The organism is Variovorax sp. 01T432 (assembly GCF_056398605.1).
Window position 1 is genome coordinate 1 of the sequence record NZ_JBFTPS010000046.1, and the last position, 54,438, is coordinate 54,438.

The window sequence follows — 54,438 nt, forward strand, 5'->3', positions numbered from 1 at the left end:
GCCCTACGGGCTCCTTCCAAGCCCTACGGGCTCCTTCCAATGCGCCGGGATCGGGCAAACTGTTCGCTGCGTCCATCGCTGCCTTGGGTTGTGGATTGATCGTCATGCCTACCTCGTTGCTCACTGATCTCTCGGGGGTAGGTGTAGCAGCTCATATTGGCACGGGGGGGCGCTGGACAAAGGGCGGACCCGTGCAGTTGGGTAAACGCAGTGGTGCAGCGCCGCAACAAGAATGTCGCGGCGGTCGCGTTGGCCAACAAGAATGCTCGAATCGTCTGGGCGCTGCTGGCCCATGACCGGCGCTACGAGACGGGTTACAGCAAGGTGGCCGAGGTCGCGTGATCGAAGGCCAATCGCGAAAGTCGCAAAACAACTTCCGGGAGAAATACCACCGATTGCTCAGGCGATCATGAAGTGATGGCAAAACAGGTAAGACCGTGGTTGACCAAGCCCGCGCCGGTCGAGGCACCTAGAGTGCGTGTAAGCGATTGAGGCGTTGACCAGCAAATCCCATCAGGGACCGCAGCCAAAAGCTGCACTCACAGTCCGAATGTACGGGAGCAATCTTCACCTTCGCGTTGTCACGAATTGAGAGGCTGGCATAGGGGGCGTTCATGTACGTCCGGCGATCCCATCTTGAATTCGCGGTAGGAGCAAAGGATGCTCGTATCCACTAACTCTTGGTGGACACGTGCACACTATCTCTCCTCAGGCTTCCGGCGATCGGCGGCGACGCCGGCTGCATAGCGGTATCCGTCCGGCCATCACACTTGACGCCTCCCTTCCTGCCTGAGCCGGCTCAGAGGCGCTCGGACAGCCAGTCGCGGATAGCGCGGTTGGCCGAGTTGATGTCGAAGCTCTTCGGGTCGAACGGACCGCCGCACCATTGCCACATTGCGTCGTGCTGCTCGTGGGAAGGATCGCCGATGGCCTGCAGGAACTCCTCATAGCCACCGAGCCCGCCGACGTCCTCTGGCGGACAGGCGTTCGCACCGGCCAAGCACATCGGCCAGCTGTTGCGCCCTTCGTCAGGGAGCTCGACCGCCTGCACCGTCACGTCGTGGTTCCAGCCATCACCGAGGTCGTATTCGTGCAGGAAGCCTTTGACCGTCGTGCCCACCACCTCGTCGAGAGTGAACTCATCGTCGGGCAGTACGGGTTTGTCGTCGATCCACTCGTCATCAGGGAGGCCGTACAGGTTGCCGTCGATCGCGAACAGGTGCATGTGGCTGTTGGTCCAGCCCATCGCCGCCTGGATGATGCGGTCCAGATCGGCCAGCGTCATGTGGCCGGGCACGCTGATCAGCCGCCAGACCGTCGGCTCGCTGCCCTCGAGCTTCACCAGCAGTCGGTAAGCGTGCTTGGGCTTGGATTTCCTGCGTGCAGCGGTTTTGCGTGTGGCCATCGCCGCAGCGTAGCAGGCGGGATTGGCGCCGCCGGCGCGTTCACCCCTCAGGCGGCGTCCAGCGATGCGGCAGCAACTCGTCGATCCGACTGGCCGAGTGCGTTGGCAGTCGCTCGAGGACGTCCTTGAGGTACGCGTAGGGGTCGTGCCCGTTGATGCGTGCCGAGTGAAGCAAGCTCATGACCGCCGCGGCCCGCTTGCCCGCGCGCAGGCTGCCGGCGAACAACCAGTTCGCCCTGCCAAGGGCAATCGGCCTGATCTGGTTTTCGACCCAGTTGTTGGAGATCGGCACGTCGCCGTCCTCGACGAAGCGAGTGAGCTCCTTCCATCGCTTGAGGCTGTAATCAATGGCCTTGACGGTGGCCGAGCCGGGCGGCACCAATTGCCGCTGCGCGAGCAGCCAGCGATGGAAGACGGCCAGCACCCGGCGTGACTTGCGCTGCCGGATCCGCCGTCGCTCTTCGCCGGGCAGCGCTTCGATCTCCCGCTCGATCCTGAACAGGCACTGGTGGTAGCGCAGCGCCAAGCGGGCGACTTCGCTGCGATGGTTGGCCCACAGGTCGTTGAACTTCCTCCTGGCGTGTGCCATGCATTGTGCTGAGGTCACGCCTTTTTCGACGCAGGCCGAGTAGCCGCTGAACCCGTCAGTCACCAGCGTGGCCTTCCATGCCTGCGGGGTGTCCAGCTGCAGGAACTCGCGCACGTTCTCGCCGCTGCGGGTCTCGCAGAACTCGTACACCACCGCCCTGGTCGGGTTCGTGCTCGGCGTGCAGTACGACCAGATGTAGGCCCGATGCGTCTTGCCGTCTCGCAGCTGCGCGGGCTTGAGCATCGCCACCGGCGTCTCGTCGGCGTGCAGCACCAGGTGGCGCCGCAGTTCGTCGGCCAGGGCCTGCACCAGGGGCTGCAGCTGCGCGCCGCATTCGCCCACCCACTGCGCCAGCGTCGAGCGGGCGATCAGGTGACCGGCACGCGCGAAGACAGCTTCCTGCCGGTACAACGGCAGATGGTCCATGAATTTGCCCACCAGCACCTGCGCCAGCAACCCCGCCGTCGGGATCCCCTTGTCGATGACGTGCGCGGGCACCGGCGCCTGCACCAGCTTCTGGCAGCAGCGGCATACCCATTTGCCGCGCACATGCCGCTCGACCGTGAACACGCCCGGCTGGTAGTCCAGCTTCTCGGCCACATCCTCGCCAATGCGCTGCATCGCCTGCCCGCAGTCGCAGTTCGTGTCGGCCGGCTCGTGCGGCACGTCGCGGCGCGGCAGGTGTGGTGGCAATGGGGCACGCTTGGGGCTCTTCTTGTCGGCCTTGCCTTTGTCATCCCCGTCGCCGCGCTGCTGCTCGATCTCTCGACTCAGTTCGCTCAGGTCCGCGTCCAGCGTCTCTTCCAACAGGCTCTTCTGCTCGGGCGACAGGGTGCTGGCGAAGCGCTCGCTCGTGGCGGCGAACTTCAACCGCTTGAGCACCGCCATCTCGTGCGTGAGCTTATCGATCAGCGCCTGCTTGAAGGCGATCTCGTGATCACGCTGCCGGAGCTGCGCGTCGCGGGCTGCCAGCTCGGCCATCAGCGACAGCATCGCCTGCCGCGTCTGCGGGTCCAAGGCGTCTAGTTGCTGCGCACCGATCATGGAGCGTCATCGTGCCGCAGCGCCGCGCCCGGCGCATCGGCACATACGGCAATTGCCATCGGCCGTGTTCAGATCACTCTGATGATCCCGGCATCGCCCAGCCGCTGCCACGGCAGGCCGAGCACCAGCGCGTCGAACTGCGTGCGCGTCAGTTGCAGTGTGGTGGCCGTGTCGGCGGGCCAGACGAACTTGCCGGCGTTGAGCCGCCGCGCGGCCAGCCACACGCCGATGCCGTCGTGCACCAACACCTTCATGCGGTTGGCGCGTCGGTTGGTGAAGAGGTAGGCATGGTTGGGATGTGCAGCGCCGAAGACGCCGACCACGCGAGCCAACGCGGCTTCAGTGCCCAGGCGCATGTCCAGGGGTTGCACGGCCAGCCACACCGCATCGACGCGGATCAACCCAGCACCTCGCGCAGCCACGCGGCGTTGCGCTCGTCCAGTGGCAGCCTGGCATGCACGGTGGTGCCGCTGCGGTGGATCTCCACTGTGACGTCGGCGGGCTGCTGCGTCGCCGCAGCGTTCATTGCCAGCTGCACCGGGCGAGCGTCAGGCGCGGGGGGAAGCTCGGGCTCGCACATCGGCAACTGCACGAAGCTCGCCAGGGTCGGAGCAACGCTGGGTGCCACGGTCTTCGGTGCACCACCGCCGGGCGCCGCCTCATGAACCCAGCGACGCAGCATGTTGGCGTTCAGGCCGTTGGCCAGCGCCACGGCAGCTACCGAGGTGCCCGGCTGCCGCGCCAGCTCGATCACCCGCGCCTTGAATTCCGCGGAATGCCGCCGCCAACTGCGCCTGGCCGCAGCGGTCACGTCTTCGGGTCCGATCTCGGAAGTGTCCATATGTCCACGCATTTGTTCGTGGACACAAGCATCCTCGTCCGGCTATGCCAATTCAATGTGACTTTGCCGGACGGATACGTTACTCCCGCATTGGAGCGCGGCAATGATGACGACTGGACAATAGGAGCCGGATGAATCGAGAGGTTCACGTCCGGTTCTGGGAGAGCGCGGGGGTGCGATTCCCTCGCGCCACTCACCTACCTCCACGCCTATGACTCTGTCGCCCAAGCCAAGGCAGGGATCGCGCGCTACATCGATTTCTACAATGTCCGGAGACCTCACTCGTCGCTGGACAAGCGCACACCCGACGAGTTCTACTTCCCCACGCTGCCGGCGATGAAGGAGGCTGCCTGATGGGTTGAACCATGAGTACATGGCTCAACCGGGGCGCCTCCGGCGGCCTGGCAGGGGCCTAAAGATTGAAAGATCAAACCCGCAGCCAATCCACTTATCTCAGGTCAAAGCGTGTTCAGACAACCGGAGCCACCTCTCGGACTGCCGATCTTTGCCGGCACAGCCTATGGCGAGGTCGGCTTGGGGCTGGCCGGCTCGATCGGCGGCCTTGTCTTCCTTCATCTCCCCGCCACGAGACTGGCGCACCGCATGGCATGGCTGATGGCGTGCGCGTTCGGGATGATCGCGAGCCATTCACTGGGCATGCTCGGGCATTTCTACCCCAATCTGGTCGTGCCGTTGCTCGCACTCATCACCACGCTCGTCACGATGGTGTGCCGCTTTTACTTGGCGCCTCCGCCTGGCAGCCTTTTCTTCGTCATGGCCGCGGCGATGGCCGCATACACTCCCGTTCAAGGGCGGGCAGCAGTGCTGCAGGTCGGCGCTCTCGCGCTCGGCACGGTGCTCGCAGTGGGCATTGCGTTCCTTTACAGCCTGCGGGTCGTAAGCCGCCACGGTGTGCCCGCGCCCAGCCCGCGCGTCGAGCCGAGCTTCGACTTCGTGGTTGTGGACTCGGTGCTGATCGGCAGCTTCGTGGGATTGTCACTGTTGACGGCACATGCGCTGCAGTTGGACCGGCCATACTGGGTGCCGGTAAGCTGTCTCGCCATCATTCAGGGCGCGTCGCTTCGCGCGGCATGGACGCGACACTTCCATCGCATCATGGGGACTGCGCTGGGACTGCTTGTGTTTCTCGGTATCGCGGAGTTTCCGCTGGGACCTTGGGGTGTGGCCGCAGTGTTGACCGCGTTGACGCTGGTGATCGAAACGCTGGTAGTGCGTCACTACGGCCTGGCCACCGTCTTCATCACGCCGCTGACACTCTTGCTGGCAGAGGCGGGGCAGCAGTCCGTCATGGCGCCGCAGCAGCTCATGCAGGCGCGTCTGGTGGACACGATGGTCGGAGCCGTGCTCGGTCTTGCGGGTGCAGCATGCCTGCACAGCCCCCGCTTGCGCGCGGCGCTGGGTGCCGGATTGCGCAGGGTGTTGCCTGGGAGTGGGTAGGGGCCACCGCGCTGATGAACGTCGTGCTCCTGGCACCGCCGCCGGCTCCCGCACGGCGCAGCCTCGGTTGACCACCATGGCTCAGATGTTGGTTTGTTCGGGCGGCGTGCTCGTGGGCATCCAGGCCGCGTCGCTGCCGGCAGTTGGGCGAACCAGCGGCGGTGTCAGGCCGAGCAGGTAGCTTGTCATGCTCAAAGAACCAAGAGTGCAGCCCTGCGCAAACGGCTGTGCGGTTTCGCCGGCAGCAGAACATAGTCCGGCGAGGTAAGCCAGCGGCAGGAAGTGCTCGGGGGTCGGAACCGCGCTGGAGTAGTCGGGGTGGTGCAGCACCTGCGCCAGTGCTGCTGGGTTGGTGGTCATCACCTCGCGCACGTGCGCATCGAAGCGCTCGCTCCAATCGAATCCGCGCTCGCCATGGGACCAATCAACTCGCCGCAGGTTGTGCACGACATTGCCACTTGCGACGATGAAGACTCTCCGGTCGCGCAATGGCGCCAACTTGGCTCCGAGATCCATGTGATAGTCCAGCGGCGCTGCGGCATGAATGGACAACTGCAGCACGGGGACATCCGCATTCGGAAACACGTGCGCGAGTACCGACCAAGCGCCGTGGTCGATGCCCCAGCTGTCGTGGTCAAGGCCAACGTGGACTGGCTGGAGGAGGTCGGCTAGTTCCTGCGCCACCTCAGGGCTGCCCGGTGCGGGATAGTCGAACGCAAACAGTTCAGGTGGGAAGCCGAAAAAATCGTGAATCACTCGCGGCACGCGCATGGCGGTGACAGCGGACCCGTTGATGAACCAGTGCGCCGAGATGACAACAACCGCGCGCGGCCGTGGCAGGGCGTTGCCGAGATCACGCCATGCTTGGGTGAAGCGATTCGCCTCCAGCGCATTCATCGGGGATCCATGTCCCAGAAAAGCAGCCGGCATGCGGGGTAGGGTCGGTGTGATCATGCGCTATTCCTTCATCAGGGCGTCAGCCAGCGGACAGACCGGCGCGGTCCGTGACTTCTCCCTCAGCAACAACCAGACTCTTGCCTGCTTTTGCAGTGGCACGTACGTTTGTCAGTGGTGTGGACCCGCCCTTGCTCACCAGGACGGCGTCGGAATTCTCGCCGTTAGCCTGCACCCTTCCTTTGATGTCGACGGCGTTGACCATTCCTCCTTCGACCGCATAGGTGGTTACGTTCGCACCATGTGTCGTCAGGTCACCCCCCACCTCCAGCCTCTCGACCACGCCGCCCGGCTTGACGCTGAACGCCTCGGCGGGAAGCACCATGTTGACACCCTTCACCAGGGTGTTGCCGACGGACCCGTGAGTCGTGATGCCCTTCTCAATCACGATGGTGCCTACCGGCTTGCTGACCTGAACGCCGATGGAGCCGTTGCCGAAGGTTTCGATGGAGTGGAAGCGGGCATTGCGGACAGTGCCGTCGTATTGATTGAATCCGCGTGCGCCCAGGCCGTGCGTGACCACCTCCTTCTCCGCCACGAATTTGTCGACGGTTCCAAAGTTCACAAAGCCGATTCCGCTCGGGCCATAGGATACGATGGGGGCGTGTGCCATCCAGTTCTCCACCGTGCCCCAGGTGTCGAGAACCATGTCGTTCACCCCGTAGGTGATGATTTCGCCGAAGTGTTCAACCAGCTTCGCTCGCACGCCGTACACGATGAAGATGCCGGCCTGATGATGTCGGCGGTACCGTAAGGCAACATACCGTTCGAGTAGACGGCCCCGGTGGTGAGCTTCTCCAGTTCGACCCAGCCGCCGTTGTCGCTGAACCCGCTCACAAAGACGCCCGAGCCGATGACGGGCGCGTTCCGGCTCCCCGCCGTGATGTTGGTCAAGGAAGCGCGAATCTTCGAGTCGGGGTCGCCGTTGAAGTTGTAGACGGTCAGGGCCCCTTGGTAGACGTTCACCCCGTACTTCTGCGGCTGTTCGCTGTAGCGACGGCAATCGCACGCCGCAACGTGGAGCTTGTCGACCGTGAGGTTCAGGTTTTTGGTCCCGCCGCGCACAATGATGGACAGCTGTCCCGTGACGCACAAGTCATTGAGCGTGATGCTGCCCATGTCCGCAAGGCCTGTCTGCGTATAAATGGCGCGTGCTGAGGGCGTCGCCATGACCGTCAAGTTCTCGATGCGGTTATCGGCGGTCAATCCGACGCCGTCGCCGTTGCTGAAACTCAGAATGCAGCTGTCCTTGTCCCTACCTGTAAGCAGGAAGCCCGGCGGCAGGGTTATCGAGTACGGACTCAGTACCGACGTCTGCAGCTGCAGGTTGCACGGCTCCGGGTGAGCGAGAGCCTTCGATAGGTCCACCAACGACTCGATGGGGGTTGTTCTGATGCTCATACGTACTCCCTGGCGCTCTGATGAGTAGGACTACGCACCAGAATGACACCTCCTCCCACCGCCGTCAAGAACACCAACGAACAGCAGGTCTGAGCAAAACTGAGGTTCTACCCTGGGCCCGTGGCGCAGGCGCCGGTGTGGCAGGATGCGGGCCAAACGCCGGCGAGTCGACCTTTGCGTCGCCCATCACAACATCGAGCCGAAGGCGTTCATCTGGACGGCACGCGCCTCTGACATCCTCGCCAAGGTCACGCGAGCCAAGGCTGCTCTCGCGGCCACTGCGGGACAGGTACAGAACAGGGTGGCGGACCGCACTAGCTCTCGTGTTCCGCTACACGGCTTGGGCATCAGCCTGTGGCCAACATCTTTCCGGCAGGCATTTCTGAATGGGAGACCGCGGGCGCCTTGATCTCGTTGATGCTCTTGCCTGCCGCCTGATCCCGGCCCTCGAACACGCGTTGAATGCGATCACCGGTCCACCGCACCGGGAAGGATCGCGTTTGGTCGGATGTTGTGCTCGCCGTGCTCCGTCGACCGCGTTTTCCTTGAGCCGATCAGCCCCCACTTGACGGTGGAATAGGGGCTGCGGTTCGGATAGCCAAATCGCCCTGGGCGCGATGACATCACAAACGTCAGATCTTCTGAGTCGACGCGGCCAGCGATCATGACATGCTTCATCGCCCTGCGTGCCTCGACCTTGGTGCCCGTCTGCTGCAGATTTTCTTTTCAGAGCCTGACCGACGTGATCAGGTAGTGGTTCCGTTCCGTCTTAAGCCTCCGACGCGAGCGCGCGAAGCGCGCAGCCTGAGAAGCTGCAATCCCTGCAACCCCATCGACCATGAAGCGCTCCGTTCAGTCGACGAGTTGAGAGGTACCCGATGTTCAACGCCGAGATGCTGAAGTCAAAGGTTGGCAATCTATGGGCCACGCGCCCGTCGGTGCGCTCTTCTCAGCAGATGCCGATGCGCGTATCGTGACCCATCCAGCTTCACAGGATCTGTTCTCCCAAGCTCTGTAGCTGCAAGCCGCAAACCGCAAACCAAACGTCGGCCAGTCGGACGGTGGCATCGGCCTCGGTGTTGAAAGGAAATTCATATGACTACGCACAAAGTTGGCTACCTGATCGGCAGCCTCGCCAAGGCCTCCATCAATCGGCAGCTCGCCAAGGCGCTGGTGAAGCTGGCGCCGCCCGCGCTGGTGTTTTCAGAGATCCCGATCAAGGACTTGCCCCTCTACAGTTACGACTATGACGCCGACTACCCGCCGGTGGCCCGGGCCTTCAAGCAGGCGATCGCCGATGTCGATGCGCTGCTTTTCGTCACACCGGAATACAACCGTTCGATTCCCGGCGGCCTCAAGAATGCCATCGACTGGGCCAGTCGGCCGTGGGGGAAGAACTCCTTCACGCACAAGCCCTCTGCCGTGATTGGCACATCGCCCGGCGCCATTGGCACAGCGGTGGCCCAGCAGAGCCTGCGCAGCGTGCTTGGCTTCTGCAACGCGCCTCAGATGAACGCACCGGAGGCCTACATCCAGTTCACCGCGGGCCTCATCACCGAAGACGGCGACGTGACCAACGAAAGCACGGCGGAGTTCCTGCGCAACTACATGTCGGATTTCCACCAGTTCATCGCACGCGTTCTTGCGGTGCTGCCGCGCGACGCATGACACCGATGCCGGCAGGCCAGCCCAGGGGCTCGGCATGACTTGCGCAGCTGCGCCCACAGGTGGTGGCCAGCGGTCAGCAGCAGGTCAGGCCGCGGAGGTATGACCCGCACAGCACCAGAGAAACGAACAGGTTGTCGATCGATGGTGCTTTCTCGGTAACGCAGCCTTCGAGACAAGCTAGGCGCAGGCGCACTGAAAAAGGGCATGACTATCAGCGTTCAACCCGTGCCGTACAAGGGCAACGATCGGTTGCTTTTCGGCATCATCATGGGCGTCGTCGCGTTCTGGCTGTTTGCCCAGACGACGCTCAACATCGCGCCCGACATGAGCCGCGACCTCGGGATGGATGCGAACATGATGAACGTCGCGGTAGCCATCACCTCGCTGTTCTCGGGGATCTTCATCGTGGTGATGGGCGGCTTGGCCGACCGTGTGGGCCGGATGAAGATCACTCGCATCGGCTTTTACCTGAGCATCGCCGGCTCGCTCCTGGTGGCGATCACGCCGCGGGGACAACTGGCCGCGCCGGTCATGCTGCTTGGCCGTGCGCTGCAAGGCCTGTCGGCCGCCTGCATCATGCCGGCCAGCCTGGCGCTGGTGAAAGCGTTTTGGGACGGCGCCGAACGCCAGCGTGCCATCAGCATGTGGTCGATAGGCTCCTGGGGCGGCTCAGGCCTGTGCTCGCTCGTCGGCGGCCTGATGTCGCAGAACTTTGGCTGGCGATCGATTTTCTGGGTGGCCATCGCCGTCAGCGTGCTCGGCCTGTGGATGATGCGCGGCGCGCCCGAAAGCAAGGCCGAGACCAAAGGCGAGTACAAGTTCGACCTGTCTGGCGTGCTTGCGTTCATGGTCGCCATGGTGGCACTGCAGGTGCTGGTGACGCAGGGCAACAAGTTGGGCTGGACCAGCCTCGTCGGCCTGGGTCTGCTGGCGGCCACGGTGGTGGTCGGCTGGCTGTTCGTCCGCATTGAAGACAAGGCACCCAATGCCTTCTTCGACTTCAGCCTGTTCAAGAACGCGACCTACACCGGCGCGACGATCTCCAACTTCCTGATCAACGGGACCGCCGGTACGCTGATCGTGTCGCTGCAACTGGTGCAGATCGGCGGCAACATGAACGCCCAGCAGGCCGGCTTCCTCACGCTGGGCTACGCAGTCGCCATCATCGCCTTCATCCGCGTGGGCGAAAAACTGCTGCAGCGCTTCGGTCCGCGCAAGCCGATGATTTGGGGCTGCCTGATCACAGGCCTCGCGATCCTGCTGGTGTCGCCCGCCAACCTGCTGCTGTCGAATTACAAGATCTTGGCGAGCCTGGGCTACACCTTGTTTGGCGTCGGCCTGGCGTTCTACGCCACCCCCTCGACTGATGCGGCCCTGTCGAACCTGCCGGCGGCCCAGACGGGATCGGGTTCGGGCATCTACAAGATGGCATCGTCGCTGGGCGCCGCCTTCGGCGTGGCGATTTCTGCCGCCATTTTCACGGCGCTGAGCGCCAATAGTTCGAGCGTGAACTGGCTGGACGGCGTGATCACCTTCAGTGGCCGCCAAGACAACCTTGCCGTGCGGGAGGCCGCCATCGTCGCGCTTGGCTTCAACGTGTTCATGGTCGCCATGGCGATGGTCGCGATCATGCTCACGATTCCAAAGGGAAGGAAGGCACAGGCCTGAGTTCGGCGCTGACGGCAAGCACCCACAAACCGGCCTCGGGCCACACCTCTTCCCACTGGAATTCCTTCAACCTCGCTTCTTCACTCCTGGAGGTGTCATGAATCCCCTCACCCAGGCACTCGCCTCTTCTGAACCCGCCATGATGACCGATCTCGAGACGCTCTACAAGGACATCCATCAGCATCCCGAGTTGTCGATGCAGGAGGTCCGCACCGCGAAGATCGTCGCCGACGAGATGGAGCGTCTGGGCTACGAGGTGACGCGCAACATCGGCGTGACCGGCGTGGTGAGCGTGATGAAGAATGGCGCTGGCCCGACAGTGATGTTGCGCGCCGACATGGATGCGCTGCCGATGGCCGAGAACACCGGGCTGCCGTATGCCAGCACCGTGACGGCGCGCGACGCGGACGGCGACGAGGTCGGCGTTGCGCACTCGTGCGGCCACGACATGCACGTGACCTGGATGATCGGAGCCGCGCGCATCCTGTCCACGAACCGCGCCGCCTGGAGCGGCACGCTGATGATCGTGTTCCAGCCGGGCGAGGAAACGGCCGAAGGCGCCAGCGCCATGGTGCGCGACTGGGGCGACGGCCGCTTCCCGAAGCCTGACATCATCCTCGGCCAGCACGTGATGGTCGGCCCGGCAGGCACCGTGAACTACCGTCCCGGCGTCACGCTGTCGGCCGGGGACAGCCTGAAGATCAAGCTGTTCGGACGCGGCTCGCACGGCTCGCAGCCGCAGACCTCGATCGATCCGGTAATCATGGCCGCGGCGACCACCATGCGCCTGCAGACCATCGTCTCTCGGGAGATCGCGCCGACGGAGCCAGCCGTCCTCACCATCGGCTCGCTGCAGGCGGGCACCAAGGAAAACATCATTCCCGACGACGCCACCATCAAGCTCAACATGCGCACTTTCGACGAAGACACGCGCGAGTACATGCTCAAGTCGATCCGCCGCATCTGCTGCGCCGAATGCGACGCGTCCGGCGCGGAGCGCCCGCCCGAGTTCACCACCATCAACAGTTATCCGCTGACCGAGAACGATCTGGTCGCCACGCAAAAAGTAGCGCAGGCCTTTGGCCAGCAATTCGGCGAGAACGCCTCGCTGGCGCCCAGTCCGGCGTCGGCCAGCGAAGACTTCAGCATCTTCGGTCGCAGCTGGGGCATCCCCTATGTATTCTGGTTCGTCGGCGGCACCGATCCGGCGGTCTACGCCAAGGCCAAGGAGGAAAAGACCGTCAACCAGATCCCCAGCAACCACTCGCCGAAGTTTGCGCCGCGCATCCATCCGACGCTGGAGACCGGCTTGCAAGCCATGCTGACCGCCGCCGGCGCGTGGCTGTGTCCCGGGGCATGAACGTCCACGAACTGGCTCTTGCCGGGCTGAATGACCACCGCCTGTTCACCTTTCTCGACCTGGCCGGTACCTTCGCCTTTGCCATCAGCGGTGCAGTCGCTGCGAGGGACCGTGACCTCGACTGGTTCGGCGTCATCGCCATCGCCTTCGCGGTCGCGTGCGGCGGCGGCGTGCTCCGCGACCTTTGCATCGGCGCCGTGCCACCGGCGGGGCTGACCGATTGGCGCTACCTCGCCGTCGCCCTGGCGGCGGCGCTGATGACGATGGCCACAAGCGCGTTGATCCTGCGCCTCGCGCACCCGGTCATGCTGTTCGACTCTTTGGGCCTCGGACTATTTGCTGTGACCGGCGCACAGAAGGCCATGATCTTTGGCCACAACGCCGAAGTGGCGGTGCTGCTGGGCGTGGTCACCGCCGTGGGCGGCGGTGTCATTCGGGACGTGTTGCTCAATCGAGTGCCGGTGATTCTTCAGCGTGAAATCTATGCCTCGGCCGCGCTGGTCGGCGCCGGCATCGAGGTGGCTGGCGAACGCTTGGGATGGGTGTCGAACGGGCGGACCTGGGTCGCTCTGGCGGCGTGCTTCGCGCTACGGTACCTGTCGCTGCGCTACAAGTGGAACCTGCCGCGTGGTTCCGGACGCGACCGCGAGGGTGACTAAACGTTCTAAAGTCCAAGCGCCAACGGCATACGACCTACACTCCACTCTACGAAGAATTCCGCGGAGTTCCGATGCGCCTTCCGCTTCATTTCCTGCACCTTCCTGCGACCGGACCGGATCCGTGGCTTCTTGTGTTGCTGCACGGCGTTGGCAGCAACGAGGCGGACATGTTCGACCTCGCGCCCACGCTGCCCTCCAACGTTCACGTGCTGAGCCTGCGGGCCCCGTACGAGATCGATCAGGGCGCCTACGGTTGGTTCGGCATTCACCGGACGGCCGACGGCCAGCGCCGGATCGATGCGCTGCAGGAGCGGGAGAGCCGCTTTCTCGTCGGCGACCTGGCGCAGTCCGCTGCCAGGCAGCTGGACGTGCCGCCCGATCGGCTTATCGTCGGCGGATTCAGCCAGGGCGGCATCATGTCGCTTTCCGTGCTGCTGACCCATCCGCAACGGCTGCGCGCGGCGATGGTGTTGCACGGCCGGCTGCTGCCCGAGGTCGCGCCGGACGTGGCGCCGCACGGCGCGTTCGCCGGCAAGGCGCTCTGGGTCAGCCATGGCAGCGCGGACCGGATCATGCCGCCGTCGGATGCCCAGGCCATCCGCGCGATGGCGTCCACGCTTCCGCTGGAACTTGCGGGTGCGGACTTCCCTGGTGGCCACGAGCTTCTTCCCGCGGAATGGGCGCAAGCGGTGCGCTGGCTCGGATCGCTCGGCGTTTGAGACTCGCGCGGAGGCCGCATGCGCATGCTTTCGCCGTCCCCGGTCAGTGCTCGCGCACGATAGTTTCGCGCAAGGCGATTTCCCTGGAGGACCCGCCCACCATGATGTCGACCGGCCCGCGTACCGCGACCCACTCGTGCCTGGCAACGTCCCAAGATGCGAGGTCGCGGCCCTCGATGGGAATGCGGATGTGCCTGCTTTCCCCAGGTCGGAGCTCGACCTTGGAAAATCCGGCCAGCTTCTTCGGCGCCTGAGGCAGATCACGGGTAGTTGGGAGCCCCAGATAGACCTGCGCGACTTCGCCGCCCTGGCGCTTGCCCGTGTTCGTCACATCGAGAGAGACGAAGCAGGCAGGCTCGAACCCGGTGCCCATCGGGGACCTGGTTTGTTCCACCTTGAGATTCGCGAATTTGAAGGTGGTGTACGACAGGCCAAAGCCGAAGGGAAACAACGGCCTGATCCGGTTCTGGTCGAAGTGCCGGTAGCCGATGAAGATTCCTTCCGAGTAGCGCGCCTCCTGGTTCACGCCCGGCCATTGCTGCGGCGTACTGGCAGGGTAGTCCCCGCTGGTGCGGGCAAAGGTGATCGGCAGCTTCCCCGATGGATTGACATCGCCGAAGAGGACGGAGGCGACCGCTGCGCCGTCGCTCTGGCCCGGGTACCATGCTTCCAACAGGGTCGCGGCCTTGTGCTCCCAGGGCATGTACACGGCCGAACCCGTCTTGAGGACCACCACGGTAGCTGGATTGGCGTCCAGCACGGCCTCGACCAGCCGGTTGTCGTCTCTGCTCAGGTCGAGTTCGTGGTCCGAGCCTTCGCTGGTGACTTCCCCCACCATCACGACAGCGACGCTGGCCACGCGAGCCAGTCGAGCCGCGCTGGCGACGTCCTTGCCGTCGTCGAGGAGCACCCGCACGCCGTTGCCCGCGCGCGCCTGGAGGCCTTCGAGGGGACTGACCGTCATCAATGGGACGACCCTCGAACTGCCGCCCCCGCCGGTGATTGCATGCGTTGCCTGGGGGCCGATCAGTGCGATGGTATTCAGGTTCTCGGCTTGGAGCGGGAGCACGTGCTTCTGGTTCTTCAGCAACACGATGCCTTCGGCCGCCAGGGCCTGGGCGGTGCGTTGATGGGATTGCGCGGGAATGGGCCGCTCGACGGGCGGCTGACCAATGAAGCCGTACTCGATCATTTTCTGCAAACGGCGGACCAGCTTCTCGTCGAGCTTCGATTCAGCCAGCGCACCGGACTGGACGGCCTCCTTCAGCTTGTCGCCGAAGAACAGGCCATTCGGCATCTCGAGGTCGACGCCGGCCAAGGCGGTCGCAACGGTGCTGTGCACCGCGAAGAAGTCCGAGGTGACGAAGCCGTCAAAGCCCCACTCGTTGCGAAGGACGCGGTCCAGCAGGGCCTCGTTCTCGCAATTGAATGTGCCGTTGATCTTCGGATAGGCACACATCACTGACGCGGCGTTGCCCAGCTTCACCGCGCGCTCGAAGGCATAGAGATAGATCTCGCGCAGCGTGCGCTCGTCAATGACTTCATTGATCGTGAACCGATCGGTCTCCTGGTTGTTGGCGACGAAATGCTTGACGTTCGCCATCGTCTTCTCGCTCTGCATGCCGAGAATGTTCGCGACCGCCAGTTGGCCCGTGAGATAGGGGTCCTCGCCAAAGGCCTCGAATGTCCGGCCATTCTGCGGCACGCGCGCGATATTGATCGTGGGGGCCTCCAGCAGGGTGTTCCCCAGGGCACGGGATTCCGATCCGCTGAGCTTGCCGAAGGTGTAGGCGGCGCCCGTGTTCCAGGTCGATGCGAGCGAAATCGGCGATGAAAGCGCTGTCGCCGGCTTCTGCGGGTTCGCATCCCCCATCCCCACGCCCGAGGGACCATTCGTGACGTAGAAAGGCGGAATGTCGAGAGCGGCGATGCCATCCGTCCTGCGCGGCATGACAAGCAGATTCTCGATCGGTCCGTCCTTGGGACCCGCGATCTTGGTGGCCAGCGGAGCGGCGCCATGCAGTTGTTGGATCTTCTGGTCCAGCGTCATGCGCGAAACAATGGCTTCGGCCTGCTGCTTCGCTTCCTGCGCGCCGGTGGCGAAGGCATTCACGGTACACAGCGTCGCCGCCAGCAAGGCATGGCGATACGGCCGGCGCCTCGAACGGATAGATTGCATTTCGGAACTCCCGAAGTCGTGAAGATGAATACCAGAGACCGACCATTGCGCGCCGGTCATTGCGCCGTCCCGCGCCTGCGACGCAGGAATGTAACGGCGAGAACGAGGAGGACAACGATCGCCGCGACCATGCCCGCACGGGCCACGAGTGCCAGATGAGAAGCCTCGCCGCCGGCACGCAGCGCTTTCACCTGGTCGACGCTGATCACCGCCTGCGGATTGCCGTAGTGCTTCTGCAGATAGTTGCCCAGCGTCGTGATCTGCTGATCCGACAGGAACGAAAACTGCGGCATCAGCACCTCGACGCCGCCGTCATCGGAAGGATGGCGGACGCCTTCGAGCATCACCATGACGAGATTGTTGGCCCGTGCGTGTCCCAACGCGGTGTTGTGGAAGAGCGGCGGCAATCTCCCGTCGAAACTGCCTTGTCCCTGTGCCTGGTGGCAGGTCGCGCAGTGGGCATCGTAGAGTTGGGGGCCGTTCATGCGATCGCCGTCCGACGGCAGGGCCACGCCGCGCACGCTGCTCAATTCATCGGATGCGGTGCCCCACGCGAATGCCGGCCGGGTCGCTTGCGCGTCGCTCTGGGCGGGTACCGTCTTTAGATAGCCCGCGATCGCGCGCAGGTCACCGTCGTCGAGATGGCGCAAGCTGTTGTCGATCGCCTCGGCCATGGGACCGGCGGCCTGCGCCTTGCCGGCAGCGTGTCCAGAGCGCATGTAGCTCGCCAGTTCTTCCTTGGTCCAGCCGCCGATGCCGGCGACCGTGTCGGACGTGACGTTGGGCGCGAACCAGGGGCCTATCTCTGCGCCGCCCAGGGCGCGAGATGGATCTTCCGCCATCAGGGCGTTTCGAGGCGTGTGGCAGGCGCCGCAATGCGCGAGCCCGCGCACCAGATAGGCACCCCGGTTCCACTCCGCACCCTGCCCTGCATCGGCAACGAATTGTTTGTCATCGAGAAACAGCGCATTCCACACGGCCATGGACAGCCGGACATCGAAAGGAAACGGCAGCGCCGTGGCGGGAGGCGACGTATCCGCGGGCGCGACGCCGTGCATGAAGTAGGTGTAGAGCGCTAGCGCATCGTCGTCCGTGACCTGCGCATAGGCGGTGTAAGGCATCGCGGGATACAGGTGCTGACCGCCGGCGCGAATGCCCCTGCGCAGAGCGTCCGTGAACTGGGCCAACGTGTAGCTACCGATACCGTGGCTTGTCGACGATGTGATGTTGGTCGAGACAATGGCCCCCAGGGGGGTCGGCATCGCCAGTCCGCCCGCGAACGGCTTGCCGCCCGGGGCGGTATGGCAAGCCACGCAATCGCCGGCGAGGGCCAGGTACTTTCCGCGTTCCACCAGAGCGGTGTCGGCATTTGCCGGCGCGGCGACGGCCCCGGTGATCCCGGCGAGGGCCAACAGCAAGGCGCCCAGATCCCGTCCCGGATGAGTCATCCATTTCATGAGGGCGTCCTCTGTCCGCTGCGCGGCCCAGCGGGTCCCGGTCCTGGCACGCCGGAGGCTTCCAGGATGTGCTGCACGGTCCTGAGCGCAACCGCAACCCCTGTCTCTGTGGAATTGCAGGTACCTGCCGTCGGCAGCACGCCGGTGCTGGTGATGAACAGGTTCTCGTGATCGTGGGTGCGTCCGTGGCCATCCACGACCGATCTCGCGGGATCCTTGCCCATGCTCATCGTGCCGGTGATGTGTTGGTTGTTGGCATAGCTGCCGTCCTTGCTGAACCGCAGGTTCGTCCCGCCCATCATTTCGGCGATGCGCGCGAAATCCGCCTTGGCTGCATCGGCTCCCTTGCGCGTGTAGTCGTCGATCGCGTAGTGCGCCTGCGGCTTGGGAATGCCCATGGCGTCCTTCTGATCGCTCAGGGTGATGCGGTTGTCTGCTGCGGGCAGCACTTCCAGCACCGTCTTGACGTTGAATTCGCGCGCCGCGCTGTGGCGAAGGCGTCTTTCGAATTCAGGACCGTACACGCCTTTATCGATCAGGGACTGCGTGGCGCCGGCGACCCGGGAGATGTTGGTGAAGTCAAGGCGATATGGCGCATGCTCGGAGCGGAACGGCCCGTCGCGCAAGGTGTTGATGGAACTGGGGCTTTGCGGGCCACGACCCAGCCACAGGTCCTCATCGACATCGAAGGTCAAAGACGTGCTCGGATGGTCCATCAGGTGGCGCCCGACCATGCCGGAACTGTTGGCCAATCCCTGAGGGTATTTGTCGCTTGCCGACAGGAGAAGCAGCCGCGGACTTTCGATGCCGTTGGCCGCCAGGACGAAGCTCGTTCCGGTCACGCGGTGCGAGACCTTGTCTGGGTCATAGTAGTGCACCGCCACGATGCGGCCCGTCGTGTCGTGCTCGATGCGGTAGACGTTGGCGTTCGAGAGGAGCCTGGCACCCGCGGCCTCGGCATCTGCAGCGGCGATGCCCCCGTGATATTGCGCATCGATCGGGCATATGGGCTGGCAGCTGTTGTTCCCGCAACAGGCGGGCCGACCCCCATAAGAGCGGCTGTTGCGCGCGGTGGTGTTGCTCACGACCGGATAGGCCGACACCAGCCGCTCGCGCAGGCGGCGCATGGCGTACGGTTCTGCCACTGGCTCCATCGGAAAAGGCTTGTTGCGCGGCGAGCCGGTGTTGGGGGCGCCCGAAACCCCCATGATTTCCTCGGCCTCCTGATAGAAGGACTCGAGATCCTCGTAGCTGAAGGGCCAGTCAACCCCCACGCCGTAAAGGCTCTTGATCCGGAAATCGTTGGGGACATTACGCCAGGCATGGGCCGCCCAGTGCCAGGTGGTGCCGCCGACTTGGCGGAGATACTCGGCCGGATAGGGGTAGGGGCCCGCCTGGATCAGGTAGCCGTTGTCCTCGGGCTGGTACACCGGATGCGGCGCCCAGGGTGCCGGCGGGTATGGCGACATCCAGTCGCTCTTGCGCGCCGAGTTCCGGAACCGAGCCACGATCTGATCCCGGGTGACGCGCGGCCCGGCTTCCAGGATGATGACGGAAGCGCCGCGCATCGACAGCTTGCGCGCCGTGAGCGATCCGATGATGCCCGACCCGATGACTATGAAGTCGGCAGACAGTTGTTCGGCCATGGAATGTTCCTCAGGTCGGCTTGCGGGCCCAGCTTCCGTACGCGCCGTAGGCGTAGGTGGGCGGCTTCAGCACATCGGCGACGATCACCGCGTTGAGGGCGGTCTCGTAGGCAAGGCAGCGAGCCGCCTCCGCGCTGCCCACGATGCCCATGAACCACGCGGTGGCGATCTTGCGCGGCAAGGGCGCCAGTTCCGGGTGTTCGGCGTCGAGCACCTTCTGCAAGTCGAGCGGGTCGATCTTTCGCTCGTTGATCAGCGCCAGCAGGCTGCGGGTGGCCGACGGAAAGCCCGCATCGTCAGCCTTCAGCGCGTCGTACAGGCGTGCGGCCTGCGCCCCGTCCAGCGACTGCCGGCCCGCCAGCAGCGCCGACACCGCAGCGAACGCACCGCGATACTCATCGCTCACCGGTTGTGCGAGCGCCCACGGGATCAGCGACGCGGTGTAGGCGGACAGCAGGCCGGCCAACAGGGTTCGCCGCTGGGTGCGAGGGGTGGGAAGAGATTTTGCTGCCTCGGCGTTCATGGGATGGGTCCTTGTCTGTTGCCTGTCAGAACGAATGGCGCATGCCGAACATCAGCACGGTCTGGTTGCCGCCTGATGAAGGTGTCTGGTTTTGCGAGTCGCCTACCATCGCCAGCGCATCGATCGGATGTCCGATCCCGAGGATGCTTAGCGTTCTGCCGCGCGCCAGCTGGCGCGCCTCCAGCAGGTAGAGGGCGGTCCTCTTCGAGGATGAGTAGATTTGCGACGGGGACAACTGACGGTATTGCGCCGGATCGGTGATGCCGTTCGCGGGACGCTCGCGGACATAGGTCAAGGCGGCGCCCAAGGTGAGGGCGGAAGAGGTCTGGTAGGAGGTGATCAAGCCCGCGGTCTCGAAACGCGCCGTCTCCCTGAACAACGAGTCGCTCCTGGGGCTGTAGCTCACCTCGGTCGCATGTGCGCCGAAGACCCATTGATCGAGGGTGTGGCGCATCGCGGCGGCAAGATATTGGACCGAGCCTGCCGAGACGTAGCCGTTGTTGACCGGCGATGTCGAGAAGCTGCCCGACGCCGATGGACTCCAGATCCCTGCCGTGTTGCCGTTGTTCAGCTTCAGATAGCCCAGTCCCAGGTTCCACGGCAGTGCGTCGTATTTGACGGCCGCACTGTATGCCTTGCCGGCCGACCCGGAGTCGGCCCCACGGGGAAGTCCGACCATCGCGCCCCATTGCAGCCCCGACCATTCGGGGGAGGTATAGCTCAGCGAGTCGTTGGCGCGGATCGTGGTGTCGAGCCCGTCGATGTCCCCCGGACGCGCGCCCGTGGCGCCCGTGACGATGTTGGTGGGACCCAGCGGCCCTCCGACGAAAAGGTAGTACGGCGTGTATTGCCGCCCCATGGTCAGCACCCCGACGTGATGGTCGCCCAGGCCGACATAGGATTGCCTGCTGAAGGCATAGCCGGGCGGGCTGGTCGCGCCGGTTTCGATGTCGAGGCCATTCTCCAGGACGAAGACCGCCTGCAGGCCGCCGCCCAGGTCCTCGATGCCCTTGAAGCCCAGCTTGGACGCCGCAAGGTTGCCGCTGCGCGCATAGATCGACGACCTTCCCAGTTGGTTGTTTGCGTAGACCAGGGCCGAGTCCACGCCGCCATAAAGGGTCAGGTTCGATTGCGCAAAGCATTCGCATCCGGCACTCGCAGCCAGTGCGACCGCCGTGGCGATCATCCAGATGCCTCGCGCAGACTTCATGCCGCTTCCCTATTCAGCGCGCGAAGCCGGGGCTTGGCCCGATGCTGGCGCTGGTCTAGCGGCTGCCCGCCCGATCGTCGATGCTGGGCTGGCCGGCCCCGTTTTTCACGAACAGCAGCAGGCCGCCGGCCATCGCGAGGTTCTTCATGAAATTGGTCATCTGTTCCTCATCGGCGAAGTTCCGGTGCGCGATGAACGCGGACCCCACGGCAAAGAGCGCCAGCACAGCAGCGGCCCAGCGGACCTTGAAGCCAAACAGGATGGCCAGTCCGCCGCCCAACTCGACGAGGATGACCAGAGGCACCAGCGCAGTGGCCATTGGCAGGCCTACCGAGGCGAAGTACTGCGCGGTCAGCCCATGGCCATCAACTTGCCGTAGCCCGCGATGATGAAGATTTGCGCCACGAGAATGCGCGCAACGATGGTCAATGATTTCTCCATGAAGACTCCTTCACCTGTCGTGTTGCCACGCCGGTCACGCGCACAAACGATAGAGCAATCCACCCATCAAGGCACGCGTTTTTGTTCGACCCGCTGGTTTCACCTACACCCTACAGGGTACGAAGTAGGGGGATCGGCTCGTTCTTTTTACGAAGCGTCGCGCCCCGGTGGCGGACGCTCAAATTACCCTCGACGCCGCGCGGATGGAAGCGTCCCGCGCATTTGCGCTCCGGCAGCGGCGATCTCCCGCAGCACTGCGTCGCGCCGCGCAGTCAGACGCTCACCGGGAGTGGCCGCGTCTGGGGACGTACTGCCTACCTTCAGTGAGCCTGTGCCTCGGAAGCGACGGAGGAGCACGACCTCGACCTCCCGGGAGGAGGCGAGGGCGTAGTCAAGAACTCCCGCCGCTCTGTTCGAAGCTCTTGCGCGAGACACAGCCACGAGTTCTGGGCCGGGCGGCCCGGAGGCACCGACGATCCGTACCCAATCCCTCTGTCCTCAACCCTAATCAACGCACTTCATGCGCCGCCTCCTTTTGCGCTGCCCGCCGTTGATCGGCGTCGACGCACGGGCGCACCGTCAATGCAGCGGGCCGAAAGGCGGTGAGGCGAGGAGAGTCGCCGCGCCGTCACCGAGCAGAAACACCGCCAGCAGGGCCGCCGTCCAGAACGCCGGATATTCCCAACCACCGTCCTTGTTGCTGAAGAGCCAGCCTTTCTTGCCGTGCACCTTGACGATGGTGCCGATCATCAGTGGCATCAGCAGCAGGGCGACGTAACGCGGATAGAGACCGAGGATCAAGCAGGTCGCCCCTCCCAGTTCTGCCGTGATCGTCACATAGGCGAACCAGCCTGGCAGCCCGAGCGACTGAAAGTAGGCGACGGTACCGGGGATCGTAAAGACGCGCCACTTGAGCAAGGCGTGGGCTATGAACATGGCGCCCAGGCACCAACGCAGCAGCACCACCGCGTAGGGTGAGGTTATTGGATCGATCACGCGACACCTCCTCTTTCGATTGCGTGTGCATTATGCGCGTCGAGGAAGTCAAATTCGACAGGCACACGGCGAGGGCATCACCTTGCATCGACATCCTAGCGAGGCATTCCAAGTCGAGGTTCAGTCGTCGTCCCACTCCGCCCCGCTGAGCGAACTTCGGACTTGGCCCCCGACAAAACGTACTTCGTCTCAGAAGCTGAAAATGCAGTCATGGAGCATGCGAGATGAGTAAGACAGACGAACTTGAAAGTCGCGCGGCGTACATGGGGGCAGTTCGGCCGGTTGACCTGCGCCAGGAGCCGCCGACGCTCGATGCCGAAATCGATCCGCACCTCGCCAGCAAGCTGCCCCTGCTTTTGGGGAAACACAGGCTCGAGCCGCTAGCGACGGTGCGCGAGCAGCGGCGGCCCTCAGGCATGCGGCCCGGGCCTGGGCTTTGAGAGTCGCGCGATGGACACTTTGCGTTTGTGCCTTCTCCTTCTTGCCCTGCTGGCCCTCTCCGGTATCGTCTCGCGGCACCTACCGGTGCCCACGCCTTTCGTACAGATAGGCCTTGGCGCGCTCGCCGGCTGGCCGGCCGGCGGCCTCCACCTCGAATTCGAGCCCGAGCTGTTCCTGCTCCTCTTCATCCCGCCACTGCTGTTCGTCGATGCCTGGCGCATTCCCAAGCGCGACCTCATCCGCAACCGCATGCCGGTGGTCCTGCTCGCGCTCGGTCTGGTGCTTTTCACGATCGTCGGTGTCGGCAGCATGGTGCACTGGCTAGTTCCGTCGATTTCGCTCGCCGCCGCGTTCGCGATGGCTGCGGTATTGTCGCCGACCGATGCGGTCGCCCTTTCGGCAATCACCGCCGGCTCGAAGATGCCGGCGCGGCTGCAAGGCATCCTGCAGGGCGAAGCGCTGCTCAACGACGCCTCGGGCCTGGTCTCATTCAAGTTCGCACTCGCGGCCGCGTTGACAGGTGTGTTCTCGCTCGGCTCGGCCGCGTTCGGCCTGCTTGCCGTCGGCCTGGGCGGCCTGATCATCGGTGCGGCGCTGGCGTTCGTATTCGACTGGACGCTGCGTTTTGTGGGCGGCCGGGCCGACGGCGACACCGCGACCGAGAGCCTGCTGATGCTGTTGCTACCGATCGCCGCCTACATGCTCGCCGAACGCTTCGGCGCGTCCGGCATCCTTTCCGCAGTGGCGGCGGGTCTTGCGATGGACAGTACCAACTTCTCGCGCCGTGGCGGCGCGGTGCAGCGCACGCAGGCTCGCTTCGTCTGGGGCATGGTCGAGTTCGTCTTCAACGGGCTGATCTTTCTTTTGCTCGGCCTGTACGTGCCGATCAGCGTCCGGAGCGCAACGCACGTCGGCTCCGTCTCCCCCGGCGAAGCCGGCAGCTTGCTGCTGCTGATCGGTGCCGTGACGCTCGCGTTGATTGCCCTGCGCTTCGTCTGGGTCTGCGTGACGTTGCCGCTCGAAAGCTGGATCGCACACCGAGCGCGCCTTGAATGGCGTTGGCCTGGGCTGCGCGAGGTATGCGCCGCCTCGCTCGGTGGCCTGCGCGGGGCGATCGCACTCGCCGGCATCCTGTCACTGCCGCGGTTGATGCCCGACGGGTCACCTTTCCCGCAGCGCGACCTGATGTTCGACGTCGTCCTCGGCGTCGTCCTCTGCTCGCTGTTGCTGGGGGCGGTGGGCCTGCCGCCCTTGCTGCGTGGAGTACGCACGAGCCCCGGGGCCGAGCCGAAGCATGCGCGCCGGGCCGCGCTCGTCGCTGCGGCGAAGGCGGCGCTCGCCGCAGTCGAGGCGCGCCAGAGCGAGCTCCTGGCGGCGTGCAACGAACGCCAGTCCGAACTGTGCCGCAAGGAGGCGAGCGGGCTGATTGCGCGCTACCGACACATCATCGACGGTGGCGCGGAGGTTGGTCAGTTGGTGCCGGCCGGCAGCGCGCCGACGGATGCTGAGCTGGCAGCGTCGTTCGGCAGCGAACTGCGGCTGGTCGGCCTGCAGGCGGCGCGCGATGAGTTGTACAAGGCCAAGGCCTCGGCCCGGATCGACGAGCAGACCCTCAAGTCGATCGGCGCCGAACTCGACTTGACCGAGTTGTCCCTTCACAGCGGATCCCGGAGCCGGCGATGAAGGCGAACTCGTCGAAGACCGTGATCTACGCAGCGCTCATCGGCAACCTGCTGGTCGCGGTGACAAAATTCATCGCCGCGGCACTGAGCGGCAGCTCGTCGATGATGAGCGAGGGCGTTCACTCGCTGGTCGACACCGTCAACGAGCTGCTGCTCCTGTACGGGATGCGGCGCTCGAGCCGGACGCCCGATCCGGCTCACCCGCTCGGCTACGGCCGCGAGCTCTACTTCTGGAGCTTCATCGTCGCCGTGCTGCTGTTCGCGCTCGGGGCGGGGGTCTCCTTCTACGAGGGTGTGACGCGCGTCAGGGCACCCACGCCGGTCGGCGATGTGACCGTCGTCTACATCGTGCTCGCGCTTTCGTTGGTATTCGAGGGGGCGTCGTGGCGTGTGTCGCAGCGCGCCTTCCACGCCGCCAAGGGTGATCTCGGCTACTGGGAGGCAGTCCGAAAGAGCAAGGATCCGCCGTCGTTCATCGTCCTGTTCGAGGACTCGGCTGCGCTCATCGGCATCGTGATTGCAGCAGGCGGCACCTACGCGGCGGATTCGTTGCAGATGCCGGTGTTCGACGGCATCGCCTCGATTCTCATCGGCGCGGTGCTCGCTGCGACATCGGCCACGCTGGCACGCGAAGCCAAAGGCCTTCTGATCGGCGAACGCGCCGACCCGCAGATTGCCGCCTCGATCGAGGCGCTGGCACGCGGCGAACGCGGCGTGGCGGCGACCAACGGCGTCATCACCATGCAACTTGCGCCGGACCAAATCGTCGCGGCGCTGAGCATCGAATTCGAAGACGAGCTGCGCACGCCGCAGATCGAAGACGCGGTCGCGCGTCTCGAACAGCGCGTGCGCACGCGCCACCCGCAGGTTGTGGCGCTCTTCGTCAAGCCGCAATCCCGGGGCCGCTACGAGCGAAGCCGCAGGTCACGCTACGGCGGCGACGTGGTCGAGGCCGGGGCAACTCGCAGCGCCACGAAGCACCCCTGATCACCATTCGGGATCCGCCGTTGCGTCAGCGGTTGCGGATGACGTATCCTGAGCGAGGACCGAACTTCGGTTGCGGGGTTGTCTCACGAGTTGACCAAAAAGGACGATGCGATGAAGAAGCCAACTGCCAGCAAGACCCAGGACCTCAAGCGGCGTCAGAAGGCGCCGTTAGCGACACCGAGCGACCTCGAGAAGGGCGCGACCGACGACATCGCCGGCGCGCTCAACGCGATCCTCGCTGACGTCTTCGCGATGTACCTGAAAACCAAGAATTTCCATTGGCACATGAGCGGGCCGCACTTTCGCGATTACCACCTCATGCTCGACGAGCAGGCCAGCCAGCTCTACGCGATGACCGATCCGATCGCCGAGCGAATCCGCAAGCTCGGCGGCACGACCCTGCGCTCGATCGGCCACATCGCCCGCAGCCAGCGCGTGCTCGACAACGATGCCGACTATGTCGAGCCGCTGGACATGCTCGCCGAACTGCGCGATGACAACAAGACGCTCGCCGCCCGCCTGCGCGAAACGCACGACCTGTGCGACGAGCACCGCGACATCGCGAGCGCCAGCCTGATTGAAGTCTGGATCGACGAGACCGAGCGGCGCACGTGGTTTCTGTTCGAAACGAGCCGGGCCGGAGATTCGAGCGGCCACTGATGCCACCGGGCGTCTCACCGCTGAGCCCGTTCCGGCATCGTGCCTTCACGGTGGTGTGGACGGCGACGCTGGTCTCCAACGTCGTCGTCTGGATGCAAAGCGCGGCTGGCGGCTGGCTGATGACGACGCTTGCCCCGGAGCCACGCATGGTCGCGCTGGTGCAGGTGGCCAGCGCCTTGCCGATGTTCCTGCTTGGCTTGCCGGCCGGCGCACTGGCTGACCTTTTCGATCGGCGGCGGCTGCTGCTCAGCATGGAAATCGTCGGCACCGTGCTCACGGCCGGGTTCGCGGTCCTGGTCGCGCAGGGTCTCGTCGCGCCGGCGGTTCTGCTCGCGTTCGTCTTCCTGACCAGTGCCGCCGCGGCGGCGATCGCTCCGGCTTGGCAGGCGATCGTCCCGCAGTTGGTCGAGAGGAAGGAAGACCTTGTGCCGGCGATCGCACTCGACAGCGTCAGCGTCAACATCAGCCGCGCCGTCGGGCCGGCGCTGGCTGGCGTGCTTATCGGCGCATGGGGCATGGCGGCGCCGTTTTCAGCCTACGTTGTGTTCAATTTGGCCTGCATCGCGGCGCTGTTCTGGTGGCGCCCGACCGCCGGCCCGGCGCAGGAGTTGCCGCCCGAGCGTTTCGGCAACGCCATCCTCGTGGGTCTGCGTCATGCCCGCTACAACCGGCCGCTGCGCGCGACGCTGGCCCGGGCCAGCGGCTTCTTCCTGTTCGCGAGCGCCTATTGGGCATTGCTGCCGCTGGTGGCCAGCCAGCAGATCGCGGCAGGCCCTGAGACCTACGGATGGCTGCTTGCGGCGATCGGCATCGGCGCCGTCGCCGGCACCTTCGTCCTGCCGCGACTCAAGGCCTGGTTGGGTGCGAATCGGCTCGTGGATGTCGGCCCGGTCGGCACCGCGCTGGCTATGCTGCTGCTCGCGCTAGCCCGGCAGACGCCGCTTGCGCTCGCGGCGGGCGCGCTCGCTGGGTGTTCATGGATCATGGTGGTTGCCACTCTCAACGTCTCGGCTCAGACAGCATTGCCGGGTTGGGTTCGCGGCCGCGGGCTCGCAGCGTACGCAACCGTCATGTTCGGTGCGATGGCGATCGGCAGCCTCGCGTGGGGGGAAGTCGCCTCTCTCCAGGGGCTGTTCGCTACGCATCTCATCGCCGCGACCGGCGCGTTGCTGACGGTGCCTATGCTGCGACGGCATAAGCTGCAGGCAGGCGCCGGCGCCGATCTGACGCCGTCCATGTACTGGCCGCAGCAGGTGGTCGCCGACGATGTCGACGGCGACCGGGGCCCGGTGCTGGTGACGGTCGAGTACCGGATCGCGGCGGCCAATCGGGATGCCTTCCTTGCCGCGGTCGACCGCCAAGGCGCGGGTCGCCGGCGCAACGGCGCGTACCGCTGGGGCGTGTTCGAAGACACTACCAACGCCGGCCGTTGGATGGAAACCTTCGTCGTCGATTCTTGGCTTGAATATCTGCGCGAGCTCAGGCGCGTCTCCCACGCCGATCGCGCCCTGAACGAAGCGGTATTGCGGTACCAACAGGGCGATCCGCCTCCAGTCAGGTACTTCATTGCACCTTGACGCAAGACCGGTGCGGCAGTGGCGGCGTCGCCGTGCTCTTGGTATGCGGGACGTGCCGACAAGAGCGCTGCGCACAACAGCTGTCTCAAGGAAGCTCTGGCGGCTGAGTTGCGGAACACAGTGTCCACACGGCAAGGAAAGTCGCGGCGATGACCGGGCCGGCGACCACGCCGGCCAAGCCCACGGAAGCGATGCCGCCGACAGTCGAAACCAGTATCAGATAGCCCGGCAGCTCGGCCTCGCGGCCGACGAGAAGCGCGCGCACGATGTTGTCGACGGTCGTCAGAACCACCGCGCCAAAGACGGTCAGCGCCACGCCCTTTCAGACGGCGCCTGTGATCGCGCAGTAGATCGCGATGGGTGCCCACAGGACACCGGGGCCGACCACCGACAACATCGAGAGCAGGCCGAAGATGACGCCACAGAAGACGGGAGCTTCGATGCCCCGCCATCCCAGCACCAGTCCGCCCAGCCTCGACAGCGACGCGCCGCCTCTCAAGAGACAAAAGGGTAGGTACAACATTACCCCCGCGCCGATCGCGAAATCCGAGGCGCCAAGGCCGAGGTCGAAGATGTGCGTCGTAAATATACGAGCCAGGGTTAAGGTGCAGGCTTCCAGTCGGTCCAGCGCTGCGTGGGCCCAGGACGGTAGGGCGTCGGCGACACGTCCGCCGTAGGCGACGAAGTCAATCCGGCGCGCGCCCAAGTCGCCAAAGTCGATGGCTTGTCGCATCAGAGCGGCCGTCAGGAAGACCAGCGGAGTACCTACGGTGGCAACTCCGACGACGATCGTCGCCAGCGCCGCCACACTGCCGCGACCCCAGGTCGAGCGAAGTTTCCTGCGAAATAGCGGCGCAAAGATCGTCGCCAGGACATGCCCTAGAAGATAGCTCCGACGTAGGGCCACATGACCCGCGCAAAGGCGATCGAGGCTGTGCCCACAATGAGGAGTAGCGCGAATTTCCCGCGTCTGGTGGATTTCATATAGCCCTATCGATCAGTAGCCGACAGTGAAGCGCTGGCGCGAATGGGCTGGTTGTTCGAGCTCATCCACAAGAGCGATCGCGAAGTCTTCCATCGAGATCCAGCTCTTGCCGTGGGCGTCGACGAGGAGACGGTCGGCACCGAGTCGGAACTTTCCAGTTCGCTCACCGGGTGCGAACTCCGCCGACGGCGAGAGGAAGGTCCAGTCGAGCGCAGCCTCCGTGCGCATGAAGTCGAGAAAGGCGCGTCCCGCGATAGCCTCTGCCTTGTAGGCGTCTGGAAATCCCGGGCTGTCGACGAGCGCCTTTCCGGGAGCCACCTCGAGGCTGCCGGCGCCGCCGACCACGAGCAGCCGCGGCACGCCAGCCACTTCGACCGCCGCGACGAGCGCCTTCGGATCCGCCGAAACGAAACGCGTCGCGCTGATCGCCGCGTCGTGTCCGGCCAGGAGTGGCGCGAGCTGCGCTCGGTTGGTCGCGTCTGCGACCTGGACCACCAGGCAGGCACGAGCCGCGACTCCGTCCGCAGACCGGGCGATGCCGGTGACCGAATGGCCGCGCGCGAGCAACTCGGCGAGCAGACGTGAGCCGACTCGCCCGCTGACGCCTATCAATGCGATGTTCATAGTCTTCCTTTGCGCGAGATATCCGTGGTGTTCATGCTCGGCCGCGTACATAGGGGCTGAGGCAACGTCTCTATTGGCCGTGAGGCAGTGCGGCCTTCGACGGCCGCTGCTCCAACCGTGTCGCCCGGTCCTAAACGATCACTTTCGGCGGGTCGCTCATCAACTCGTCGTAATCGACGGGCTTATAAATGCGCTCGAGCCTGACGCCGTCGGCCAGTTCAAGGCCCACCTCAAAGTCACCGTTCGGGAGCTTTTGAATGACATGGGCTTTTGTTACTGCGACCAACATATAGTGGTGCAGGTCGGGTTTCTTGAAATACATAGCAACTCCTCACTAGAACGCTGCGGATGCCGCCCGCATGGCACGGATCTCAGGGAAAAGGGCGCCCAACACATAGGCCGGATCCGAAATATGCCAACACGGCGCGATACGGCGTTGTCACGTTGACAGTGAATGGTCGCAACATCGGCAGGAGGTTGCGATTCAGAAGGCGGCAGACGGATTTTGGGTGAGGCCTGTGAAAAGCCGCCAGGCGTCGAAGCGCGCAGCCAGTTGCTTGCGATAGAGCGAGGCACGCAGCAGATGGCGCTTGAGCGCGAAGTGCTGGCGGATGGGGCCGAAGCTTGAGAGAAAAACTTGCGAGCGCCCAGGCTGGCGAAAACCGCGCATGCGCCGCTCGCGCTCACGGGTGGGCTGATGGCTGTTCTCGGCGCGGTTGTTCACGCGGGCGCAGGCGTTCACGAACACGTGCCGCACGTTCGCAAGCTCCGGGATCTCGGCTTTCGCGGCTGGATAGCTGCGCAGTCGGTCGGTGACGATCTTGCGGGGAACCTCCGGGCAAGCCGCGAGCACGCGCTTGAAGAAGCGTTTCGCTGCCGCCTTATCGCGGCGCTTCTGCAGAAGGATGTCGAGTTCGGCACCATGCTGATCGACGGCGCGCCACAGCAGATAGGGCTCGCCGCGCAGCGCCACGAACATCTCGTCCAGATGCCAGGTCGATCCTGGCTTGCGGCGCGCGGCCTTGGCACCATATGCAAAGCTCGCGCCGAATTTGTCGCACCAGCGTCGGATCGTCTCGTAGCTGACAACAACGCCGCGCTCGAACAGTAGCTCCTCGATGTCGCGCAGGCTGAGCTGAAATCGAAAGTACCAGCGTACCGCCTGGCTGATCACCACCGCAGGAAACCGGTGCCCGTGATAGAGCGATCTCGTCTTCTTTTGCATGGCGGAACTTTACGTTACGCCATCGGCAACGTGACAATGCCAAACGATCTACGCGGCTCACCGCGGCCCCTTGAGCAGAACCACTGCCTGCGGTGCGTTCTAGAAGGACGGGGTGCGCGGATCTCATCGAGGCTGCGGGCACGAATGCGACATTGCCCATAAGCAAGCCGTATACATGCGTGCAGACCGTTTCCCATCATCGACGAGAGCTTGCAAAAGGCGCCGGGTCCATACATGCACCAGAGCCGCTTCAGCCGTTCACTTGTGGTCGCCCGAATTGACCGTGAGGCGGGGCTTGCTCAAGTCCAGCTTCTTGCGCACATCGCCCACGGTCGATGCCCCGATGGCGGCCGCCTGGTTGCCCCAGCTGTTGCGGATGTAGGTCGACACATCGGCGATCTCGGCGTCGCTGAGTTTCCACGCAAAGCTCGGCATCGTCAGCGGCGAAGGCGTCGCGTTGCTCGTGCCAATTCGCGAACCGGCCAGGATCACGTGCAGCAGGCCGGTCGGGTCGGTTTGCTGCAGCATCGCGTCGTGGCCCAGCGGGGGAAAGAACTTCGGCTGGCCCACGCCGTTTTCGAGGTGGCATGACGCACAGACATCCGAGTAGACTGCGGCGCCGCGGCGCATCGCAGCGGCATCGGGTGGCGCACGCTGCGCCTCATCGGGCCGGGCCGCCTGGCCTTTCAGGTACTGCGCGACCGCGTGCACGTCGGCATCGGTCATGAGAGAACCGGAGTAGGTGACGACGTCCGCCATGGACCCACCTGCGCCCGCGCGCGCATTGCGGCCGGAATGCAGGTATTGGGCGATGTCCTCGGCGCTCCACATTCCAAGGCCGGTGCGTGCGTTGGAGGTCAAATCGGGCGCCAACCAGTTGTCGAGGTTGCCGCCATGAAAGTCCTGGCCCGACTTGTCGGCGCCGAGCATGTTCTTGGGCGTGTGGCAGGCACCGCAATGGCCGAGGCCCTCCACGATGTAGGCGCCGCGATTCCATTCGGCCGACTGCGCGGCCACAGGCCGGTACGTGTCCGACTTGAGGAACAGCAGGTTCCACCCCTTGACCATCAATCGGACGTTGAGCGGGAAGGGCAGGTCATTGGCCGGAGGCACATAGTGCACAGCCGGCGTGGATTGCAGGAACGCCAACAACGCGTCCGTGTCTTCGCGGCTCACGCGGCGGAACCACGGGTAGGGGAACGCCGGGTAGAGGTTCTCGCCGTGCGCGCCGATGCCGTCGTGCATCGCGCGATAGAACTGGTCGCTGTTCCACGCGCCGATGCCGGTCTCCCGGTCGGACGTGATGTTGGAAGAGTAGATGGTGCCGAACGGCGTCTTCAGGCCGAGACCGCCGGCCAGCGGCTCGCCGCCTGCTCGCACGTGGCACGACATGCAGTCACCCACGGCCGCGAGGTATTGGCCGCGTCGCAGTTGCGCCGCGTTGGGCGTTGCGTCGGCAATGGGCTGGCTCAACAGGCTGGTCGGCGTGACGGCCGTCGACGGGTGCGCGGGCAATGTTGGAACCTGGCTCACGGCCACGCCGGCAAGGCCAAGCGGAACTAGCGAGGCGGCGATGCCTGCCAACGCGATGCGTGAGCGTGCAGCAGGACGTCGCATGGCTCAGGCCTGAACCAGCGGTCCGGGACTCTTCAGGTAGCGCGCGATGATCTCGCGCGCCGAGAAGTAGGTCAGCGCCGCCACCGTGCCGGTCGGGTTGTATCCGGCGTTCTGCGGAAAGGCGCCCGCGCCGAGGGAGAAGACATTCGGAACGTCCCAGCACTGGAGGTACTTGTTGACGACGCTGTTGCCCCGGTTGTCGCCCATGATTGCGCCCCCGGTGTTGTGCGTGGTCTGGTAGGGCGTGACGCTCCACGATCCGGTGCGGCGGTTGAGCTTGATCTCGCGCGGGTTCATCGCCTTCGCGACCTCGGTGGCACGGTCGGTGAGGTAGTCCGACATCTTGTGCTCGTTGTCGCCGAAATCGAAGGTCATGCGCAGCATCGGGCGGCCGTGGATGTCCCGGTACGTCGGGTCCAGGTCGAGGTAGTTGCCGCGGTGACTCATGCAAGAGCCATGCACGCTGATCGAGAAGGAGCGCAGGTAGTTCTTGGCGGCCGCGTGCTTCCATTGCAAGCCCCAATCCGGCGTGTCCTGCGGCGTGTAGATCATCTCGATCGGGCGCCCGCCCGTGACGATGCCGGCGATGTAGGCGCCGCCGATGAACCCCAGCCCCGAGTGGTCGAAGTTGTCGCCGTTGAAGTCGTCGATCACCGTCGCCAGCGCACCGGCGCCGATGAAGGGGTTGAGGATCTTGTCATCGAAGAACACGTTGACCGACGACATGGTCTGGTAGGCGTAGTTCTTGCCGACCACGCCTTCGCCAGTCTTCGGGTCGTAGGGCTGGCCGATGCCCGACAGCAACAGGAGGCGTACGTTCTGCAGGATGTAGGCCGACAGGACGACGATCTCGGCAGGCTGGAAGAATTCCTCGCCGGCACTGTTCACATAAGTGACGCCGGTGGCGCGCTTTTTGTCGGGCGTGAGTTCTATGCGCAGCACTTCGCACTCGGTCTTCAACGTGAAGTTGGGCTTGCGCATCAGGTAGGGAAGCACCGTCGTCTGCGGGCTGGCCTTGGAATAGTTGCCACACCCGAACTTCTCGCAGAAGCCGCAATACGTGCAGGCGCCGAGTTGCGCACCCAGCGGGTTGGTGTAGGGCTGGGACAGGTTGCCCGTCGGGTGCGGAAAGGGATGATGCCCGAGGGTTGCAGCCGCCTGGCCGAACAGCGTGGGCGCATAGGTCTGGGCCATCGGCGGATTCGGATACTCGCTCGATCGCGACCCTTCGAACGGGTTGCCGCCGGGCTGGATCTTCCCGTTCAGGTTGCCCGCCTTGCCGCAGGTGCCGCAGAGCTTGTCGAAGGCGTCGTACGAAGACTCGAGCTCGTCGTAGGTCACGCCCCAGTCCTGCACCGTGAGGTCATCCTTCGACACGGCATCCTTGCCGTAGCGTTGCTCGTTGTGGCTCTTGGTGAGGAAGTCGGATGGCAGGAAGCGCCAGATCTGGCCGTTCCAGTGCACACCACCACTGCCAACGCCGGTGCCCAGCAGGAACGAACCCAGATGACGCATTGGCAATGCATCCTCGCTCACGTTGTTGCGCACGGTGAGCGTGTCGTAGCTCACGTTCTGGAAGAGGTGGTGGCGCCACATGTAGCGCAATTCGTCCTGCGCGAAGCCCGTGGCGAAGTCGGTCGCCGTATCGCGCCATGGGCCGCGCTCCAGCGCCATCACGCTCAGGCCGGCGTCGCAGAGTTGCTGGGCCATGATCGCGCCGGTCCATCCGAAACCGACGAGCACCGCGTCGAGCGGTGGAAGTTGCGTTGCCACGTTCAGGTCTCCCGCCAACCCGGGCGGCCTTTCAAGCCGACCGGCGGATTTGGGAAGGCTTCACCGTGCCGTGCGACCCACTCCTTGTAGTCGTATCGCGCGCCGGGAAAGCCGATCATCTTCCACGCGCCCATGTCCTTGTTGCCGCCATAGATCGGATCGGAGAAGTAACCCTCCTTGGTGTTCTGCAGCAGCATCGTGAAGAAGGACTTGCTGTCGACGCCATCGCCGAGTTGGAGGTCGCCGCTCTCCATGCTCTTGAGGAGCTTGTCCTGGTCGTCGGGGCCGAGCTTGGCGAAAGTCGCGCCGCTGAAGTTCGCGCCCACGTGGCGTTCGATCGCCACGATCGCGGCCCGATAGAGCTGTGCCGGACTGAAGCGGCTCTGGTAGCCCTGTTGGGCCGTCCCTTTGGGCCAGGGGCCGCCGAGAAAATAGTGGTCGCCGCGGCCGTAGGGACCGGCCAGTTGACGGTCTAGGAAGAAAGGCACGTTGGCTTCGACTGCGCCGGGACCGACTTCGTCGTTGGGAATCAGGCGTGCGACGGCGGCTGTGATGAGCGCCACTTCGGCCGGTGTGAAGAAAATGAATCCGCGTTCGGCGTCAGTCACGCCGGGTGGGCTGTCGGCCGCGCCCTCTTGCCACGGTACGGCACCGCGGTACGTGGCGGGTGGCGCGCCGAGTTCGCCGTCATGCAGGTCGGCCGAAGCCTTCGCACCCAACACGCCGGCCACCGCGCCGCCGATCAGGAAGCGACGGCGATCGACTGTCACTTTGGTCATGGGTGTGTTCCCCCGCAGCTTCTTCATCGCTGTGCGTTGGGATCATAAGAACCGGCCCGCATGAGGGGCGTAGGAAGCCGCCTCGTCAGGTTCTGGTCAGACGAGGCCGTGGGGGAGGCGCGCAAGGGAGGCAGTTGCGCGGGCACCTGCCAAGGGACGGGGTGCAGGCCCGCGCGTGCGGCCTTCGAACCTGGTCAGCCCGGCCAGCAGAACGAGCGCGCATGCGGCTGCAAAGCCTGCTGCGCGGCTCCATTCGTGGGCGCGCCGCCAACGCATGAAGACGATCAGCACCAGGGCAATTGACCAACGCAATGCCGAAGCTGGCAACCGTGTTGAAGACGCCCAGGTGCAGGCAGGCGCTGTCCAGGCTCGTCACGAGTAAATGCAGCAATGCAATCCACACGCCCAGAAGGCACCGTGTGGCACGCTTGAAGTCGTTGGCGGCGCGGTCTGGCGAAGGTCATGAATGCCGGCTCACGAGATGCAACGCCGGGTAAGAAGGATCTACACCACGTCGACGAAGCGACGAAGTGCCAGTACAACCCGGCCACGCCACGGCTAAAGGCCGGCCCTGGGATGAGACCTACCTGCCATTCATGGCACAACGTTCGCGTGCTACGGCGTAGTCGATCGGTCTTCAGCGGCCTATTGGGCTAGTAGATCGTGTCCAGCCCAGTGGGCTCACCCAATCGCGGCAGCTGGTGGGCTGGGTCGCCTGAGTCCGGCGTGGCGCCCGTGGCCCGCCACTCCAGCAGGACGCACACGCCGCCGCCGGGTGCTGGCTCGACACGCAGCACCGCACCGATGGTAGCCGCCCGCGCCCGCATGTTGTTCACGCCGCGGCCATGCGCGAGCGCCGCTTGCGCCGGCGCATCCGCGCGCAGGCCGACGCCGTTGTCGGTGATCTGCAGCACCAGGCGCGGCGTCGGCTGCGATTCGCTTTCATCATGCCAGCGCACCCGAACCGTGACCTGCGACGCATGCGCGTGCTTCAGCACATTGGTGAACGACTCCAGCAGGATGCGCTGCACATGCAGCACCACCGCCGGCGAGAGCTGGCGCAGCGGCGGCAACTCGGCAACATCCCACACCACCTCAATGCCGGCCGACTGCAGGCGGGGTTGCAGCCGAAAGCGCAGCGTCGCGAGCAGAGTGGACAAGTCGTCGTGTGAGGGCTGCAGCGAATCGACCGCCATGCGCATCTCGTCCAGCGCCATCTGCACCTGCTCCGTCAAGGCGGTGGGGTCCGCGCCGCTGCGCGTGACCATGTTCAGCAAGCCCACCAGGTGTGAGCCGACGCCATCGTGGATCTCGCGCATGATGCGCTGACGTTCGCGCGCGACCGACTGGTGGTGCTGCTGCACCCGCAGCGATTCGAAGGCCTCGACGAGCTGGCGCTCGCGCTCGTCGACTCGGCGCGTCAGGTCGGCATTGAGCGCCTCGAATTTTTCGACCGTCCGGCTGTAGCGCTCGACGATGAACCAGGCCATGAGCAGCACGAAGGCGAACATCCCGTGCTGCAGGTAGGTGTTGACCAGGCCGCTGGCGCCGGCCACGCGCACCAGCAGCACGTCGTGCACGCCCAGCGCGATGGCCCCTGTCATCAACCCGGCCAGCACCCACGCGCGGGCGCTTCGCCGACTCAACGCGGCGCGCAGGACGAGCACGAACACGGCCAGCGCAAGCACCGGCAAGATCGCAAAGCCGATCGTCATGAGCACCGGCAAGTGGAGCGCGAACGCAAGCGTGTGGAGCAGCACCGAGACGACGATCACCACGTCGATGGCACGGTCGAGCACGCGGTTGACCGGCCCCAGCGCGAGAAGGATGAAGCGGCAGATCAAGGCGATGTGCGCGGCATAGGTTGTGGCCGCGATCACGCCCAGCGCAGGCCAGGGGATCGGCGTGTCGGGCCAGGCTCGGTCGAGCACGCGCACCACGCCAAGGAACGCGGCCAGGCTGAACCAGCCGTAGAACGGGTCGCGCTGCCGCCACCAGAGCACGGCGGTGAGGGAGCCCATGCCGACCAGCCCCGCGGCAAACACCAGCATCGCGAAATCGCGCCAGAGCGTCTGTGCGTCGTACAGGTCCTGGATGGTGTCTTGCGGCCCATAAAGCACCACCGACAGGCCGCCCAGCCGCTGCGCCTGCAGCGTGACCTCCACGCGCAGTTCGTTGGGGCCATCGGCATGCATCAGGCCGGCCGGCAACGTCACCATGCGCATGGTTTTGGTGGCATCGAACTCGGGATCGCCGAGCGTGCCCCAGCGCTGCACCGTGCTGCCGTTGACTTGCACCAGCGCCTGGTTGCCCACGCGCGTGAACAACACCGCCATGGGCTCGGCGCCGGTGTGCGGCGGCAGCATGACCCGGTAGCTCGCGTGTCCGCCAAGTCCGGGGAAGTCGCGATCCCAGCGGCGTGCGAGATCGACGGTGCCCTCGCGCGCCGCGGCGCCGTCGGGCTCGAGGCGGGCCCAGGCGCTGTCGAGCGTGAGAACGTCCGGTGGCATCGCAGCCACCGCTGGCACGAAACACAACAGGGCCGCCATGCCCCACAGCATCGCGGCGATGCGCCGCGCGCGCGTCATGCGTCGGTCCACTGGAAACGCATCAGCGCAGCAGGCCGAGCTGGCGGGCCTCGAACAGCGCCTCGGCCTTGTTGTGCACGTCGAGCTTGCCGTAGATGTTGCGCACGTGGCTTTGCACCGTCGACAGCAGGATGCCCATGCGCGCGGCCGTCTCAGCATAGGTGAAGCCGCGCGACACCAGCGCCAGCACCTCGCTCTCGCGCGGCGACAGCGCCTCGCGCGCAGGCAAGGGTTCCTGCGCCGGCGGCACTGGGCTGCGACCCTGCCAGCGCACCAGCAACTGGCGCGCGATGATTGGCGACATCGGCGAGCCGCCCGCATGCAGGCTTTGCACGTGCGCGGCCAGGTCCGCCTCGGTGCCGTCCTTCAACAGGTAGCCGCCGGCGCCGGCCTCGAACGCCCTGAGCATGTTCTGTTCGTCGCCGAAGATGGTCAACACCATCATGGCGCAGGCGGGCTGCAGGTCGCGGCAACGGCGGATGACGTCCAGCCCCGAGCAATCTGGCAACCCCAGGTCGACCAGCAGCACGTCGACCGCGTTGTCGGCAAACCAGTCGAGCAGTTCGCGGGCCGTCGATGCGCCGAAAGCCAGCCGCAGGCTCGGCTCGGCCGCGATGACGCGCTCGAAGCGCGCGCGCATGCCCGGATCGTCCTCGACGAGGGCGACGCTGATGGGGTTTGCGCGGTTCATGGACACGCGCCGGATCTTCGCACGACCCACCGTGACATCTGCACCACAGACACCCCATGAACTGCGGATGTGAGGGTGCGCGGCGTCCGGTAGCTTCCGGGGGCGTTGAACGTAGCCCTGGCGGTTGCCTCGACCGGACACACAAACACCTCGGAAAATTGGAGCAGGACGCAATGAAATTGAACTCGGCAGCAGGATGGCATTTCAGGTACGCCGCATTGGCATTGGCATTGGCATTGGCAGCTTCGTTGGCCGCGTGCGGCGGCGGTGGCGGCGGCAACGGCGCGAGCCTTGCGGGACTGGGGACGGGCACGTCGAGCGGCACCGGAACGGGCACTGGAACAAGCACCGGGACGGGAACCGGCACGGGGGCAGACGCGGGCACCGGCACCGGCACCGGCACCGACGCCGGCGGCAGCGGCAGCAACGTCGCGGCCGCGGGCGCCTCCATCTCCGGCGTCGCCGCACTCGGCGCACCGCTCGTGGGCACCGTCACCGTGAAGGACGCCCTGGGCGTCACGAAGACCTCCACCATCGGCGGCAACGGCCAGTACACGGTCGACGTCAGCGGCATGACAGCGCCCTTCGTCTTTCGCGCGCAAGGCACAGTGAACGGCATCGTCGCCACGGTGCACTCGGTCGCCACGCAGGCCGACATCGACGGCAAGATCAACATCACGCAACTGACCAACCTGGTCGTCTCCAACATCGCGGGCCAGATCGCCGCCAACTACTTCGACAAGTTCGAGCAGACCGGCAATGCCGCCCTCGCCAACAAGGCGCTGGTCGATGCCGAGGTCAGCAAGCTCAAGGAAAAGCTGTTGCCGGTGCTGGCCGCGCTCGGCGTCGACGCAGCCATAGACCTGCTGCACGGCAGCTTCACGCCGCTGTCGGACCCGATCGACAAGGCGCTCGACGTGATCCGCGTGTCCTACGACACCTCCGCCAACACCGCCACCATCTCCAACATCCTCAACAGCGTGACGGTGGTCGACGACCTCGCCAAGCAGGCCGCCGCCGAGCCCAGCCCGGCCGCCCTGAGCGGCGACAACGTCGCCACCGGACTGACCGACACCGCTCTCGTCAAAAAGGTGCTCGAAGACTTCGCCGCCAAGTACGCCACCGGCCTGCCGAGCACGGCGGACCTCGACCCGCTGCTGACGGCCACTTTCACGTGGAACGACAAGAAACGCGCCGACTGGCTTGCCGATTTCGCGGCGGCCTCGGACTTCATCGGCATCACATTCACCGACGTCGAGATCCTGCAGATCGACTACAGCGATCCGACCAGGATCACGGCGCACGTGTCGGTCACGCCGCGGACCCCGCAAGGCGTGGAACTGGGCCGCATCGACGACTGGAAGATCCGCAAGGGCACCGACGGCATCTGGCGCCTGCATGGCGACCAGCGCGCACTCGACCTCGACTGGTTCGCCTTCACGTCACAGCGCCACGGCACGTCGGGAAGCACCTGCGTGGACACCGGTGTCGAGTTCAACATCGAGGACCACATCACCACCAACAACGGCGGCACGATCCAGTACATCCTGGTGACGGGCGCCGGGCTCCCGGCCGGCGGCCTGCGCTACGAGCCACCGGCGCTCGGCGGGCGCTTCAAGATCGTCGGGCTCGGTTCGGAGCAGTACACGATGGCAACCACCTGTACGGGCGGGCCGGCCACGGTGCTCGGCGACGCGGCCATCGCGGCGATTCCCGACAACTCGGTCTACACGCTCACGGCCTACGACAGCAGTGGCACCAAGGTCGTGATGCCGACCGGGACCAATGACGGTTCGTACCGCATGCCGATCCAGCGCCGTCCGCTGACGCTGGCCGAAGCCGCCGATGGCGGCGCGTTCCCGATCATTGCGCCGGCCACGGTCACGGCCTTCAACGACTTCGCATCAGGCACGCTGAACTTCTCGGCCAGCAATGTCTATCCGAAGAGCCAGGCCTATGTGCAGATGTGGCGCCGCGACGCGAGCCTGGGCATCGTTGACCAGCTCGAGATGTCGGTGCTGCCGACCGCTGCCGGCATGGTGGCCACCGACCTGGCTTTCGGCGTCGATCCGAGCGTCGCGTCGAGCATGATGTGGGTGGAATCGCCCGACCGCTATCGCCGCAACATCCAGACCTCTTACGCGAGGTAGCGGTCACTTCGGCGGCGCCAGCGTGCGCCTCGCCGGGCTCTGGTGCGAATTTCGGCTTCCGGTAGGCTGTGGCTTTTGAACCGGGGGCGGATCGATGGCGCAGAGGCTGCAAAGCATGGACGAACTGTTCAAGGGTCGGCACTTCGAGCATGAGTTCATCGGGCTTTGTCACGTTGGCGATGTCAGGTCGAAAAGCTGGCAGGGGATCAAAGGCGTAGAAGGCGGCGGACGGATTTTGGGCGATGCCCATGAAAAGGCGCCATGCATCAAAGCGTGAGGCCAGTTGTTTGCGGTAGAGCGAGGCGCGCAGCAAATGGCGCTTGAGAGCGAAGTGCTGGCGGATGGGACCGAAGCTCGAGAGGAAGGCCTGCGTGCGCTCGGGCCGGCGAAAGCCTCGCACGCGCCGCTCGCGCTCACGGGTGGGTTGATGGCTGTTCTCGGCGCGGTTGTTCACGCGCGCACAGGCCTTCACGAACACGTGCCGCACGGTCGCAAGCTCAGGGAGCTCAGCCTTGGCAGCTGGATAGCTGCGCTGCTGGTCGGTGACGATCTTGCGTGGCGCCTCTGGGCAGGCGGCGAGCACGCGCTTGAAGAAGCGTTTGGCTGCGATCTTGTCACTCCGCTTCTGCACCAGCACGTCGAGCTCAGTGCCATGCTGATCGACGGCACGCCACAGCACAAAGGGTTCTCCTCGCAGCGATACGAACATCTCGTCCAGATGCCAAGTCGATCCCGGCTTGCGGCGCACGCCCTTGGCGCCGTGCGCAAAGCTCGCGCCGAACTTGTCGCTCCAGCGCCGGATCGTCTCGTAGCTGACGACCACACCGCGCTCGAAGAGAAGTTCCTCGATGTCGCGCAGGCTCAGTTGAAATCGAAAGTACCAGCGCGCCGCCTGGCTGATCACCACCGCAGGATACCGATGACCGTGATACAGCCGATCTCTTCTTTTGCTTCGATCAAGCTTACGCCATCGACAACGTGACAATGCCCTTGGCACGCAGCATGAAGTCGATGGTGTGGCCTTCGCGGTCGACCGCGCGGTACAGGTACTTCCACTGGCCGGCGACCTTGATATAGGTCTCGTCCATGCGCCAACTTGTGCCCACCGGGCGTTTGGGTCGTCGGAACACGGCGGCCAGCACCGGCAAGATCTTCATCGCCCAGCGACGGACCGTGGCGTGATCGACGCACACGCGGCGCTCGGCCATCATCTCTTCGATGTGCCGCAGGCTCAGCGGGTAGGCTGCATACCAGCGCACGCACAGCGACATCACCTCCAGCGGGTAGTGCAGTCGCTTGAGCACCTTGCGCAACGCTTCGTTCATCGTCAACTTCCCTGATTCGCCAACCTCGCAGAGTAGCCGATGTGGTTTATCGACAGAACCCCGTAAACTCATGGCCGCCTATCGATGCTTGCGGGCAAGCGACGCCACGGGAAGTCCGCGGGATCGGCCGCGACAGGACCGGGCGCTCGCGCGACCAGGATGTCTTCGGCGATCGGCGTGAAGTCGGCGCGGAAATGCACCGAACTCTTGACGACCAGAATCTTCATTGACTCGGGCTCGACGCCGGCGAAACGGAACAGTTCGCGATCCATCATCTGGCATTTGCCGCTGACGACTACGACTCGCACGCCGTCGATGGCAAGGCATGCGCTCGCGCCGAGATGCACCGGCGTGCCGCCGAGCACGGGGCCGGCTCCGACGACGCGGCCGTCGCTCAGCGCCAGCACGGTGAACTCGCCTTGCACCGGCGCATCGCTGAATCCGCCGCCCCAGGTCGGTTCGGTGCGTCCCACGCTCAGATACAGACGCGCGCCGACGCCTGCCGCATGCGCGGCGCGCGCGGCGTCGGGGTCGTACATGAGGCCAAGCGCCACCTGCCGCGGATGAAGGCGCCCCGCCCCTGCGGCAAGCAGGGCATGCAGCAGCCCCGTTGTGTTGCTGTTGCCACCAGCGCCCGGATTGTCCTGCGTGTCGGCGATCACGACCGGCCGTCGGGCTCCTTCGGCCAGTGCGAGCGCACGCGCCACGGCCTCGGCCGGCGGTAGCAAGTCGAGACGCCACTGCGACCGGACGGCGACGGCGTACGCGTGGAGCGCCTGCACGGCCGCTTCGGCCTGATCGCCGTAGCCCCAGACGACCGGTCCGCAATGCTCGATGTCGGCGGCCGGAAAGCCCATGGCGAAGCTCAGCAGCGTACCTCGCGCGCCGTCCAGCTCGAGCAATTGGCGGTAGACCGAAGCGGCAGGCTCCGTCATGGTGGACTGCACATTGAGCGACAGCAAAAAGGGGATTCGGCGCGCGTGCATCGGCTCGCGCGTGCCGCGCGCGATGCGCCGCTGCAAAGCCTGGGCTGCGAGACGGCCTGTGGCGGCCATGTCGGTATGGGGATAGGTCCGATAGGCGACCATGGCATCAGCCAGCTCGAGCATGCGCGGGCTGACGTTGGCGTGCAGGTCCAGTGTTGTGACGATCGGTCGATCGGGTCCGATCAATGCGCGCAGTCGAGCCAGCAACTCGCCCTCGGCATCCTCGAAGCGCTCGGTCACCGCAGCGCCGTGCAAGTCGAGGAACACCGCATCGAGCTGGCCGCGTGCCAGCGCTTGGCGCGCGTCTTCCAGCAGCTCGGAGGCGATGCGTTCGAATGCATCGTCCGTCACGTGGGCCGACGGCGTGGCGCCGGCCCACACCGAGGGCACGACCTGCCAGCCGATCTCGCGCGCCACTGCCATGAAGCCGCCGATGCCGAAGTTCAGGGGTTCCATGCGCGCCAGCATCTCGGCGCCGCGCGCATAGGCCGGAAAGCCGTCGCCCCGATTGAAGGCCGGCCAATCCGCCCGGCTGGGTGCAAAGGTGTTCGTTTCGTGCTGAAAGCCGCCGATGAGGATATGCATGTCATTCGCTCCTGGTGCCGACAGGGTTCTTGCGTACGTTCCAGTACACGCCGAGCTGCCCCTTGAGCAGGCCGCTGAGTGCGCCGCGCCGGACGGCGGTAAGAACGTTCATCTCGCCGATCGGGCCGATCACGCCGGCCTCCAGTGCGCGCTGTCCGATCAGCGAGGCCACACGTTGACGTTCCGCCGAATCCGAGGCGGCGAGAAAGCGGGTCTTCAGGTTCTCGAGCTGAGGGTCGCTCGGCCAGCCGAAGTAGCCTTGCTCGCCGTTGCCGGTCAGCGGAGGATAGAACAGCGGGTTGATCGCATCGCTGCCGGACCAGCCGGTGATGAAGACGTTCCAGCCGCCCTTGTCGGTCGGCTCCTTGCGAGCGCGCCGCGAGATCAGCGTGCCCCAGTCCATCGACTGCACCTCGACGTTGAAGCCGGCCTGCTTCAGCAACTGTGCATAGACCAGCGGATACTTGTTCAGCAGCACCTGATCGGTGGGCTGCATCAGCACCACCGGCCTGCCGTCGTAGCCGGCCTCCTTGAGGAGACTGCGGGCCTGCTCGAACTGCGGCTTGCCGGTGAACCATGGCGCATCGCCGGCGGCGGTTGCGGCGCCGCACGGCGCGATGGAGGTGCAGGGCCGGTACAGGTCGCGGTAGGGTGCCTGCGCGCGCAGCATCGCCTCTTGGTTGATGGCCAGCAGCGCCGCCCGAACGACCTTCGGGTTGTTGAATGGCGGCACCAGGTGGTTGAAGTGCACCGTCATCATCTGCGGCGGGAGAACGTCGACCAGCTCGGTCCTGGCATCCGTGCGCAGCGTAGGGTAGTGTTCGGCCGGCGCGTACTCGATGACATCGATCTCGCCGTTGAGCAGCGCGCTGACCTGCGTCTGCGCGTCCTTCAGCGCGACCGACTCGACGCGGTCGACATGGACGCGCTTGCCGCCGGCGGTGCCGGAGGCCGGCTCGGGCCGCGGCTTGTACTTCGCATTGCGAAGGTAGACCACGCGATCGCCGGGTCGAAAGGCGTCCTTGTCCAGCACGAACGGCCCGGACCCGATGGGGTCGTCGATCTGCTTGTCGGCCGGCGTCTGTGCGACCCGCTTGGGCATGATGAACGGCACGTTCGCCGACGTCTTTCCCAGCACCTCCGCGACCAGGCCGAAGGGCTGCCGGAAGGTCATGCGAAAACTGTTGGCGTCGATGGCCTGCAGTTTGTCCATTTCCGCGAACATCCTTTGGCCGATGGCATCGCGCTGGCCCCAGCGGGTGAGCGAGGCGATCACGTCCTGGGAGGTGACCGGCGCGCCGTCGCTGAACGCCAGCCCGGGACGCAGCGTGAATTCCCAGGTCCTGCGGTTGGGGCTGGCACTGTACTTGTCGACCATCTGCGGCTGCGCGTGGCCATCGGCATCCGTGCCGAACAGCGTGTCGTAGACCATGTAGCCATGATTGCGCGTGGCGGACGAGGTGGTCCACACGGGGTCCAGGATCTTCAATTCCGCTGGTGGAACGACGCGCAGCACGGTGCCCGCATCCTGCGCCGGTGCAACGGCAGCGGCCAGTACAAGCAACACTGCGCAGGTAGCGCGCCCAAAGATTCGATATCGCATGGATTTCCTTTTCATGGTCGGGTCACGGGGGTGAAAGCGTCAGCGCCCGCGCCTGCCGGCGGAGCGCTTCAGGTGCCGCTCGACATCCGCCGAGGCGTCCTCGCCGAACTGCGCCAGCTGCTGCAGGCACCCGATCAAGGTGTCGAAGCGATGCTCGCCAAGCAGCCCGCGCGCGGTGGCTTCCAGGCGGCGTCCGATGGGTTCGGCTTGCAGGACGATGGCTTCGCCTTCGTCGGTGAGTTCGAGGCAGATCTGGCGCGCATCCGTCGCGCCGACGGTACGTGACATCAAGCCGCGGCGTACCAGTTCGGTCACTGTCTTGGAGGCCAGTGTCTTCTCCAGGTACACGTGCTCAATCAGGCGCGCTCGAGTCATTCCGGGCTCGTGGGCGGCGGCACGTAGCACCCGCATCTGGCGCACGTTGACGCCACACTCGCGCTCGTAGATCTCCGATCCGGCCGCCTTGACGCGGTCGTTGACGATGTCGAGCAGGACTGACACGTAGTCGAGCTTGACCTTCAATGGCTTGCGCAGCCTGCCAAGTTTCTTCATATGGTGAATATTGAATTAGGTGAATACTCCACCGAAATGAGGCTATCAGCAAAGCCGACGCAGATCAAACAAGGGAAACGTGTCCGACCTCGGTGTTTACCCCTGTTGGTCGGCTCCGTGGCGGCCGCTACCATCCTTTTAGTTGCAAGCATCAATTAATGAATACGTCACTTCATAAGAAGTCCTCCGCGACCTCGCGCAAGCCGTTGAAGCTCAAACTCGACTACGTGACCGTCGCACTTGACGTGGTCAACGAGCGTGTGAAGTCGCAGGCGTCGAGCATCTACGAGCGCGAGTGCGGCGTGACCCTACGAGAGGTGCGTCTGCTGCGCTTCATCGGCAGCGAGCCCGGCCTCACGCTGACGCGCCTGATCGAACGAACTTATCTGGAGAAGACGCTGGCCTCCAAGGCGATTACGGCGCTCGTGCGACGTGGCCTGGTGGTGAGATCGATGGGCGCCGAGGATGCGCGCCAGATCAACTTGGAGCTGACCGATGTGGGCGTGGACACGGTGATGAGCGCCGAGCCCATCGGCCGCTTCGCGGAGTCCACATTCCGCTCGGCGCTGACCGCCGAGGAACAGGCGGTGTTCGAGCGCTGCCTGCAGAAGCTGACCAAGTCCGGCGACGAGATCGTGGCCCGCGTCGAAGAGCACCTCCTGCGCTTGAGAGCGCATCGGGTTGCCTGAGCCGGTGCCGCTGGTTTTCCCTAGTTCGCTTCCTTACTTTTCCCCCTCACCCAAAGGCAGACGCCATGTCACGTTTCTCCTTCGTTCGATTCGTCGGCGCCGCGCTGCTCGCGCTGGCAGCCGTCGCAGCCTCGGCGCAAGACCCGGGCAAGGTCCTGCGCATCGTGCCGCAAACGGATCTGAAGATCCTCGATCCGATCTGGACCACGGCCTTCGTGACCCGGGACCACGGCTACATGATCTACGACACCCTGTTCGGACTGGATGCCTCCGGCAAGGTGCAACCGCAGATGGTCGATACCTACCGGATGTCCGCCGACGCGAAGACTTGGACCTTCACCCTGCGCCGCGGCCTCGCGTTCCACGATGCAGCGCCCGTGACGGCGCAGGATGTGGTGACATCGCTCACGCGCTGGGGCAAGCGCGACAGCCTGGGCCAGAAGATGTTCGCGGTGATGGACAAGCTGGAAGCGGTCGACGAGCACAGCTTCCGCATGGTATTCAATGAGCCTTTCGGCATGGTGCTGGAGGCGCTGGCCAAGCCGTCGGGCAGCCCAGCATTCATCATGCCCCGGCGCGTGGCCGAGACGCCCGCCGACAAGCAGATCGACGACTACACCGGCTCCGGCCCGTACATCTTCAAGAAGGACGAATTCCGCCCGGGTGAGAAGGTCGTTTACGTCAAGAACACGCACTATGTGCCCCGCAGCGAAGCGCCGTCAGGCACCGCAGGCGGCAAGCGCGTCTATGTGGACCGTGTTGAGTGGGTGATCCTGAAAGACGCGCAGACCCAAGCGAGCGCGATCACCAACGGCGAGATCGACATGCTGTCCTGGCTTCCGGCCGAGCACTACGCCACCCTGCGCACGAATCCGAAGCTCGACATGGTCGAGGCCACGGTCCCGGGCTCCTACTTCCTGCACCTCAATCACCTGGTGCCCCCGTTCGACAACCCGAAGATCGCCAGGGCAGCGCTGATGGCGATCAACCAGCAGGCGATGCTGCGCGCGCAACTGGTGTTCCGGGACCTGTACCGCGACTGCACGTCGATCTTTCCCTGCGGCTCGCCGCTGGCGTCCGACAAGACCGCGTTCTTCACCGGCAAGCCGCAGTTCGAGGAGGCGAAGAAGCTGCTGAAGGAGGCCGGCTATGACGGCAAGCCAGTGGTGTTGATGTACCCGGCCGACTTCACCCTGCTCAACAAGCTGCCGCCGGTGCTGGCGCAACTGCTGAAGCAGGCGGGCTTCAACGTCGACATGCAGGCGATGGACTGGCCGACGCTACTGATGCGTCGGGCGAAGAAGGAACCGGCCGACAAGGGCGGCTGGAATCTGTTCATGACGGGCTGGGGCGCCAGCGACACCATGAACCCGATGTACTTTGCGCCGCTGACCGGCAACGGCGAGAAGGGCTGGTTCGGCTGGGCGAGCGATGAACGGCTCGAGAAGCTGAAGCGCGAGTTCGTCGCGACCACCGACGTCGCGGCTCGCAAGCATCTCGCCGAGGAGATCCAGCTCGAGGCCTACGAGAGCGGCCTGTTCGCGCCAATCGGCGAATTCAAGACGCTGTCTGTAGTTCGCCGCGGCGTGGTGAGTGGCGTGCTGACGGCCCCGGTCAATGTGTTCTGGAACATCAAGAAGACCGACTGAGTCGTCTGATCTCACAGGAAAGATTCCGCCATGCTGACATTCCTGCTGCGCCGCCTTGCGTCCACCGTGCCGGTGCTCATCGTCGTCGCGCTGATCGTGTTCCTGATGACTCGACTCGCTCCTGGCGATCCGGCGGCCTTGATCGTCGGCGACAACGCCTCCACCAGCGACATCGCGCGCGTGCGCGTCGAACTGGGTCTGGAGCAGCCGCTGCCGGTGCAGTTTTTCAAATGGTCGGCCCAGGTCGTTCGCGGCCATCTGGGCGAATCGCTGTTTCTCAAGCAGAGTGTCGTGTCGCTGATCGGCCAGCGCATTGAGCCGACGCTCTCGCTGGCCGGGCTGACGCTCGTCCTCACCGTTCTCGTGGCCGTGCCGCTGGGCATCCTCGCCGCCTGGCGGCACGGCGGCTGGCTCGACCGCGCGTTGATGAGCTTTTCGGTGCTCGGCTTTTCCATCCCGACCTTCGTGATCGGCTATGTGCTGATCTGGGCGGTCGCGCTGAAGGGCGGACTGCTGCCGGTGCAGGGCTATGCGCGGATCGATGGTGGCCTGTGGCCGTGGCTGCGCCATTTGATCCTGCCGGCCGTGACGTTGTCGATCATCTACGTCGCGCTGATCGCGCGCGTGACGCGCGCGGCGGTCGCAGAGGCAATGACCGAGGACTACATCCGCACCGCTCGTTCCAAGGGAATCTCGGAGCGCCACGTGCTGGTGCGGCACGCGCTTCTCAACGCCGCAGTGCCGATCGTCACGGTGATTGGCATCGGTGTCGCGCTGCTTATCGGGGGCGTCGTCGTCACGGAGACGGTCTTCGCGATTCCCGGCCTCGGTCAATTGACCGTCGACGCCGTGCTGTCGCGCGACTATCCGCTGATCCAGGGCATCACCCTGTTCTTCTCCCTCATCTACGTGCTGATCAACCTGCTGGTCGACCTGAGCTACCTGCTGCTCGATCCGCGCATCCGCTACTGAACGCGACAGCCCATGAACCAGAAATCGCTCGTCACGCCGCCGCTCGTAGTGGACGGTACTTTCGGTGACGCCGATGGCGACCTCGCGCCGCCCCGCGAGCGCAGGCGACTCCCGCTGTGGCGCCGCGCGTTGCGCAATGGCGCCGTGCGGGCCGGCAGCATCGCGCTGGCGCTGCTCGTCGCCGCGGCCGTGGCCGCACCCTGGCTCGGCACCATCGACCCGACACTGATCGATCCGGGCAGCGCGAACCTGTTGCCGGGCACGCACGCCGAGTTCATGAGCCTGGCCGGCGACAGCTTTCCGCACTGGTTCCTGATGGGCAGCGACAGCCTCGGGCGCGATATCTGGAGCCGCGTGCTGTACGGCGCGCGTGTCTCGCTGGCGGTCGGCATCGCGGTCGCCACGCTCGCGATCGTGCTGGGCATGACGGTCGGCCTGGCTGCCGGCTACTTCCGGCGGCTGGACGGTATCGTGATGCGCCTGATGGATGGCGTGATGGCGATCCCCGGCATCCTCTTCGCGATCACGCTGGTTGCCGTCTGGCGCGCCAGCCTGGCGACGATCGTCGTCGCCATCGCCGTGCCCGAGATCCCGCGCGTCGCGCGCCTGGTGCGATCGGTCGTGCTCTCGATCCGCGAGGAGCCATATGTGGAAGCAGCGATCGCGCTCGATACGCCGACCTGGAAGATCATCACGCGCCACATCCTGCCGAACGCGATCGCGCCGCTGATCATCCAGGCCACCTACGTCTGCGCCTCAGCGATCCTGGTCGAGGCGATCCTGTCCTTCCTTGGCGTCGGCATGCCGGCAGACATCCCGAGCTGGGGAAACATCATGGCCGAGGGCCGCATCCAGTTCAACCAGTATCCGCACAACGTGCTGTTCCCTGGCCTGTTCCTCGCGGTCACGGTGCTGGCGGTCAACGTCCTCGGCGACGGGCTGCGCGACACGCTGGACCCGAAGTTCAGCAAGCGGGGAGAGTGAGCATATGTCATCCACTTCGTTTGAAGTGACGCCGGGCCAGCGTCCGGTGCTCTCCGTGCAGAAACTCTGCGTTGCCCTGCCGGGCGGTGCCGACAGGCCGTTCGCGGTCCAGCGCATCAGCTTTGACGTGCGCGCCGGCGAGACGGTCTGCTTGCTCGGCGAATCGGGGTCCGGCAAGTCCGTCATCGCGCATGCGGCGATGGGGCTGCTGCCCAAGGGCCTGAGGGCATCGAGCGGACGCATCCTGCTGCACGACGACGACGTGCTTCAGCTGAGTGAGCCACAGTTGCGAAGCCGACGCGGCGCCGCGATGGCGATGGTGTTCCAGGAGCCGATGACGGCGTTGAACCCGGTGCGTCGCTGCGGTGACCAGGTCGACGAGATGCTGCGCCAGCACACCCGGCTGTCGGCGGCGCAGCGACGCGCGTGGGTGCTGGCGATCTTCGAGCACGTGCAGCTACCCGAGCCGAAGCGGATCTGGGCGTCCTATCCCCATCAGCTGTCCGGTGGGCAGCGTCAGCGCATCGTCATCGCCATGGCGCTGATCCTGAAGCCGGCGCTGCTGATCTGCGATGAACCGACGACCGCGCTTGACGTGACGACGCAGGCAGAGATCCTGAAGCTCATCGCGCAGCTGCAAAGTGAGAACGGCACGGCGGTGCTGTTCATCACGCACGACTTCGGCGTCGTCGCCGAGATCGCGGACCGCGTGGTCGTGCTCCAGCTCGGCCACATGGTGGAACAGGGCGCCAAGCTCGAAGTGCTGCGCGCACCGCGCGAGCCCTACACCCAGATGCTGCTGGCCGCGGTGCCCGAACTCGGCCGCCATGCACGCGCGCCATTGCCCGGCGGCGCTGCGCTGCTCGACGCGCGTGCGGTCAGCAAGACCTATGTCAGCGGCGCGTGGCCCGGCACACGCCGTGTCGTGCATGCGGCGCACGAGGTATCGCTGACCATTCATCCGGGCGAGACGGTTGGAATCGTGGGCGAGTCGGGCTCCGGCAAATCGACCGTGGCGCGCTGCATCGCGCGGCTGATCGAGCCGAGCAGCGGCGACATCGTCGCTGGCGGCATGTCGGTCGCCGGGCTCAGCGGCCGGGCGCTGTCTCCGTTTCGCCGTCGGGTGCAGGTCGTGTTCCAGGACCCGTACCGTTCGCTGAATCCACGCCAGACGGCCGGCGCGTCCATCATCGAAGGGCCGCTGAATTTCGGGATGCCTCGCGCCGAGGCGTGGGCCTGCGCCGAAGACCTGATGCGGCTGGTGCGCATGAAGCCCGATGCACTGCACCGCTACCCGAACGAGTTCTCTGGCGGCCAGCGCCAGCGCATCTCGATCGCGCGCGCACTCGCCTGCGAGCCCCAGGTGCTGATCGCAGACGAGGCGGTGTCGGCGCTCGATGTGTCGGTGCAGGCGCAGATTCTCGACCTGCTGAACGACATCCAGCAGCGCCTGTCGATCGGCATCCTGTTCATCACCCACGACCTGCGCGTCGCGAGCCAGATCTGCGACCGCGTGATCGTGATGCAGCGTGGGCGCATCGTCGAGCAGGGTCCTGTCGGCGACGTGTTCTTCGCGCCGAGCGATCCCTACACTAAGGCCCTGCTCGCGGCCGCGCCAGGGCGCGGCTTCGCGTTCGGCAGCAGCGATGCAACGGCAGCGCCGGGAGCGCCGGGTGTGCGCGCATGACTTGTCACATCGTGATCGGCGGCTTTCTGCACGAGACCAACACCTTCGCGTCCACTCGCGCCGACTGGGCCGCATTCAATCGGGGCGAGACCTTTCCGGCGTTCGTTCAGGGGCAGGCGATGGTCGAGCGGTTGTCCGCCGGCAACATTCCGATCGGGGGCTTCATGAGCGCTGCCCGCGAGCGCGGCTGGACGCTGATTCCCTCGTGCTGGGCCGGCGCGACGCCGTCGGCGCACGTCACGCGTGACGCCTTCGAGCGCCTGGCGGGCGTGATCTGCGACGACGTGCGCGATGCGCGGGACGCGGACACGCTGAATGCCGTCTACCTCGACCTGCACGGCGCCGCGGTCGCCGAGCACCACGACGACGCCGAGGGCGAACTGCTGTCGCGCATCCGAGCGCTGGTCGGCCCGCAGGTCGCCATCGTTGCGAGCCTCGACCTGCACGCCAACGTCACGCGCAGGATGCTCGATGGCGCGGACGCCCTCGTGGCCTACCGCACCTATCCGCATGTGGACATGGCGGACACCGGTCGGCGCGCGGCGAGGCTGCTCGAACAGCGCCTCGCACGCGGCAAACGCGAAACGATGCATACGCTGCGCGTGCCGTTCCTGTTGCCGTTGAATGCGCAGACGACGATGGCCGATCCCGCCGCGGCGATCTATCGTGAGTTGGAGGCGCTGGACGAGGCTCACGACGTCGTGCTGAGCTTTGCGATGGGCTTCCCGGCGGCCGACATCGCGGCCTGCGGACCTGTTGTCTGGGCGCACGGCGAAGGGGCCGAGATCGCCGTCCTGCGACTGCATGCGCGCATCGTGGAGCCGCGCTCGCAATGGCGGCTCGACGTGCTGGCGCCGCGTCCGGCGGTCGCTCGCGCGCTCGCGATCGCCGAAGGCGCGGTGCGCCCGGTCGTCATCGCCGACACCCAAGACAACCCCGGCGCCGGCGCTGACAGCAACACCACCGGCATGCTGCATGCGCTGATCTCCGAAGGCGCGGGACGCCGCTTTCCGCAGCAGGTGGCGCTCGGCCTGCTGTGGGACCCGACGGCTGCCGCGGCCGCTCATGCCGTCGGCGTGGGCGCGACGCTGTCGCTGTCGCTCGGCGCCGCCGTGCCCACGTTCACCGGAGCGCGCAGCGACGCACCGCTGCACGGCGATTTCAGGGTGCATGCGTTGAGCGACGGGCATGTCGCGCTGAAAGGCCCCATGGCGATGGAGCCGAGCGTCGAGCTCGGGCCGACCGCGTGCCTGGAGATCGACGGCGTGTTTGTCGTCGTCGCGAGCGCGAAGACGCAGATGCTCGACCGCGAGCTGTTCCGTTGCGTCGGTGTCGATCCGGAGCGCATGAAGATTCTCGTCAACAAGAGCTCGGTCCATTTCCGTGCCGACTTTGCGCCGATCGCCGAGGCGATCCTCGTCGCCAAGGCGCCCGGTCCTATGGCGGCGGAGCCGGCCGACCTGCCATGGCGCAAGCTGCCCGCGAGCATGGCGCGCCGGCCCTGATCCGTTTCGACGTTCAATGACTCCAACTCAGCCCATGCCGATTACTCCCGCTCAACACCTCAGCGCCTTGCGCGAACAGGCCCATGAATTCATCGGGATCCGTCACCGTATCCATCAGAACCCCGAACTCGCGTTCGAGGAGTTCAGCACCAGTGACCTAGTCGCCGAGAAGCTCCAGCAATGGGGGTATGCGGTCGAGCGCGGTCTGGGCGGTACCGGGGTCGTTGGCCAGCTCAAGCGCGGCCGCGGCGCAAAGCGACTCGGCCTGCGTGCCGACATGGACGCGCTGCCGATCGAGGAAAAGACCGGCCTTCGCTACGCAAGCGGCCGGCCGGGAATCATGCATGCCTGCGGCCACGACGGCCACACGGCGACGCTGCTCGCCGCGGCGCACCATCTGGCCCGGCACGGTGAGTTCAGCGGCACCCTGAACCTGATTTTCCAGCCGGCGGAGGAGAGTGCCGGCGGCGCGCTGCGGATGATCGAGCAGGGCCTTTTCGAGAAGTACCCGTGCGAAGCGGTGTTCGCGATGCACAACGGCCCCGGCGTGCCCCAGGGACGCCTCGTGTTCCGCGAGGGACCGATGATGGCGTCGTCGGACTACGCCACGATCACGCTGCACGGTGTCGGCGGGCACGGCGCCATGCCGCATCAGACGGCCGACCCGATCGTGGCCGCGGCGAGCATCGTGATGGCGCTGCAGACCATCGTCTCGCGCAACGCCGATCCGATGGAGATGGCGATCGTCACCATCGGTTCGCTGCATGCCGGCCAGGCGAATAACGTGATTCCCGATTCGGCGCGGCTCGAGCTCAGCGTGCGCGCCCTGACCCGCGAAATGCGCGCGCTGCTTGAGCAGCGCATCCGGGCACTGATCGCCGCCCAGGCTGGGAGCTTCGGCGTGCGCGCGGAGGTCGACTATCGGCGCGGTTACTCGGTGCTGGTCAATACCCCGAAGGAGACGGCGTTTGCGCGCGAAGTCGCGCTCGATCTGGTCGGCGCCAATCACACCGAGCTGCAGGGGCCGGCGCTCTCGGCGAGCGAGGACTTCTCGTTCATGCTGGAGAAAGTGCCGGGCTGCTATCTCGTCATCGGCAATGGAGACGGCGAGGGCGCTTGCCACGTGCACAACCCGGGCTACGATTTCAACGACAACAACATTGCGATCGGTGCTGCGTACTGGACCTGTCTCGTCGAGCGCTTTCTTGTCGACGCGTGAGACACAAGACCGGCGTGATCGACTCGGCTCTGGTGCATATATGGACCCGGCGCCTTTTGCAAGCTCTCGTCGATGATGGGAAACGGTCTACACGCATGTATACGTACATGGACGCCCCCGGTTTGCCAAGTTTTCATCTTGATGGCTCGAAGGAAAGATTGCACCCGTACATTCGGACTTCAGCGCGACGTTGTCGTCGCAGTCCCTGATGGGATGTGCTGCTTGGCGCCCCTAACGGCTGTGTCGCACTTTGCGTGCTTCGTATGCATCGGGCATTGCCAACCACGGTCTGACCTGTGTTGCCATCACTTGATGATCGCTTGAGATGCTATGGATGCCTCCCTCCCGAAGGGGAAGGAAATTGAAATGCAGAGATGGAGCACCCATTGATCACCAAGAGCCGCGCCCAGGAAACGGGTGGATCCTCTGATGGATACGGCATCGAAGTGCCCAAGGCGTGATAGACCGAGGTCTTCACAAACACCACAGAGGATCCGCTGTGAATCGTAATACAGGCATGAATGCGGGACAAATCATCGGCACCATGAACGGCCAGGTGGTCGTCGGGTTGGACATCGCTAAGCAGGTCTTTCAGCTGCACACGGTGGACATGGGCACGGGTGAGATCGTCAACGTGCAGATCAAGCGAGCCAAGGTCATGGAGCACTTTGCCAATCGCCAGCCC

The 54,438-nt window shown here is 65.2% G+C and carries 47 protein-coding genes and 5 pseudogenes; 22 read left to right on the forward strand and 30 right to left on the reverse strand.

The annotated features are described in order from the left end of the window. Nucleotides 1–195: 195 nt before the first annotated feature. Nucleotides 196–342: pseudogene (locus tag AC1DNF_RS26850) on the forward strand (IS110 family transposase); the annotation flags it as partial. 457 nt (nucleotides 343–799) lie between these two features. Here the strand turns inward: AC1DNF_RS26850 and AC1DNF_RS26855 are convergent. The 4 genes from AC1DNF_RS26855 to AC1DNF_RS26870 form a co-directional block, all read right to left on the reverse strand. After that, nucleotides 800–1,405 carry a plasmid pRiA4b ORF-3 family protein gene (locus AC1DNF_RS26855; RefSeq protein ID WP_478151702.1) on the reverse strand — a complete coding sequence of 202 codons (606 nt, stop codon included), beginning with the start codon at nucleotides 1,403–1,405 and terminating at the stop codon, nucleotides 800–802. 40 nt (nucleotides 1,406–1,445) lie between these two features. Further along, complete coding sequence (gene tnpC / locus AC1DNF_RS26860; protein WP_478151703.1) at nucleotides 1,446–3,038, reverse strand: IS66 family transposase; 1,593 nt, start codon at nucleotides 3,036–3,038, stop codon at nucleotides 1,446–1,448. 68 nt (nucleotides 3,039–3,106) lie between these two features. Continuing rightward, on the reverse strand, nucleotides 3,107–3,439 hold the full coding sequence (gene tnpB, locus AC1DNF_RS26865) for an IS66 family insertion sequence element accessory protein TnpB (RefSeq protein ID WP_478151704.1): 333 nt from the start codon (nucleotides 3,437–3,439) through the stop codon (nucleotides 3,107–3,109). Continuing rightward, nucleotides 3,436–3,879: a transposase gene (locus AC1DNF_RS26870; protein ID WP_478151705.1), complete on the reverse strand. Its 444-nt coding sequence runs from the start codon at nucleotides 3,877–3,879 to the stop codon at nucleotides 3,436–3,438. The genes tnpB and AC1DNF_RS26870 overlap by 4 nt, the downstream gene beginning before the upstream one ends. A gap of 198 nt (nucleotides 3,880–4,077) precedes the next feature. On the opposite strand from AC1DNF_RS26870, the pseudogene AC1DNF_RS26875 reads away from it, so the two are divergent. Both AC1DNF_RS26875 and AC1DNF_RS26880 read left to right on the forward strand, forming a co-directional pair. Next, nucleotides 4,078–4,233: pseudogene (locus tag AC1DNF_RS26875) on the forward strand (integrase core domain-containing protein); the annotation flags it as partial. A 111-nt stretch (nucleotides 4,234–4,344) separates the two neighbouring features. Continuing rightward, nucleotides 4,345–5,337 carry an FUSC family protein gene (locus AC1DNF_RS26880; RefSeq protein WP_478151706.1) on the forward strand — a complete coding sequence of 331 codons (993 nt, stop codon included), beginning with the start codon at nucleotides 4,345–4,347 and terminating at the stop codon, nucleotides 5,335–5,337. Between the two features lie 81 nt (nucleotides 5,338–5,418). Here the strand turns inward: AC1DNF_RS26880 and ygiD are convergent, their stop codons facing one another. The 4 genes from ygiD to AC1DNF_RS26900 all read right to left on the reverse strand — a co-directional run bounded on the left by ygiD (nucleotide 5,419) and on the right by AC1DNF_RS26900 (nucleotide 8,370). Beyond that, a complete protein-coding gene (gene ygiD, locus AC1DNF_RS26885; protein WP_478151707.1) occupies nucleotides 5,419–6,291 on the reverse strand; it encodes a 4,5-DOPA-extradiol-dioxygenase in 873 nt (290 codons plus the stop codon). 22 nt (nucleotides 6,292–6,313) lie between these two features. After that, entirely contained in the window at nucleotides 6,314–6,997 is a 684-nt protein-coding gene (locus AC1DNF_RS26890; protein WP_478151708.1) for a hypothetical protein, read from the reverse strand. Next, complete coding sequence (locus AC1DNF_RS26895; RefSeq protein WP_478151709.1) at nucleotides 6,946–7,692, reverse strand: hypothetical protein; 747 nt, start codon at nucleotides 7,690–7,692, stop codon at nucleotides 6,946–6,948. The genes AC1DNF_RS26890 and AC1DNF_RS26895 overlap by 52 nt, the downstream gene beginning before the upstream one ends. Before the next feature lie 468 nt (nucleotides 7,693–8,160). Further along, a complete protein-coding gene (locus tag AC1DNF_RS26900) occupies nucleotides 8,161–8,370 on the reverse strand; it encodes an SDR family NAD(P)-dependent oxidoreductase (RefSeq protein WP_478151710.1) in 210 nt (69 codons plus the stop codon). Nucleotides 8,371–8,787: 417 nt separating this feature from the next. Between AC1DNF_RS26900 and AC1DNF_RS26905 the strand changes: the two genes are divergently transcribed. The 5 genes from AC1DNF_RS26905 (at nucleotide 8,788) to AC1DNF_RS26925 (ending at nucleotide 13,766) form a co-directional block, all read left to right on the forward strand. Then, nucleotides 8,788–9,360 (forward strand): NADPH-dependent FMN reductase, encoded by a 573-nt coding sequence (locus AC1DNF_RS26905; protein WP_478151711.1) that lies wholly within the window; start codon nucleotides 8,788–8,790, stop codon nucleotides 9,358–9,360. Between the two features lie 204 nt (nucleotides 9,361–9,564). Next, entirely contained in the window at nucleotides 9,565–11,028 is a 1,464-nt protein-coding gene (locus AC1DNF_RS26910; RefSeq protein ID WP_478151712.1) for an MFS transporter, read from the forward strand. Between the two features lie 97 nt (nucleotides 11,029–11,125). After that, entirely contained in the window at nucleotides 11,126–12,388 is a 1,263-nt protein-coding gene (locus tag AC1DNF_RS26915) for a M20 family metallopeptidase (protein WP_478151713.1), read from the forward strand. 26 nt (nucleotides 12,389–12,414) lie between these two features. Next, a complete protein-coding gene (locus tag AC1DNF_RS26920; RefSeq protein ID WP_478151746.1) occupies nucleotides 12,415–13,047 on the forward strand; it encodes a trimeric intracellular cation channel family protein in 633 nt (210 codons plus the stop codon). A gap of 71 nt (nucleotides 13,048–13,118) precedes the next feature. Continuing rightward, entirely contained in the window at nucleotides 13,119–13,766 is a 648-nt protein-coding gene (locus AC1DNF_RS26925) for an alpha/beta hydrolase (protein WP_478151714.1), read from the forward strand. A gap of 43 nt (nucleotides 13,767–13,809) precedes the next feature. Here the strand turns inward: AC1DNF_RS26925 and AC1DNF_RS26930 are convergent, their stop codons facing one another. From AC1DNF_RS26930 to AC1DNF_RS26960, 7 genes are all read right to left on the reverse strand, one after another. After that, entirely contained in the window at nucleotides 13,810–15,945 is a 2,136-nt protein-coding gene (locus AC1DNF_RS26930) for a beta-glucosidase (protein ID WP_478151715.1), read from the reverse strand. A gap of 56 nt (nucleotides 15,946–16,001) precedes the next feature. Next, nucleotides 16,002–17,363, reverse strand: a complete 1,362-nt coding sequence (locus AC1DNF_RS26935; protein ID WP_478151716.1) for a c-type cytochrome — start codon at nucleotides 17,361–17,363, stop codon at nucleotides 16,002–16,004. 35 nt (nucleotides 17,364–17,398) lie between these two features. Beyond that, on the reverse strand, nucleotides 17,399–19,048 hold the full coding sequence (locus tag AC1DNF_RS26940) for a GMC family oxidoreductase (RefSeq protein ID WP_478151717.1): 1,650 nt from the start codon (nucleotides 19,046–19,048) through the stop codon (nucleotides 17,399–17,401). A gap of 10 nt (nucleotides 19,049–19,058) precedes the next feature. Beyond that, the gene (locus tag AC1DNF_RS26945; RefSeq protein WP_478151718.1) at nucleotides 19,059–19,571 is read right to left on the reverse strand and encodes a sugar dehydrogenase complex small subunit; all 513 of its coding nucleotides are present in this window, start codon (nucleotides 19,569–19,571) and stop codon (nucleotides 19,059–19,061) included. 25 nt (nucleotides 19,572–19,596) lie between these two features. Then, nucleotides 19,597–20,757 carry a porin gene (locus AC1DNF_RS26950; protein ID WP_478151719.1) on the reverse strand — a complete coding sequence of 387 codons (1,161 nt, stop codon included), beginning with the start codon at nucleotides 20,755–20,757 and terminating at the stop codon, nucleotides 19,597–19,599. Nucleotides 20,758–20,836: 79 nt separating this feature from the next. After that, nucleotides 20,837–21,136, reverse strand: coding sequence for a DoxX family protein (locus AC1DNF_RS26955; protein ID WP_478151747.1), 300 nt, complete (start codon nucleotides 21,134–21,136; stop codon nucleotides 20,837–20,839). A gap of 665 nt (nucleotides 21,137–21,801) precedes the next feature. Then, the gene (locus tag AC1DNF_RS26960) at nucleotides 21,802–22,218 is read right to left on the reverse strand and encodes a DoxX family protein (protein WP_478151720.1); all 417 of its coding nucleotides are present in this window, start codon (nucleotides 22,216–22,218) and stop codon (nucleotides 21,802–21,804) included. A 450-nt stretch (nucleotides 22,219–22,668) separates the two neighbouring features. Between AC1DNF_RS26960 and AC1DNF_RS26965 the strand changes: the two genes are divergently transcribed. The 4 genes from AC1DNF_RS26965 to AC1DNF_RS26980 all read left to right on the forward strand — a co-directional run bounded on the left by AC1DNF_RS26965 (nucleotide 22,669) and on the right by AC1DNF_RS26980 (nucleotide 27,565). Next, the gene (locus tag AC1DNF_RS26965; protein WP_478151721.1) at nucleotides 22,669–24,342 is read left to right on the forward strand and encodes a Na+/H+ antiporter; all 1,674 of its coding nucleotides are present in this window, start codon (nucleotides 22,669–22,671) and stop codon (nucleotides 24,340–24,342) included. Continuing rightward, nucleotides 24,339–25,328: a cation diffusion facilitator family transporter gene (locus AC1DNF_RS26970; RefSeq protein WP_478151722.1), complete on the forward strand. Its 990-nt coding sequence runs from the start codon at nucleotides 24,339–24,341 to the stop codon at nucleotides 25,326–25,328. Before AC1DNF_RS26965 ends, AC1DNF_RS26970 begins: the two co-directional genes overlap by 4 nt. 111 nt (nucleotides 25,329–25,439) lie before the next feature. Then, complete coding sequence (locus AC1DNF_RS26975) at nucleotides 25,440–25,988, forward strand: Dps family protein (RefSeq protein ID WP_478151723.1); 549 nt, start codon at nucleotides 25,440–25,442, stop codon at nucleotides 25,986–25,988. Next, a complete protein-coding gene (locus AC1DNF_RS26980; RefSeq protein ID WP_478151724.1) occupies nucleotides 25,988–27,565 on the forward strand; it encodes an MFS transporter in 1,578 nt (525 codons plus the stop codon). The genes AC1DNF_RS26975 and AC1DNF_RS26980 overlap by 1 nt, the downstream gene beginning before the upstream one ends. An 85-nt stretch (nucleotides 27,566–27,650) precedes the next feature. Here AC1DNF_RS26980 and AC1DNF_RS26985 read toward each other — a convergent pair whose 3' ends face one another. From AC1DNF_RS26985 to AC1DNF_RS27030, 10 genes are all read right to left on the reverse strand, one after another. Continuing rightward, entirely contained in the window at nucleotides 27,651–27,881 is a 231-nt protein-coding gene (locus AC1DNF_RS26985; RefSeq protein WP_478151725.1) for a hypothetical protein, read from the reverse strand. A gap of 6 nt (nucleotides 27,882–27,887) precedes the next feature. Beyond that, a complete protein-coding gene (locus tag AC1DNF_RS26990; RefSeq protein WP_478151726.1) occupies nucleotides 27,888–28,298 on the reverse strand; it encodes a hypothetical protein in 411 nt (136 codons plus the stop codon). Nucleotides 28,299–28,562: 264 nt separating this feature from the next. Beyond that, nucleotides 28,563–29,174 (reverse strand): NAD(P)-dependent oxidoreductase, encoded by a 612-nt coding sequence (locus AC1DNF_RS26995; RefSeq protein WP_478151727.1) that lies wholly within the window; start codon nucleotides 29,172–29,174, stop codon nucleotides 28,563–28,565. Nucleotides 29,175–29,304: 130 nt separating this feature from the next. Further along, a complete protein-coding gene (locus tag AC1DNF_RS27000; protein ID WP_478151728.1) occupies nucleotides 29,305–29,496 on the reverse strand; it encodes a hypothetical protein in 192 nt (63 codons plus the stop codon). A 162-nt stretch (nucleotides 29,497–29,658) separates the two neighbouring features. Further along, nucleotides 29,659–30,399, reverse strand: coding sequence for an IS6 family transposase (locus AC1DNF_RS27005; RefSeq protein ID WP_478151729.1), 741 nt, complete (start codon nucleotides 30,397–30,399; stop codon nucleotides 29,659–29,661). A 258-nt stretch (nucleotides 30,400–30,657) separates the two neighbouring features. Further along, nucleotides 30,658–32,016 (reverse strand): c-type cytochrome, encoded by a 1,359-nt coding sequence (locus tag AC1DNF_RS27010; protein WP_478151730.1) that lies wholly within the window; start codon nucleotides 32,014–32,016, stop codon nucleotides 30,658–30,660. A gap of 3 nt (nucleotides 32,017–32,019) precedes the next feature. Next, nucleotides 32,020–33,789 (reverse strand): GMC family oxidoreductase, encoded by a 1,770-nt coding sequence (locus tag AC1DNF_RS27015; protein ID WP_478151731.1) that lies wholly within the window; start codon nucleotides 33,787–33,789, stop codon nucleotides 32,020–32,022. Between the two features lie 2 nt (nucleotides 33,790–33,791). Further along, nucleotides 33,792–34,568 (reverse strand): gluconate 2-dehydrogenase subunit 3 family protein, encoded by a 777-nt coding sequence (locus AC1DNF_RS27020; protein WP_478151732.1) that lies wholly within the window; start codon nucleotides 34,566–34,568, stop codon nucleotides 33,792–33,794. A gap of 653 nt (nucleotides 34,569–35,221) precedes the next feature. Then, nucleotides 35,222–37,156: a sensor histidine kinase gene (locus tag AC1DNF_RS27025; RefSeq protein ID WP_478151733.1), complete on the reverse strand. Its 1,935-nt coding sequence runs from the start codon at nucleotides 37,154–37,156 to the stop codon at nucleotides 35,222–35,224. A gap of 22 nt (nucleotides 37,157–37,178) precedes the next feature. Then, nucleotides 37,179–37,847 (reverse strand): response regulator, encoded by a 669-nt coding sequence (locus AC1DNF_RS27030; RefSeq protein WP_478151734.1) that lies wholly within the window; start codon nucleotides 37,845–37,847, stop codon nucleotides 37,179–37,181. Between the two features lie 173 nt (nucleotides 37,848–38,020). Between AC1DNF_RS27030 and AC1DNF_RS27035 the strand changes: the two genes are divergently transcribed. Both AC1DNF_RS27035 and AC1DNF_RS27040 read left to right on the forward strand, forming a co-directional pair. Further along, the gene (locus tag AC1DNF_RS27035) at nucleotides 38,021–39,997 is read left to right on the forward strand and encodes a hypothetical protein (protein WP_478151735.1); all 1,977 of its coding nucleotides are present in this window, start codon (nucleotides 38,021–38,023) and stop codon (nucleotides 39,995–39,997) included. A 115-nt stretch (nucleotides 39,998–40,112) separates the two neighbouring features. Beyond that, nucleotides 40,113–40,274, forward strand: a complete 162-nt coding sequence (locus AC1DNF_RS27040; protein ID WP_478151748.1) for a hypothetical protein — start codon at nucleotides 40,113–40,115, stop codon at nucleotides 40,272–40,274. On the opposite strand, the pseudogene AC1DNF_RS27045 reads toward AC1DNF_RS27040, so the two are convergent. From AC1DNF_RS27045 to AC1DNF_RS27065, 5 genes and pseudogenes are all read right to left on the reverse strand, one after another. Next, nucleotides 40,218–40,931 (reverse strand): annotated as a pseudogene (locus tag AC1DNF_RS27045) (IS6 family transposase); the annotation flags it as partial. The gene AC1DNF_RS27040 and the pseudogene AC1DNF_RS27045 sit on opposite strands and share 57 nt — an antisense overlap. Before the next feature lie 55 nt (nucleotides 40,932–40,986). Further along, a pseudogene (locus tag AC1DNF_RS27050) lies at nucleotides 40,987–41,322 on the reverse strand (IS6 family transposase); the annotation flags it as partial. Between the two features lie 68 nt (nucleotides 41,323–41,390). Then, nucleotides 41,391–42,893 carry a M81 family metallopeptidase gene (locus tag AC1DNF_RS27055; RefSeq protein ID WP_478151736.1) on the reverse strand — a complete coding sequence of 501 codons (1,503 nt, stop codon included), beginning with the start codon at nucleotides 42,891–42,893 and terminating at the stop codon, nucleotides 41,391–41,393. 1 nt (nucleotide 42,894) lies between these two features. Beyond that, a complete protein-coding gene (locus AC1DNF_RS27060) occupies nucleotides 42,895–44,496 on the reverse strand; it encodes an ABC transporter substrate-binding protein (protein WP_478151737.1) in 1,602 nt (533 codons plus the stop codon). Between the two features lie 39 nt (nucleotides 44,497–44,535). Next, the gene (locus AC1DNF_RS27065) at nucleotides 44,536–45,048 is read right to left on the reverse strand and encodes a MarR family winged helix-turn-helix transcriptional regulator (protein WP_478151738.1); all 513 of its coding nucleotides are present in this window, start codon (nucleotides 45,046–45,048) and stop codon (nucleotides 44,536–44,538) included. Nucleotides 45,049–45,206: 158 nt separating this feature from the next. On the opposite strand from AC1DNF_RS27065, the gene AC1DNF_RS27070 reads away from it, so the two are divergent. The 8 genes and pseudogenes from AC1DNF_RS27070 to AC1DNF_RS27105 form a co-directional block, all read left to right on the forward strand. Beyond that, nucleotides 45,207–45,737: a MarR family winged helix-turn-helix transcriptional regulator gene (locus AC1DNF_RS27070; protein ID WP_478151739.1), complete on the forward strand. Its 531-nt coding sequence runs from the start codon at nucleotides 45,207–45,209 to the stop codon at nucleotides 45,735–45,737. A gap of 65 nt (nucleotides 45,738–45,802) precedes the next feature. Continuing rightward, a complete protein-coding gene (locus tag AC1DNF_RS27075; RefSeq protein ID WP_478151740.1) occupies nucleotides 45,803–47,386 on the forward strand; it encodes an ABC transporter substrate-binding protein in 1,584 nt (527 codons plus the stop codon). 30 nt (nucleotides 47,387–47,416) lie between these two features. Then, the gene (locus AC1DNF_RS27080; RefSeq protein WP_478151741.1) at nucleotides 47,417–48,358 is read left to right on the forward strand and encodes an ABC transporter permease; all 942 of its coding nucleotides are present in this window, start codon (nucleotides 47,417–47,419) and stop codon (nucleotides 48,356–48,358) included. Nucleotides 48,359–48,370: 12 nt separating this feature from the next. After that, nucleotides 48,371–49,342, forward strand: coding sequence for an ABC transporter permease (locus AC1DNF_RS27085; RefSeq protein WP_478151742.1), 972 nt, complete (start codon nucleotides 48,371–48,373; stop codon nucleotides 49,340–49,342). A 4-nt stretch (nucleotides 49,343–49,346) separates the two neighbouring features. Further along, nucleotides 49,347–51,029, forward strand: a complete 1,683-nt coding sequence (locus tag AC1DNF_RS27090; protein ID WP_478151743.1) for an ABC transporter ATP-binding protein — start codon at nucleotides 49,347–49,349, stop codon at nucleotides 51,027–51,029. Further along, on the forward strand, nucleotides 51,026–52,534 hold the full coding sequence (locus AC1DNF_RS27095) for a M81 family metallopeptidase (protein ID WP_478151744.1): 1,509 nt from the start codon (nucleotides 51,026–51,028) through the stop codon (nucleotides 52,532–52,534). Before AC1DNF_RS27090 ends, AC1DNF_RS27095 begins: the two co-directional genes overlap by 4 nt. A gap of 34 nt (nucleotides 52,535–52,568) precedes the next feature. After that, nucleotides 52,569–53,753, forward strand: coding sequence for a M20 aminoacylase family protein (locus AC1DNF_RS27100; protein ID WP_478151745.1), 1,185 nt, complete (start codon nucleotides 52,569–52,571; stop codon nucleotides 53,751–53,753). A gap of 499 nt (nucleotides 53,754–54,252) precedes the next feature. Further along, nucleotides 54,253–54,438, forward strand: a pseudogene (locus tag AC1DNF_RS27105) (IS110 family transposase); the annotation flags it as partial.

Bases quoted from the DNA above. Each gene is read 5' to 3' on its own strand.
- AC1DNF_RS27070 (WP_478151739.1), top strand. From the start codon at position 45,207: ATGAATACGTCACTTCATAAGAAGTCCTCCGCGACCTCGCGCAAGCCG.
- tnpC (WP_478151703.1), bottom strand. From the start codon at position 3,038: ATGATCGGTGCGCAGCAACTAGACGCCTTGGACCCGCAGACGCGGCAG.
- AC1DNF_RS26905 (WP_478151711.1), top strand. From the start codon at position 8,788: ATGACTACGCACAAAGTTGGCTACCTGATCGGCAGCCTCGCCAAGGCC.
- ygiD (WP_478151707.1), bottom strand. From the start codon at position 6,291: ATGATCACACCGACCCTACCCCGCATGCCGGCTGCTTTTCTGGGACAT.
- AC1DNF_RS26910 (WP_478151712.1), top strand. From the start codon at position 9,565: ATGACTATCAGCGTTCAACCCGTGCCGTACAAGGGCAACGATCGGTTG.
- AC1DNF_RS27095 (WP_478151744.1), top strand. From the start codon at position 51,026: ATGACTTGTCACATCGTGATCGGCGGCTTTCTGCACGAGACCAACACC.
- AC1DNF_RS26930 (WP_478151715.1), bottom strand. From the start codon at position 15,945: ATGCAATCTATCCGTTCGAGGCGCCGGCCGTATCGCCATGCCTTGCTG.
- AC1DNF_RS27075 (WP_478151740.1), top strand. From the start codon at position 45,803: ATGTCACGTTTCTCCTTCGTTCGATTCGTCGGCGCCGCGCTGCTCGCG.
- AC1DNF_RS26925 (WP_478151714.1), top strand. From the start codon at position 13,119: ATGCGCCTTCCGCTTCATTTCCTGCACCTTCCTGCGACCGGACCGGAT.
- AC1DNF_RS27065 (WP_478151738.1), bottom strand. From the start codon at position 45,048: ATGAAGAAACTTGGCAGGCTGCGCAAGCCATTGAAGGTCAAGCTCGAC.
- AC1DNF_RS26855 (WP_478151702.1), bottom strand. From the start codon at position 1,405: ATGGCCACACGCAAAACCGCTGCACGCAGGAAATCCAAGCCCAAGCAC.
- AC1DNF_RS27035 (WP_478151735.1), top strand. From the start codon at position 38,021: ATGAAATTGAACTCGGCAGCAGGATGGCATTTCAGGTACGCCGCATTG.
- AC1DNF_RS26945 (WP_478151718.1), bottom strand. From the start codon at position 19,571: ATGAACGCCGAGGCAGCAAAATCTCTTCCCACCCCTCGCACCCAGCGG.
- AC1DNF_RS26950 (WP_478151719.1), bottom strand. From the start codon at position 20,757: ATGATCGCCACGGCGGTCGCACTGGCTGCGAGTGCCGGATGCGAATGC.
- AC1DNF_RS27080 (WP_478151741.1), top strand. From the start codon at position 47,417: ATGCTGACATTCCTGCTGCGCCGCCTTGCGTCCACCGTGCCGGTGCTC.
- AC1DNF_RS26900 (WP_478151710.1), bottom strand. From the start codon at position 8,370: ATGAAGCATGTCATGATCGCTGGCCGCGTCGACTCAGAAGATCTGACG.
- AC1DNF_RS26870 (WP_478151705.1), bottom strand. From the start codon at position 3,879: ATGGACACTTCCGAGATCGGACCCGAAGACGTGACCGCTGCGGCCAGG.
- AC1DNF_RS27005 (WP_478151729.1), bottom strand. From the start codon at position 30,399: ATGCAAAAGAAGACGAGATCGCTCTATCACGGGCACCGGTTTCCTGCG.
- AC1DNF_RS26965 (WP_478151721.1), top strand. From the start codon at position 22,669: ATGGACACTTTGCGTTTGTGCCTTCTCCTTCTTGCCCTGCTGGCCCTC.
- AC1DNF_RS26915 (WP_478151713.1), top strand. From the start codon at position 11,126: ATGAATCCCCTCACCCAGGCACTCGCCTCTTCTGAACCCGCCATGATG.
- AC1DNF_RS26970 (WP_478151722.1), top strand. From the start codon at position 24,339: ATGAAGGCGAACTCGTCGAAGACCGTGATCTACGCAGCGCTCATCGGC.
- AC1DNF_RS27060 (WP_478151737.1), bottom strand. From the start codon at position 44,496: ATGCGATATCGAATCTTTGGGCGCGCTACCTGCGCAGTGTTGCTTGTA.
- AC1DNF_RS27010 (WP_478151730.1), bottom strand. From the start codon at position 32,016: ATGCGACGTCCTGCTGCACGCTCACGCATCGCGTTGGCAGGCATCGCC.
- AC1DNF_RS27040 (WP_478151748.1), top strand. From the start codon at position 40,113: ATGGACGAACTGTTCAAGGGTCGGCACTTCGAGCATGAGTTCATCGGG.
- AC1DNF_RS26975 (WP_478151723.1), top strand. From the start codon at position 25,440: ATGAAGAAGCCAACTGCCAGCAAGACCCAGGACCTCAAGCGGCGTCAG.
- AC1DNF_RS27055 (WP_478151736.1), bottom strand. From the start codon at position 42,893: ATGCATATCCTCATCGGCGGCTTTCAGCACGAAACGAACACCTTTGCA.
- AC1DNF_RS26995 (WP_478151727.1), bottom strand. From the start codon at position 29,174: ATGAACATCGCATTGATAGGCGTCAGCGGGCGAGTCGGCTCACGTCTG.
- AC1DNF_RS27085 (WP_478151742.1), top strand. From the start codon at position 48,371: ATGAACCAGAAATCGCTCGTCACGCCGCCGCTCGTAGTGGACGGTACT.
- AC1DNF_RS27000 (WP_478151728.1), bottom strand. From the start codon at position 29,496: ATGTATTTCAAGAAACCCGACCTGCACCACTATATGTTGGTCGCAGTA.
- AC1DNF_RS27090 (WP_478151743.1), top strand. From the start codon at position 49,347: ATGTCATCCACTTCGTTTGAAGTGACGCCGGGCCAGCGTCCGGTGCTC.
- AC1DNF_RS27030 (WP_478151734.1), bottom strand. From the start codon at position 37,847: ATGAACCGCGCAAACCCCATCAGCGTCGCCCTCGTCGAGGACGATCCG.
- AC1DNF_RS27025 (WP_478151733.1), bottom strand. From the start codon at position 37,156: ATGACGCGCGCGCGGCGCATCGCCGCGATGCTGTGGGGCATGGCGGCC.
- AC1DNF_RS26940 (WP_478151717.1), bottom strand. From the start codon at position 19,048: ATGGCCGAACAACTGTCTGCCGACTTCATAGTCATCGGGTCGGGCATC.
- AC1DNF_RS27100 (WP_478151745.1), top strand. From the start codon at position 52,569: ATGCCGATTACTCCCGCTCAACACCTCAGCGCCTTGCGCGAACAGGCC.
- AC1DNF_RS26980 (WP_478151724.1), top strand. From the start codon at position 25,988: ATGCCACCGGGCGTCTCACCGCTGAGCCCGTTCCGGCATCGTGCCTTC.
- AC1DNF_RS26895 (WP_478151709.1), bottom strand. From the start codon at position 7,692: ATGAGCATCAGAACAACCCCCATCGAGTCGTTGGTGGACCTATCGAAG.
- AC1DNF_RS27020 (WP_478151732.1), bottom strand. From the start codon at position 34,568: ATGACCAAAGTGACAGTCGATCGCCGTCGCTTCCTGATCGGCGGCGCG.
- AC1DNF_RS26990 (WP_478151726.1), bottom strand. From the start codon at position 28,298: ATGCGACAAGCCATCGACTTTGGCGACTTGGGCGCGCGCCGGATTGAC.